The following is a 57,671-nucleotide window of genomic DNA, read 5'->3' on the forward strand; positions in this document are numbered from 1 at the left end:
GGCGAGCGGCTGCTGATCTCGGACGAAGCCGTAGACGGGCATCCGTGGCTGCGCGGCGCGCTCGATCCCTCCCGGTACCTATTGGTCGAAGCCGATCTTCGTTCGCGCAGTTGGAGACCGGCGATCGGGCGGGAAGAATATGCGGAGATCTTCGGTTCTTATGAAGGTTCGGCGATCGAAGAGTTGGCGCAGTCTCCGGACGGACGACGGTTATACGTGTCGGACGGATATCAGAAAGTCGCCTGCTTCGACCGGGCGGAATCGGCTTTCGTGTGGTCCGCGAATCTGGGCGAGAGCGCGCGGGTCTACGATCTGGCGCTCAGTCCGTGCGGCAAATATTTGGCGGCGGTCGGACTGGCCGACGATGACGGACGTGCGGAGTCGCTGTCTCTGCTGCATGCGGATCGCGGCGATTTCGTTTATCGGCTGCCGACTTACGGCACGTTCCGCAGCTTCGCGTATACCGCAAGCTGGCATCCGAACGGCCGTTATCTGGCGGTCGGGCTGGCGAACGGAACGGTGATCGAGATCGGTTTGGACGGAGAAGCGCGTCATTTTGCAGGTCTGAAAGGCGGAATTACCGCGATCTGCTTCCAACAGGAACGGATGCTCGTCACCGGCGCGGAGAAAGCGGTTCGGGCATGGAGTCTTTGAGAATCTAACGACACCGCAAAAGGAGGCATAACATGGGACACCGAGCCAATCTGGTCATCGTGCGCGAAGGAAATTACGAGCTGTACTACAATCACTGGTGCGCGATCACGATGCCCGAAGACCTTTTTTGGGGAGAACATGAAGGTCTTCGTTTTATCGAAATGCAGAAAAGGGTCGGTCCGCAGGAGTGGTTGGACGACGTGTGGGCGGAAGGCGGCGCGTTGATGGATCTGGATCGCCGCCGGCTGCTGCTGTTCGGCGGGGAAAATATCAAATACGATATTTTGCTGCAAAGGCTGTATCTGAAACTGACGGCGTTTACGTGGCCGGGATGGGACGTGCAGTGGGCCTACGAGGGAATCGCCGAATTGGCGAATGCTGCCGGTTACCCGGGCGAGAGGCTCAGAGAACGGCAGACGGGCAAACGTTCCGTTCCCGCGATCGAGCCGCTCGATAATCCGGAGTGGGCGACGGTCGCGATCAGCGTGCGGCATGCCGACGGGACTTTGCGGATTTACGCCAGCGATACGTTTACGGAGAGCTTTTTGGAAGGCGGGCCGGAACCGCTGCTGCATGCCGATCCGGCGCTCGCGTATTCGGAGCTGGACTGGAATACGTTGACCGACAGTTTTCCCACGGCCGGATTGCATCTGGACGAAGTGGAGCGGCGGATGGAGTTCTGGCGCGCGAACCCGGATACGTTCTTCGAACCGGAACCGGTCTGGTCCGGTTGGGAAGTCTCGGATCTGCGCGACGGTTACGAACGCCAGCTCGAGCTGACCGAAGGAAGGCTGCTTCTTCCGCAGCCGGACCGCGAAGCGCTGTTGGAACAGTTGAAACGAAGCTTGCTGAGGGAAGTCGGCAGCGGAAGCGATACGGTGCTGGAAGTGCTGCGCGTCCACGCCGAACAAGGCAAAGAAGTTCAGATCAATCCCGCCGTGTTCGACGAAGAGCGTCCCGCGTTCGATGGTGCCGATCGGGAGCGGGTGCTTAACGAGGCGATTCGGCGGCTGAAGGAAGCGGAACCCGAGAGTCTGTCGTAGACAGAGAAGACAGAGGGAACGAGCAGACGCGAAATGACTTTCGAGCAGGTCCAGATCGAGAACGGAAATTCGGCTCGATCGGCGGCAGACGCCGCGTCGGATCGAGGCGGCTTGCTCCGTGACGCTCGTCACCAAAAAAGGCGAACCCTCGGCGGGTTCGCCTTTTTAGCCTTCATTCTATCCTGCTTCAGCCTTGTCTATCCGCTGTTATCCGTCCGTTCGCTCTTACCCGCGAGCGGCGCTCAGATCGGCGGTTCCTGCTCGGCGGCTTCGGCTTTCTCCGCGGAATCGTCGACCGCCAGCGGAAGCGTGACGGTCACGGTCGTGCCGACGCCGTATTCGCTTTCGATCTTGAGGCGGCCGCCGTGCAGGCGGACGATCTCTTTGCTGATCGCAAGACCGAGGCCGCTGCCGGACATCTTCGAACTGCCTTTGTAGAAACGCTGTCCGATCCGTTCCAGATCTTCGGCCGGGATGCCTTCGCCGTCGTCTTGTACCGCGACATGCACTTCCAGATCTTTGCGCGAAGCGACCATGCGGATCTCGCCGTTGGGATCGGAGAACTTGATCGCGTTATCGATCAGATTGACGAACACCTGCTTCAGCCGGTTCAGGTCGGCGTGCATCGGCAGCGGCTCGTCGGACAGCTTGGTCAGCAGCACCACGCCGCGCTTGTTGCTCGCCATGCTGTATTGCAGGTCGAGCTGCGACAGCAGATTGTTGAGATCGACGGGAACGGAGCGCATCCGAATCTCTCCGGCTTGGTATTTGGAGAAGTCGAGCAGGTCTTCCACCAGTCCGATCAAACGGTTCGTCTCGCCGGTGATCACGTTCAGGCCCAACATCGTCGTTTCTTCGTCGTCCAGTCCGCCGATGACCAGCGTTTCGCCCCAACCTTTGATCGAGGTCAGCGGCGTGCGCAGTTCGTGCGAGACGGTGGAGATGAAGTCGTTTTTCATCTTTTCGCTTTTCGCCAATTCTTCGTTCATATGGTTCAGCGAATCGGTAAGCATGCCGACTTCGTCGTCGTGTTTGCGGACGGCCTTCGCGGTGAAATCTCCGGTCGCCATTTTGCGGGAAATGGCGGTCAGTTCTTTGATCGGTCCCACGATGCGCCGCGCGATGATCAGACTGAGCGCGAAACCGAGCAGCAGCATGGCCGCTCCGATTCCGATCGCCCAGCCGATCAGTTTGGCGACTTCGCGGTACAGCGGTTCGGTCGAGACCGAAAACCGCAGCGTGCCGATCACTTCGCCGTAGCTGACGAGCGGGCTGGATACCGCCATGATGCGCTGCTTGAACGCTTTCGAATAACCGGAGTAGCTGCCGACCCCGCCCTGCTGCGCGACGCGAACGTCGGGCGTGCGCGTGCGGCGGGAAGAAGAAAACCCGTACGAGTCCACGACCGTTCGGCCTTGCAGATCCAATACCTCGACGCGGCTGCTCTCGCCCGGGACGAGGTTCTCCAGAATGTAGCGGGCGCGTTCGTTCAGCGTGTAGCCTTCCATGAATTGGTTGGACAACGTAGCGGCCGTGACGGCCCGCGATTGAACGATCTGGCGCGCGCTGTCGAAATAATAGGTCGAGACGGCCGCGGCGAAGACGGCTTCGAGCAGCAGGATGATCGTCAGCAGCAGCAGGCCGATCTGAAGCAGCAGACGACCTCTAATGCTTTTCAACATCGGATTCCGCCCCCTCTTCTTCGACGGTCTCGATGCCGGTCATCGCGCGGACTTCGGCTTCGGTCGGCATCAGTTCGGCGTATTGTTTCGCTTGCTCGCCGCTCAGGCCGGCATTGCCTTCGGGGAGCAAAGCCAGCGTCACCGTAGCCGGGCTGCCGGGCAGCGTTTGAGCGGCGCCGTTCAATACGATGTAGCGGCCTTCGCGGCTGTCCAGCATCGGTTGAAGCTGCATCCACTCGGCGGTCGTCATCTGGCGCAGCGTCAGCAGCGGAGCTTCGATATCGGTTGCGTTTTCGCCTTCGGTCGTCTCGGATTCGTTCTCCGAGAGAGGCGCGTAGAGGAAACGCATCTCGCTGGACTCTTGATCGTTCTCGGTCTTCGGCGGTTCGACTTCGTAGAATCCGGTCCAGCGTTTCGGAATGCGCAGGTCGTAACCCCACTGCCAGAGGCGGTCCTCCACGAAAATCATCTCGCGATCGCCGTCCCAACGGTAATAGGAATCGGTCCAGAGCTTCGGCGAAGCCGAGTCGGATTCCGCGGTCGGGATCGGATTCGGCAGTACGACTTCCGTGATCCCGTCTCCGTCGATGTCCCGGCTGTCTACCGGATAATCGATCCACCATTTGTTTTCGGTCGCCGTCAGATCGGAATCGGAATCCGGCGGGCCGAGCTTCAGATTTTCTCTGTAGGCGCGCCGATCGTAGCTTTCCGACGGGAGCGAGAGGACATTGGCGAATTTCCCGTTCTTCCAAGCGACCAGTATCGAATAACCGGAACGCGTGGAACCCAGAACTTGGGCGAACAGCCCGTTCTGCTTCGCGGAAGCTCGGCCGATCCGGATGTTGAGCACCGTTCCGTCCGTTCGGTTGTCGGACAGCAGGCCCAGCTTGCCGTTCTTGACTCCGACGATTTCGATGCGCGAACGCGAATTTTCGGCGTCGCCGCCGGGCGGAACGACGGCGATCTGGCTCAGTCCGCTGCCGATCAGGTCGCCGACCGCGATCTGATCGTACGAACTCTGATAGATCGAACGGGTCTTGCCGCCGGAATAAGCGTAGACATGCAGTTCTTTCGGCAGTCCGACGCCTCCGCCTTCGTAGCCCAGCAGCAGGTCCGACGAAGATGAATCGGTTAACGGCTTGATCCCCAGATAATCGAGATTGATGCCGCTTCCGGTGATCTGGTCGGCTTTTTGCCAAGCGCCTTTCGACTGCTTCAGAATCAGTACGTTGATCTCGTAATCGGTATCGGGCTTCTTATAGGAAACGATCAGTTCTTCCGTTCCGTCCCCGTCCAGATCGGCCAGACGGATCGCGCTTCCCTGATCGGATTGGTCCGGCGTCGTAAGCTGATAACCGGCCGGCAGAAAAGGCTGCACGGCGCGGTAGAGCGACTGTTCTTCGTTGGCGAGATTGGGAGCATGGAGCAGGTCCCCCGGCGACGCGATCCGTCCGCATCCGCCGGCGATCAAGAGGGACAGCAAGCCGGCGATTTTCAGTGCTTTCATGAGCGTTTCTCCTTAACGTGACGAGGCTATTTAATCCGCGTTTGCTGCGGCGGAGTAAGCGAAAAATAATAAGGCGGCGGTTCATTTTCGCAAGTAAACGGGCGGAGGTCAAGGAGAAATTGCGGCGAACGCGCAAACGCCGAAAACACCTGCCGGAAGGCAGGCGTTCGAACGAACGGGAGAGCGGAATCGCAACCGGTCGGGAAAGCTCTGAAAAAGGCCGAAATCAAGGTTTGACCAGACGCAGCACGTCTTCGATCTGCATGCGGTTGGCGATGGCACCGGCCGCGAGCCAGTAGTTGTTTTCGACCGGATAGGCATGTCCCGCTTTGACGGCCGGCAGGTTCTTCCACAGTTCGCTTCCCAGCACGCGGTCGGCGTTCGCTTTCGCGTCTTCGCCTTGTACCGTATAGAAAATATAATCGGCGTCGAGATCCGGCAGCGCCTCCATCGACAGCGTAATGAAGTTCTCCCAAGCTTGTTCTTTGACCATCGGGTGCGGAGTCAATCCCAGATCGCCGTACAGCGTCGCGCCGCTGAAATAAGTGCCGTCCATCAGCGTGATTTCTTTCGGTTTGATCCGGATCGTGGCGAACGTCTTGCCTTCGACGATCGGAGCCAGTTCGCTGCGCGCCCTAGTCACCAGGGCGTCGTAGTCGGCGATCGCACGGTCGGCTTCGGCGGTCTTGCCGAGCAGATCGCCGAGTTCCGAGAGAGTGCCTTTCCAATCGCCGGCCGCGTCTTGGAACACGTAGGTCGGCGCGATCTTGGCGTCCCGTTCGTACGCGCCGTCGGCGCCCATCTCGGAACTGTACAGCACGATCAGGTCCGGCTGCGCGGCCAAGATCTGCTCCGAATTTTCGCCGGCGGAAAAGTCGATCTTCGGCACGTCTCGAAGCTGCGGTTCCAAGTATTCCTGCACCAACGGTCCGAGCGACCATTTCAGCACCGGTTTGACGCCGAGCGTCAGCAGCGCGTCTTCCATATAAGGCGCATAGACGCGTTCCGGCTGCTTGTCGAGCGTCGTCTCGCCCAGCGCGTGTTTGACCGTTCGCGGATATACGACCGCGGACGCCGAAGCATCGCTGCCCGAAGTCTGTCCGGATGCCGCAGCGGAAGATTCTTCGCCCGAAGCCGTTTCCGCCGCGGACGAATTTTGCGCGGACGTTTGTTTCGCGTCCGCCGCAGGATTCGCTTCGCTTGAAGGTTGGCTGCCGCAGGCCGTCGCGAGCAGCGAGACGGTCAGCAAAAGGCCGAGCAGAAGCGGTCGTTTACATAACAACATGATCGATTTCCCCCTTGGAACTTGTTATTGATAACAGTTCTCATTCAATAGTCCACATCTTATCATCCGTCCGCGGCCCGCGCCAGAACGGATTGTGCGGAGTTTGCAAGGGAGAATCGTGCGGTCCGATGGTGCGGTCCGATCGTGAGCCGCGGCGCGAAACGAAGATCAATCGGCGTTCGCGCTCAGCAGCTCGGGCAGATGCCGGACGATCCAAGCATAAGCGAGCGGACTGTATTCGAGCCACGGCATCTCGGAAACGGACACGACCGCGTTCCGGCGTACGGCCCGAAGACCGCGCCATTCGTCGCTGCGGCGAAGCCGCCGCCAATGCGCGTCCGATTCCGCGCTTGCGTCGACGATCAGCAGGATGCGGTCGGGATCGCAAGCGGCGACAAAAGCCGGATCGACGAATTGTTCGATCTCGATCTCCGCCGCTTCGTAAGGACAGTTCAAGCCCAGATCGCCGTAGAGCACGCCGCCGCCGTTGCGCAGGCCGTACACGGCAAGCCGGTCGTCGGTGACGCGAAGCAGCAGCAGCGACTCCGTGCCGACGATCCGCTCCACACGGGCACGCGCGTCCGCCGTTTGTTCGTCGTAACGTTCCAGCCAGCGCTCCGCTTCGTTCTCCCGGCGGACATAAGCGGCCAAGAGTCGAAACTGCGAACGCCAATCCAGCGCGCGCCAAGGAATATAGACGCAGGGCGCGATCCGTTCCAGCTCGCCGCCGTAGGCGGGCGTTTCTTTGCCGTCGTCGCACAGGATCAGATCGGGGGCGGCGTCTCGGAGCCGCTCCAGATTATGCGCCCAGACTTCCGGCGTCATGGCGCGTTCTCGCCGCAAATGCACGTCGATTCGGCCGTGGTAAGGCCGGCGGTGCAGTTCGCGCCGCGCGTCGACCATGGCGGCGCAGGGCATGACGCCCAGCGCCAGCAGATGGGGCGTATACGCGTACGACATGTCCGCGATCCGTTCGCGCGGCGCGCGGGCGAACGCGAGCGGCGTGACGCCGGACGCGGCTTTGAAGCGGCGGCGGAAATACGTCTCGTCTTTGAAGCCGCAAGCTTCCGAGATCTCGCGGACGCCGTCGCGGCCCAGAATCAGCCGTTCTCGCGCGCGCCTGAGGCGCAGTTCGGTCAGGTAAGCCGTCGGCGACAAGCCGGTCTCCCGGCGGAACAAGCCGGAATAATACCAGGGGCTGAGCCCGGCGACCGAAGCCAGCCGGTCCCGGGTCAGCTCCTCGCCGTAATGCCGGTGCATATACTGCACCGTGCGGGATACCGCCGATTCCTCGGCATCGGCGGGGAGGGCCGGCCGCAGGCCGAGCAGCAGCCGAATAAGCTGCTGGAACAGCACCGCCGGCGCTTCGCCGCCGGCAGGAAGCTCCGGCGCGGCATCTTCGCGCCGCGCGGCCGCGTACAGCCGCCGCGCCAGAGCCGCCGCCTCGCGGACTCCGGCGGCGGGGAGGCGGCCGCCCGCGGGCAGCGGCGCCTGCGCCCTCGCGAAGCGGCGCTCGCCCGCGCGCGGCTCCGCGCCGTCTTCCGCTTCGATCTCTTCGAGATAATCGAAGCGGATCTCCAGCACGGCGAGCGGCTGCGCGGGCGGGCCGTGCCCGTCTTCGGGCAGCAGCGCCAGCCCCGAACCGGGACGCAGCAGTACGCAGTCGCCGCGTCTCAGCGGCTCCCGCGACCGCCCGTCGGCCAACCAGCCGGTTCCGGATTCGACGACCCGGAACAAATGGGCATAAGCATCGGAGCGTTCGGAAGCTTCGGTCTCCGATAAGACAAAACTGCGCGATCCGTCGAATACGTACATGGTCTGCCGCTCCTTTCTTTTCTGTCATTATACCGGATCGCGGCCTCTCGCGGACGATCCCGCTCGGCAAGTCGGGCTGATCCGCTCGACGCCGAAAAAGCGCGTCTTCTCCGGTAGGGGAGAAGACGCGCTTCGGATCGCGGCCTTGCCTGATGCCGCGCGCCGCCTGTCGAGGCAGACGGCCGGCTGTTTTCTATTTAGCGGCTTTGACGAATTCCGACGCTTTGACGCCGGCTTCGCGGCCGAAGATGACGATCTCGGCCACGGAGTTGCCGCCGATGCGGTTCTGGCCGTGCAGTCCGCCGGTGACTTCGCCCGCGGCGTAGAGACCCGGAATCGCTCGGCCTTCTTTGTTCAGCACTTCGGTGTCGGTGTTGATCTTGACGCCGCCCATCGTGTAGTGGATCCCCGGGCCGATCTTGATCGCGTAATACGGACCTGCGGACAGATCGTGATCCATGCCGGTATCGCGTCCGAATTCGCCGTCTTTTTTGGCCGCGACCGCGGCGTTCCATTTATCCAGCGTCGCTTGCAGCGTATCGGCCGGCATATTCAGCGTCCGAGCCAGCGCTTCGACCGTGTCGCCGTTTTGGACCAGTCCTTTTTTCTCGTACTGTTCGATCGCTTTGGCGCGCGATTTGACGCCGGAATCGAAGATCAGGTACGCTTCGCGGTTATCGAGCTTGGTGATCGCCGCCGTGACTTTATCGCGCGTATCCATTTCGTTGAAGAAACGATTGCCGTTTTTGTCGACCAGAATCGCGCCTTCGCCGCGAACGGCTTCGCCGATCAGGTAGGAATGTTCTTGGTTGACCGTCGGGTGAACTTGGATCTGATCCATATCGACCGTCGTGCCGCCCATCGCTTCGATCATGTTGATGCCGTCGCCCGTGCTGCCCGGTTGGTTGGTGGTGACGTAACCTTCGAGGTCGGGACGGTATTTCTTGATCAATTCTTGATTGGCGCCGAATCCGCCCGTCGCGACGATCACCGCGCCGGCCGAGATCGTTTTTTCGTCTTTGCCTTCGAATACGACTTTTACGCCGTTTGCTTGACCGTTCTTCTGCGTGATTTCTTTGACGTCCGCGTTGACGAAGAGCGGAATATCTTGTTTATGCACGTCGTCGACCAGACCTTTGACCAGATATTGGCCGACTGCCGAACCGTCCGTCGGGCGGTGGGTACGTTTTTCTTTCATCCCGCCGGTGATCGTCAAGTTGTCGAGCGTGATGCCCTGCGAATCGAGCCAGTCGATCGCATCGGCCGAATGGTCGACGAAGTAGCGCAGCATCGCTTTATCGTTGGTATCATGTCCGCCTTTGAGCGTTTCTTCGTAGAACAGGTCGTTGCTGTCTTTGATGCCCTGCGCCGCTTGGAATTTCGTTTCGGAAGCGTTCATGCCCGAGGAGGACTTGAGCGTATTGCCGCCCGGAGCTTCCATTTTCTCGAAAATGACCGGGTTCATGCCGGCCGCTTTGGCTTCGAGCGCCGCCGTCATGCCCGCGCCGCCTCCGCCGATGATCACGATATCGTAGCGTTCTTGAAGCTGGTCGAGCGGCGTGTAGCTGCCGGCTTCGGACGCGCCCGCGGTCGCTTCGGTTTTTTCTTCGGTTTTGGCCGCGTCTTTCGAATCGGCGGCGGCTTGGGTTTCCGTCGCGGCCGGTTTCTCGTCGGTTGCGGCCGTTTTGGTCGCGCCCGCGCTTCCGCTGCCGCAGCCGGCGAGGATCAGCATCGCCGACAAGGCGAGCACAAGCCACGCGGTCCATGTCCGGTTCATCTTTTTCATTGCGTTAACCCCCTGCGAATCTTCTTTTCGAACATGCTCGCTTCAGTACCTTGACCGAGTCATCGTTCGTCGGGTCGAGTATAGCATCGGGTATTCGATCTTATTGTGAAAAATTTCACTAAAATTGCGGTCATCTGGTTTGATTAAGTATTTAAAGGGTTTTTAAACTTTTTTAAGCGGCGGAAGAGAGATTGGCTCGGCAAGTTCCGGACATGTTAGGATGGAAAAGAGAGTCGAAAACGGATCTTCAAATTCGATTGACGAAGGAGCATGAGGCATGGATCGAACGACGCATTACCGGAACGACGCAGTCGGCGAATGGCTGAAACAAGCTTATGCGGGCGACGAAAAAGCGCGGCGGCGTTTGGCGAATCTGGAAGGTCCGCACGCGCTGGCACCCGACTATTCCGCGCTGGTGCACGTTCAGCTCAAAGACGCGGCGCGCAAACCGGACGGGGCTATCCGTATTCTGAACAAAGCGCCCGAACCGAACAGCGGCGATTATCCGTGCGCGGATCTCTACCGGATCTGGAGCGAAGGCGCGTCATGGACGCATATTCCCGTGCCCCCGTCTTTCGATCTGGCGAACGTGGTGTTCGCGTCGGCCGGAGAAGACGGCCGATCCGCGCGTTTCGCGTTCGAATCGGCCGACGGACGGCGCACGGAAGCTTCGCTGGCGCAGATGGGAATCGCGTTCCGCGATCTGGATCTGGTCATGCGGGGCGCGAAGGAAGCGGAGATCGAAGAAGCTTTCCGCGGCATGGAGACGTCGGTCGTGCCGCTTCCGCCGGTCAGACGGACCGAAGCCGACAACCCGCCGATCGAACTGGACGGATACGGATTTCTTGCGTTCGACGAGTCCGTTCAGGGGTTCGAAGGTACTTTTCGGGCAGGGGAAAGCGAAATTCGCGCGGCGCTCGATACGGCCGTTCGGGAAGAAGCGGTACGGCGGCTGCCGCGATTGGCCGAGCTGCTGGAACGGTTGGCGGAAACGGACGCGGCCGCCCGGCGCTGCGCGGCCGAGGAACTTACCGAACTCAAAAACGATTTCTGGTTGGACGACGGCGAAGAGGAAATCACGGAAGAAGCGTTCGTCGCCCGGATGGATCTGGAGTCGATCACGCTCGGCGAAGACGGCGGCGCGACGTTCTGGTACGCGGACGGCGATCTGTTCGGCGGGCATACGATCTGCGTCGAACAAGGCGGGGACGGCAAGTTTATTTCGGCGGAGATGATGGGATAGGTCGGGAAACGAAGAAGCGGCGAGTCGGAATGTATCGTTCCGATTCGTTTTTTTTGCCTCCAAAACGGTTACTAATAGATAACAGCTACGATCGTGAACAGGGCGACCGGCGTGAAGGAGGACAAAAGATGTCTCAGCATGGATTTCGCAGAAGGTTGAATTTGACGGTGCCGCTGATCTTGATTCTGCTGCTGGTCGGCTGCGGAAGCGCTTCGGAGAACGCGAACGGGCCTGAAGGGGAGACGGCGGCCGCCGATACGGAAAACGGGCCGGGAACCCGCGAGTACGAAGGCGAAGGACGGATGTGGACCGCCGAATATTCCATGTACGTACCGGATAACGGCGGCAAGCTCCGCGCGCGTCTGACCGCGCATTACGAAGGCGGCGGGCCGGCGCCCACGGGCGAAGTCAAATATTCGTATTACGGCGCGGATGTCGAATCCGGAAGCGGCGGCCTGATGGTCAAGAAAGCTCCGGCGGACAGCGTCTACATGCTGAGGGATCTGGTCACGACGGAATACGCGCCGGACGAAGCCGGGACCGTCGAACTGCTGCTGATCTGGGACGGAGGCAAGCGTTCCGAGACGATCCGGCTGATGCCGACCGAAGCGCAGGGAGACTCTTGAAATCGACGCGCAGGACGCGCAACCTCGAATAACGCGAACGGAAGAATCGGCATGTTTCCGGGCAGACCGGCGAACATGCCTTTTTTTCGCGCGAATCTTCGAAATCGGTCGGCTTTTCAGCTTATTTTCAGGCTTGTTCCCTATACTGATAATCAGACTGGAAGATTTCCGTTCGAAGAGACTTTTGCCGTGAAGGAGCTGGACCATGCCGCAAGCGCTGAAAAAAATATTTTATCTGATTCTGACGTTCTTCTTCGGTTTGTTCGTCGTCTCGTCGCTTTTCGTGCGGGCCGAATACAATTACGCCGCGTACGGCGACAATCCGATTCTGAGAACGCAGCAGCCCGTGATCTTGATCATGTTATTGATCGTGCTGGCTGCCGCCGGGCTGCTAGCTTATCGGCTATGCCGGCGATTGAATCGTTACCGGGCTTCTGCCGTCGTGCCGATCGTGCTGGGCGCGTCGTTTCTCGTGCAGCTCGCGCTGGTCTTCCTGCTGCCGCGCCTGCCTACGGACGATTCGCAGACCGTGCTGTCGCTCGCGCTCGATATGCTCTACCGGAACGATTATTCGACGTTCAACGCGGGCGGATACCTGCATATGTTCCCGTTCAACTTCTCGACCGTGCTGTATCTGAAGACGCTGCTGGCGATCTTCCCGGATAATTATCTGGTGATCAAGATCTTCAATATCTTCTTCTCGCTGCTCACGACGTGGATGATCTATCTGATCTACCGGGAACTGACCGGGCGCGCTTCGAGAAACGAAGAGGCCGGAAACCCGGAGCAGAAGGCCATAGGAAACGATTACGGCGTGCTGATCTTCGCCGCTTTCTACGTGCCGTCGCTGCTCATGCCGAACCTGATCTATAACGACGTGATCGGCACGGGGCTGCTGACGTCGGCGATCTATTTCGTGCTTCGCTTCATGCGCGAGAAATCGCTGCGCTTTATCGCGTACGCCGCGGTGCTGCTGGCGCTCGGCAACTATTTCCGCGGGATCGGAGCGATCGTGCTGATCGCCGCGTTCATCTATATCCTGCTCGGCATCCGCAAGCTCGGGGTGCGCCGCGGACTGCTGGCTTTGATCGTGCTCGGCGTGCTGTTCAACGTGCCGTCTTGGACGCAGAGCGCGGCGCTGCAAGCGGCCGGCAAAACGCAGGAACCGGCGGGCCGGAATTCCGCGCCGGTCTATATGTGGCTCAATATGGGCATCAATCTGGAACGCTTCGGGTTCTGGGACAATATGCAGAGCTACCGGATCTACCAGCGAGAAGCGCAGTATAACAAAGCGGTCAGCTCGGAGCTGTACAAAGCTTCGATTCGGGAGAAACTGACGCACGCTTCGGCCGGAGAACTGCTGGAGATGTATGGGAAGAAGCTGATCTGGGTCTGGACGGAAGGCACGTATCAGATCGACCGTTACGGCATCGGCAACGGACAGTCGCTGACGGCGCAGCGCATGGGCATGACGCCGATCGCCGGCAGCTACAGCTACGAGACGCCGCTGACGAAGCTGTTCGAAGGCGATTCGCCGGCGCGTTCGGCGCTGCTATGGGCGTTGTACGCTTCCAGCCTGCTCATGTACCTGCTGGCCGGCGTTCGGTTGGTGACCGGTATTCGCGCCCGGCGTTACGGCGAAGTCCTACTCGTATTGGTGCTGCTCGGCTTCGTCGCGTTCTATCTGCTCTGGGAGATCAAATCGCGGTATCTCTACCCGGTCTATCCGCTGCTGATCCTGCTGTCTTATCTGGGACTGCAAGATACGTTATCGCTGCTGGCCCGGACTTCGTTCGGCATTCGCTTGGGCTTGAACAGAAAGGAGGAATCGGTCGATGAGGCATAAAAAAACGGCGGCGGCCTTATCGCTGGTCAGTTTGTCCGCGCTGCTGGCCGCCTGCGACGCGATCACGGCGCAGCATATTCCGAGTTCGACGACGACCGCGTTCAATAACGGCGCGGGGTTGGGCGGACGCGGCGCGCAGATGGGGATGCCGGGAAGTTTCGCGGACGGCGGTTTGGGCGGAATGATCGACGGCGTCGTCGACGAAGCGTTCGATGCCGACGTGATCGGCCGGATCGAGGAAGTCGGCGAAAATACCGTCAAGCTGGACTTGTTGAAGCAGGGCGCCTCTGCTTCGGGCGACGGCGCGCGTTCGCCGGGAGGAGCCGCGGACGGACAGAGCGGCTGGATATCGACGGGCGAGTCGTTAACGCTGACTCTGAGCAGCGAGGTACGGATCTCGTCCGGTTCTTCCCAGGGGTCCGGCGAAGGACAGAATCGAAACGGAACCGGACGCGGGGAATTCGGCGGTCCTCCGTCGGGCGGCATGCCGGGGAACGGAGCGCCGAGCGGCGGCGCGTCGGGAGACTCGAATGCCGTCGGCGGACCGTCAAGAAGCGCGCCGTCCGCCGACGCTCCGCCGAACGCTTCGGCGGTCGGTTCCGTCTCCGATCTGAAAGCCGGTCAGATCGTGATGGTCTGGTACAAAGAAGGCAGCAAGACGGTAGACCGGATTCGCGTTTTGCGGGCAGCGGGCGAATGATCCCATGCCGTTCGCGCGCCGCTGGAAGATTGGCGAGCCTAACGAAAGACCGCTCCCGGCGTACCGGAAGCGGTCTTTTTTCTCGTAAAAGCACTCGCTCCGTCCCGTCGGGATCCTTCGCGGGCGGAGCCGGCGAAAAGCCGGTTCGGTTCAGGACGACGAAGCGGCCGCGCTTGCCGCAGTCATCGCTACGATGGTCGCGATCATGACGGCCTGCTGGGCGGCGACGAGGCTCATCAGCATATTAGAGACCGCCGGAGAAGCGACGCTTTCGCGAATCTGCCCGACGCTGCGCGAGATCACGACGCCCGATACGAGCAGCAGCAGTTCTTGCTCGGTGATCGACCATCTGCCGAAGCCTTTCTGTTCGCGCAGATAGGAGAAGCCTTGTTCGATGTCGTCGACGATGACTCGCGTGTCGGTCGGCAGCAGGGCGAGCAGGCCGAGCGAAGGCAGCGTGAAGTCTTTGTCCATGCGAAGCTTGCGTTCTTTTAGGCGATCGCGAAGTTCCATCATACGAGGAATCGTTCCGGCATCCGCTTCGCCCAAGACCAGCACGTGCGTCAATGCTTGAAGCCCGTTGCCCGCGCGGAACTCCGGTTTCAATTCGGCATAGAACTGCTCCATGCGCTTGAGCGTCGATTCCGTCGGCAGTTCCGACAAACCGAGAAGGGCGGAGAAGATATAATCGTCCTGCGAAGTCAGGAAGCGGTGGTTGGCTTTCATGCCTTCGTAGAACATTCGCGTACGTTCGATCGCTTCGGCGCGTCTTGCCGGTTCGGCGTTCTCGGCGATCTCGAACGCGGCGAACACCAGATAATCGGAAGATTTGAACTTCAAGTCTCTCATTTGTTCATAGATGTCCATCGTTTCGTTCAGACGTCCTTCCGGATCCTCCCGGAGCGATAATACGGCGGACAAGGCAACCGACAACAATCCGCGAAAAGAAGAGAACGCGCTCGCGGACTGCTTGATCCGGTCGAACATGCCGCGGATCGACTCGGGAGCCGCTGTCCGGTCTTCGACGGCCCAGAGCAGGGCGGCGAGGCGGGAAGCGCTGACGTTATGCCAGGCGAATTCTTTTTTGAGCGCTTGGGCGTTGCCTGCGAGCAATTGAAGTCGATGCAGATCGGTTGGATTCATGGCGACCTCCTCAGGGGAATGGTAAAGTGGGTACGAATTTGCTTCTACATGTAACATACTGCGCGAGAGCGGCACAAGTTTCGGAAGGAGAGATCGAAATGAACGAACAGCAATTGGAAGTCATGCGGACCGGCAAAGGATTCATCGCGGCGCTCGATCAGAGCGGCGGCAGCACGCCCAAAGCGCTGCTGCAATACGGCGTCGCGGAAGATACGTATTCGGACGAAGAAGGCATGTACGCGGCGGTACATACGATGCGGACGAGAATCATTCAGAGTCCGGCGTTCGATTCGAAATCGATTCTGGGCGCGATCTTGTTCGAGAACACGATGGACCGCGAGATCGACGGCAAACCGACGGCGGATTATCTCTGGGAAAACAAAGGCGTCGTTCCTTTTCTGAAAGTGGACAAAGGATTGGACGAGCTTCGCGGCGGCGTGCAGCTCATGAAGCCGATTCCGGATCTGGACGATCTGCTCAAGCGGGCGGTCGACAAACGGATCTTCGGCACCAAGATGCGTTCGGTCATTCACGAAGTGAATCCCGAAGGCATCAAGCAGGTCGTGGATCAGCAGTTCGAACTCGCGCTGCGGATCGCGAAAGCGGGACTGGTGCCGATCATCGAACCCGAAGTCGATATTCATAGCGAAGACCGGGCGGAATCGGAACGGATGCTCAAAAAAGAACTGCAAGCGCATCTGGCCGGGCTGGACGAAGACGTGTCCGTCATGCTGAAACTGTCGATTCCCGCCGAGGACGGTTTTTATAGCGACTTGATGAGCGATCCGCATGTCGTGCGCGTCGTGGCGCTGTCGGGCGGTTACTCGCGCGACGAAGCCAACGAGCGTCTGGCCCGCAATCCGGGACTGATCGCCAGTTTCTCGCGCGCGCTCGCGGAAGGATTAAGCTTCGGACAGACGGAAGAAGAGTTCGATGCGACGCTGGCGCGCTCGATCGCTTCGATCTACGAGGCGTCGATTGCCTGACGGACGAAGCCGGGAAGCGCAAGCTCGCCGATCGGTAGAATAGCAAGCCGGATTCCCGTCGTTTCGGCGGAGCGAATCCGGCTTTTCGGCGTGCGGCGCATGAATCGGGAACGCCGAAAAAGATTGAGCGTCCGCTGCCGTTCGATTATGATGGAGTCGCGTCCGCATTCGGACGAAGAACGATTCACCGAGGAGAGTGACGCCATGAAACCTTTATCCGTAATCTTAGCCGAACATCGGCATCTGAACGGAGAACGCATCTCGCTGCGGCCTATTTCGCTCGAAGACGCCGCGGATATGACGGAATACGCGTCCGACGAAGAAACGACGCGTTATATTTTTGCCGAGCCCAAAAATTCGGAACAGACCGAGCGATTAATCGCGGGATATTACATGCGCGAGCCGATCGGCAAATACGCGGTGGTCTTGAACGACGGAGGCAAATTGATCGGCACGATCGAATTCCGCGTAGACGAAGCGACGCGCAGCGGCGAACTCGGATTCACGTTGAGCCGGCATTATTGGGGCAAAGGATACATGAGCGAAGCCGGCAGGCTGATCTTGGACCTGGCGTTCGTCAAGCTGGGATTGCAGCGCGTGCATGCGGCCCACGAAACGGCGAACGAAGCTTCCGGACGTCTGATGCTTCGGTTGGGGATGACTTACGAAGGCACTCGCCGCCGGGATCAACTGTCCCGAGGCAAACTGGTGGACAGCGCTTATTATTCGATTCTGAGCGAAGAGTACGCCCCGGAAAAACGCTGAAGCGGCGGAAATGGTGCTCTTCAGGCACGTAAATAAGAAGAATGGCAAGGAGCGGGCTAACCCCGCTCCTTTTTGCGATGCGCCTTTGCTTAGCTTGACATATTTGATGCAATTGAATTCAGAAAAATTTAATTTCTGCGCAATTAAAGCGAAAGTCATGGAAAAAGAGCATAATCGGCGGAAAAAGCGAGAATTTCTGAATAAACGGCATGTGACGCCTGCTTGCTTATTGTCTATAATGATCTTATGTGCCTAAAAACTATAAAACTTAAGACCTATGGAGGATTCCAATGAAACCGATGAAAGAACAGCGGGAAGATTTGATTCGTCTCACCTCCCGAACCCTGTTCTCGCTTTTGCGCTCCGTCATCGACGCCAACACTTTTTTCATGGCTTACAACAACGGCAAGCAGAACAAGATTCTAAGCGCCTGGAATTCGGAAGAAGAGATGGTTCGCGAGGGAAGCGTTCTGCCTTATACGTTATCATATTGCAGTTTGGTCGGCCGAACCGAAAGTCCGGTCATCATCGAAGATACGACGCTGTCGCCTTTGACCAAAGAAATGCCGATTACCCTGGAATTGGGCAGGACCCGTTTCCTCGGCGTCCCCGTCCGGCTGAAAAACGGGGAACTGTACGGCACGATCTGCTCGCTGGACCGCGAACATCCCTACACGGAGCAGGATGCCGAACGTTTGACGCATGTCGCTTCGGTGATCGCGGACTTGATTCATCTGGAAGAAACGAATTATTTCGACGATCTGACCGGCTTTCTTCGCTACGGCGCGCTCGAGTCTTTCTACGAGCGGGAATTGGCCGACTCGCCGAAAGCGGTCATCTTCATGGATCTCGACAATTTTAAGGGAGTCAATGACGGATACGGCCATTCGACCGGCGATCAGGTGTTGAAGGCTCTCGCAAGCGCTATTCGTCAAGCGGCGGACGCCGATTGGCTGCTCTGCCGTTACGGCGGAGACGAATTCGTAGTAGTCCTTCCGACCAACGAGGTGGAGCAGGTGCAGGAGGCGGTCGACCGTCTTGTTACGGCGTTCGAAGGCGAAGCGATGTCTTTCGCGGATCAGGAAGAGCCGCTGACCCTCTCGATCGGCGTCTGTCTCGAAGCGGATTCGCTTCGGGAATATATCGAACGGGCGGATACGGCCATGTACCGGATCAAGAAAGGCGGCAAAGCCGGCGTAAGCATCTTCGAAATCGAAGATCAGCAGGCCGAGCTCGATATCCGGCACGCGCTTCAAGAAGAAGAGCTGAATCTGCACTTTCAGCCGATCGTCGACGCGTCGACGGGCTTGGCGTTGTCTTACGAAGCGCTGCTGCGCTGGAATCATCCGAACCGCGGCGCCGTGTCTCCGGTCGAAGCGATCGAAGCCGCCGAGGAAGCCGGCCTGATCGAGCAGGTCGACCTGTGGGTACTGCGCGAAGCCTGCTTGGCGGAACGCGTGCTCCGGCCGCAGAACCGCATTCATGTCAATATCACGGTCAAGTCTCTTCGCGATCCTTATTTCGTGGAGCGTGCGGCGGAGGTGTTTCTGGAAACGGGCTGCTCGCCGAACAAGATCGAGATCGAATTGAGCGAGACGACGCAGAGACTGGATGCTTCGCATATTAGGCCGCAGCTCGAGAAGCTGATCGAGTGGGGCGTCACGTTCTCGCTCGACGATATGGGCAGCGGCTCGTCTTCGGGCGTGGCTCTGCTGCAAGAACTTCCGATCGCCACGCTGAAGATCGATCGCAGATTGACCCAGAACGCGGAGAACGCGCGCATGAGCCGGGCCATGATTCGCGGCATCGTGGAGATGGCGAGCGAGCTGGAGATTTCCGTCGTCGCGGAAGGCATCGAGACTTCCGAACAGCGGGAACTGCTGTCGTCGCTCGGCTGCCTTCAGATGCAGGGCTATTACTTCTCGCGGCCTCAGCCGCTGGCCGTCATCGCTTAACAAGCCTGCGTACGTACTTGAACGCGTTTCGTTTTCATAGACAGCAAAAGGGATTCCCGCGCGAAGCGGGAGTCCCTTTTTTGCATGTTTCGGATGCGGTTCGATCAGCGCTTAGGGGCCGATTCCAGATCGACCGTTTCGTTGAGGCCCGGCTCGGATTTCGGATCGGAGCCTTTGCCGACGGCTTTTTTGAGCAGGTGGGTGATCATCTTGACCGCGCTGCCGCTTTCCCAATATTCGGCCGTTTCCGCATGAACGCGGATCAGCACGAGATTCGGATCGTCGTAAGGCGTATCGAGAATTTTCTCGTACAGCTTGTTCCACAGTACTTTCTTGCGCGCGTCGTCTTCGACGAACTCCGCCGTTCCGCTGACCGAAACGTAGGATTTGCCGGCATAAGCCACATTGACGCGCGGGTCTTTCAGCAGCTCGTCGTATTTGGCGGTATCTTTTTTCGTCAGGAACCAGAGATCGCCGTCGAACTCGATATGCTGGGTCTTCATCGGACGCGAGACCAGACCGTTCTCGGAAACGGTGGTGAGCATCGCGGTTTCCACGTCTTTGATCAGATCGCGGACGGTCTCGACGGCTTGCGGATCGGAAGTCAAAGCATGTGCGTTCGAATGGGACATGATGAATCGCTCCTTTTCCGTAATAGGCGTTTGTTATCCATGTAAACGTCCGGCCGCGCGGATAAACGCCGTAAAGCCGAGAAGCGCCGATTCCGAGGAATTGTTGTCGATTCGGCGAAAAGTGTCCGCGATACCCGGAATCTCTTCGTTTAAATCGCGATTCTCGCGGTTACATAAGAAACGAGTTCATCACGGAAAACGACCATTTCGATATTCGAGGAGGCATTCATCATGAGCGACTTCTACACCATGCAGGACCCTACCAAGCAGTATCCGCAGGCCGGACCGGAATACGAACAGCAGCAGGAAGGTCCCGGACTTCAGAAAGAGATGACGCCGATTCCCGATTCGGGCGAAAAGACGTATATCGGCAAAGAGCGGCTGGTCGGACGCAAAGCCGTCGTGACCGGAGCGGACAGCGGCATCGGCCGCGCGGCGGCGATCGCTTACGCCAGAGAAGGCGCCGACGTCGTGCTGTCGTACATGCCGGAAGAAGAAGCGGACGCGCAAGAAGTCGTGAAACTGGTCGAAGCCGAAGGCCGCAAAGCGGTCGCGTTCCCCGGCGACGTGAAAGAAGAGCAGTACTGCGTGCAGCTGATCGAAAAAGCGGTCGAGGAACTCGGCGGCATCGACATTCTGGCGATCGTGGCGGGCAAGCAGCAGTTCCGCGAGAGCATCGACGAGATCACGACCGAGCAGTTCGACGAGACGTTCAAGACGAACGTCTACGCGATGTTCTGGCTGTGCAAAGCGGCGATCAAACATATGCCTCCGGGCGGATCGATCATCAATACTTCGTCGATCCAAGCGTACAGTCCGTCTCCGATCCTGCTCGATTACGCGACGACCAAAGCGGCGATCAACACGTTCAGCAAAGCGTTGGCGCAGCAGGTCGCCGAAAAAGGCATCCGCGTGAACGTGGTCGCGCCGGGACCGGTCTGGACGCCGCTGCAAGTAGCCGGCGGACAGCCTCCGGAGAAACTGCCGGAATTCGGCGAACAAACGCCGCTCGGCCGTCCGGGACAACCGGTCGAGATGGCTCCGGCTTACGTCTTCTTGGCAAGCCAAGAGTCGAGCTACGTCAGCGGCGAGACGCTGAACGCGAACGGCGGCACGGTGTCGCCGTAAGTCTCGCCGAATAACGAAAATAGCGAACGGATACCAAAAGGCTTCCCCGAACGGGGAAGCCTTTTTGCTTTTCGCGAAAGCATAAGCATTTTATCCAAGAATCTTTTTGATAATCTCCGGGTCCGGAGGCTTCAGACTTAATCTGAAATCGGATTTCAGCAGAAAATCGAGCGGGTACAGATCGTCGCGCGAAGATAAAAATCCGCGGAATTCGATAAGCGGAAGATCATCCGTATCCAGCACGACGTTTTGCTCGTTCATGACGATTTTCGGTTTGCCGAAGTTCACGATCACGAACACGTCTTCAAGGTCCGACATCCGGTACAGCGTATTGCGTTCGTCGAATACTTTTTCCGCGGTATCGAGCGTCAGCAGGTGATAATCCCGCCCTCTCCAATGCATATCGATAACTTGAAAAGCCTTAGCATTCAGCAGTTCGGCCAAACGCTGCGACGTCAGATCCGACTCGATCCCGATGATATAGCCGTTCTTGTCCATATCGTTGCCGTAAGGCGTATCGTAACCTTTGCCGAAGTCTTCGCGGTAAGTAAGCTCCGCGACTCGCATGCGATCCAGCTTCGGGGCCGGATCTTCGTCGGGAGCGGAGATATACGGGATATGCAGTTTTTCTTCCGGCACGAGTTCGATAATATCGTTAGGAAGAGTATCTATAACGGGATGAGCAGCAGGCGGCATGAGATAAATATATCCCATCGAAGCCAAGCCGTCGCAGGTCATGCGCATAAGAGTTTTCTCCTTTGTGTAGGGAGTGTTCTTTAATTAAACATAGACGCGTTTTGCGCTTTTCTTTATAAAAGTTCAATCAATTTCTCGATATCCTCGACGTCCAGATCTTTCGGCTTGATGCCTACGAAAGTCTTGAAAGCTTGTTCGAACGGTTCCACGACATTGACAAGGCCGGCTGCTGTGTTGATGATGCGGTGCCGTCCGTAGGATAAAAATTCCCGCGTAGCCGAGCCGAATAATTGGCCCCGTTCATGCGTTTTGTTGAGCTTGTACGTCCATTTGTACAACTCCAGAAACACGGCTTCGGAATCGGCGGCCGAAACGCCCGACTCTGCTTCGATAGGGTCCGCATTCCATATGTCTTGAATCTCTTCCGCGTACAGATCGCGCAGCAGCAGGAGCGGGATTAGTCGTCGCTTCAACGCGATCAGCTCTTCTTCGTCACCTTCTTCGACTTCTTGATTCGCTTCGATCGCCTTGTCGCCGAAATACAAGCAGGCTTCGCTGAGTCTATCGCGCAGATAAGGACGCAAAGCGAATTCCGCGATGAAGAGGATGATCATATAAAGCGCGGGACGATCTTCTTTGACCGTATCGGGTTCGAGAAAATGCATCTTGTAGTCGCTGTATTCGAGGCCTTCCAGATCCGCGGCTTCCTCGAAGTTGAACGGCACGTCCTGAAGCAGATTGTCCAACAGCAGAATGCGAACAGGATGGCTTTTGACCAACGTGAATAGCGAAGCGATCTTTGCGATAGCTGACCATTTGCGTTTATCCGCCGCCGGATCGTAATCTTCGTCGTCTCCATGTTCTTCCGCATAAGCTGCCGCGACTTGCGAAATGCCTGCGGCCGCGCACTCCAGATAATACGTATGCCACTTCGTTTCGTAGAGTTCCAGATCGCGCTCGATGTTCTGACTGCCCGCAAGGTCGCCGAGGACCGTTCGGAAATACGCATGTTGTTCGCGCAGCCGCATCCGTCGGTTGTCTTTTGCGACATCTTGATGATGCGGATGCAACAGCCAGTCTTGGCGCACAAAGCGTTCGAAGAAGCGAAAACCTGCGCCGTGACGGCGACCTTTCTCGCTCCAAGTCTCGAACAGTCCGGCATCCCGTTCAGGCGTAGAGGGGCCGACATCGAATTCGAGCGGCATCGGCTTCGAGCAGAGACGCTTTATCGCGTCTTCTTTCTGTTGTTCACTCAGTTCGGAGGAAGACGGAGCACCGCCTGCGCCGATCCCCTGATCGTTCAAATACAGAATCGAATTCTCGAATGTATCCAACCAAGCGCGCGGGTCCATGAATAGATGTTCTTCCAACAGCTCTCGAAGTTCATGCCCCAGAATCGTATGATCCGCATATTGATTCAGCAGCTCGATCTCCCGTACAGAAAAATGAGACTGCTCTTCGTATAACTGACGCAGCGCATGGAATTTTACGGCTTCTTCGATCAATTCTGCGTCCAACCCCAGATACAGACAAGCATCCCGCATCGGCTGGCCGGTATCGACCGCTCTAAGAATCGCTTGCAGACTCCATTCCCGGTACAGCTCAATAAATTCGAATTGAAAATCGCAGGTATCGATCATGAACTTATGTAAGGCTCGGCTTCTTCCCATTGTGATAAAGCTCCTTTTTAGAAGATAGAGGTTATGTAGAGCAATAAATGTGAACAAACGGTGTCTTTTTTGAAAAGGATAGAGAATGACTGTTTTCTAAATGTGTCTATTGTGTGTCTTTGATGACAAGCAGAGAGTCCTCTTCCGCGCAAAATCGCCTTTTCAGACTTCGACAGCCTTCTTGCGAAATTTCGATCTTTTTTTCGAGAACCCCAAAATCGTGGTGGTAAGCTCCAATCAAGCCGGAAAGGAGCGTGAATAGTGACGATCGTCATGGCTGGCAGAGGATTTCGTCCGTGGGTAAAATTTCCTTCTTATTCTATGATGAGTAAAGACACAAAGTAAAGTAGGCGGTGAGGGGGATTTACGGTTCTAAAGACACACGTTTGGGAGCGAAAATACGCAAACTCAGAAAAGAACGGCATATGACGCAGGAGAAATTGGCAGAAAAAGCTGAGATCGACACTTCGTACCTCGGACAGATCGAACGCGGAGAAAGACATTCACCGGGCATCGCCATTATCGCCAAGATCGCGCAGGCGCTGAACGTGAGCGAGGGCGAACTGCTTAGCGGAGAAAAGGAATCGGAATTTTCGACGCCGAGCCATGCGGCTGTTTCCGAGGATATTCCGGAGCGTATCGCGGATGAATTAAGGCTCATGACGCCGAGGCAGCAGCGATTGTACGAACGGGTCTTCCGGGCTATACGCGAATTGTCGGAGTCGAGAGATTAGATGACGTACAAGCAAATTCAGGAATGATAGGAGAAGCAGATGAGAGCGATATGGAAAAGGACGGTCATGAGCGCGTTGGTAGTATTCATCTTGTTGGAAGGAACGGCGACTTTATCAGCAAATGCAGCACCAATCAAAGTTTACGGGATCAGCGTGTCGGGTCCTCCGAATCCTTTTTACGTCAAAAGCACCTTCCAACTTAAGCCGCAAATCAAGGCTTCTTCAGAGACAAAAAACGTAAAAATAGGATACAAGTCCGGCAACAACGCAATCGCCGCAGTCAGCCCTGCCGGCGTGGTCACCGCGAACGGCGCAGGCAAGACGAACATCGAAGTGACGGCCGGCGGTCGATCTGTTCAGCTCTTAGTCAACGTGAAGTCCAAAGTCAGAGAGATCGGACTCGCCGCGGCTAAGTCTAAAATCACGGTCGGCGAACAAACGAAGCTGACTCCGCGGATCGTGATGGACCATGCATCGCTTCCCGTGCCTTCCGTATCTTACAAAGTCGAAGATCCCACGATCTTATATGTGGACGCGGCAGGTAACGTTACGGCGTTGAAGGAAGGGAAGACCGACATTTCGATCCGAGCCGAGGAAAAAACGGCGAAGACAACCATCGAAGTTACAGACATCGAATGGAAGGCCACCACAGGAAACGTCAGATTCGAACGCCCGAGCTGGAGTGCGGACGGCAAATATCTGGCTTTGAACGATCGGATACTGAACGCGCAGGACGGCCGAACGATGAAACAAACGGATAGCGATCTGATGTTTGTCGGCAATCAGCTGTACAGTTGGAACAATGAAGATCGAGATCGGGAAAGCATGTTCGTCTACGATTCGGCTTTCCGGCTGCAGCGCCAATTCGAAATGCCGGAAGAAGCCCGGAAATTTTATACGGACTCCCGATATGCGTTTAGTCCCGACGGTCGGCATTTTTATTTCCAATACAGCCATAAAGGCGTCTTCGATCTGGACATGCAGAACGGCGAAGTGATCGGGCAAGCGGCCCCGGACGATATTGACACGGCATGGGATACGACGTTGGCTCTGAGTCCGAACGGACAGATGTTGGCGGTTCTTGGCGCATACGGTTACTCGGGGGAGTCCCGGATCTATGATTTGAACAGCGGGCGGACGATCGGCAGCACGACCGAATACGGTCCGGCAGCATTCACTCCCGATTCTCGTTATCTGGTTATCCATAATCGCGAAGGACTCGTAGTTCTGGATACGCAAAATTTTACGGTAGTTCATGAATTGCCGGGGGAATTCGAAGGCTTTGCGTTAGGCAGCGGCGGTTGGTTGGCAGTCACGAACGAGAACGGCGACGTGGATGTCTACGAGATTGAGACGTTGAAAAAAGTACGTTCGTACGCCACAAAAGAAACCCAAAAAGCGCAGCGGATGGACAAGAGTACGGATCAGCCGGTGTCGCTGACTTTCAGCCCGGACGGCCGCAAACTGGTTGTCGGCTATAGCCGATACGCTTACGGATCGAACGAGACGTACGATACGATTTGCTGGAACTTGAACGGTCTTTATATCGAGTAGTTAGACTTAAGCACACATAAGAGAGGGGCAAACAATATGTTCGCAATGGGATTGGTCGGAGGCATTTTCGGAATTATCGCGGCAATCGTCGCCATGATGATCGGAGGGCTGGATGCGGCGTTTTCGGAAACGGGAACTTCGGAAATTAGTGGGCTCGCGATTTCTGCGCTTCTGTTCAGTATCTTGGGAATTGTCGGATCGGCATTTTCCAAAAGCAAGCCGAAGTTGGCGGGCTGGCTGATGCTGATCAGCGCGATCGCCGGCGTCATCAGCATCTCGATGTTCTACATTTTGTCCGGCGTACTTCTGGCGGTGGCCGGGTTCATGGGCATCTTCTCGAAAAAGAAAATCAAGGACGCGCCAGCAGCGGCGCCCCTGCCTTGAACGGCAGCGGAAAGGTGACCGGAAAAATGAAGCGAGCTTTTCAAACCGGAATGTTGGCATTCGGAATCGTACTTGCAGCAGGATGTTCGTCCGCATCTACGGATGCTGATATGCGCCACGATGCAGATCAAGCGATGCAGACCGCCTCCGACCAATTGAACAATCTGGCAGATATGAATGACGAGCGCGTTTTGTCTGTTAAGAACGGAACGATGAACGGCCGTTCTGACGTGACGCTCGGCGAAGCGATGGAGGCCTTTTTCGACGGACCGACCTGGCATTACTTCTCCGGCACGGACGACGAGACGGAAGAAACCCATGATGTCGTCGAATTTACAGGTTATTTCATGTACAACGAAAAGTCGGCCAAAGCGCGTATCCAGTTCATTTTGCATGAAGACGATACGTTCGAGATGGGAGCCGGATCGTACAACGATATTGATCAGTCGGCGCTAGTGTTAGGCGCGCTGATGGATAAGGTGTACGAGAGTTATGATGCGGATCATGCGCCTACTGCTTCTGCAGCTCAGGCGAACGAGGATGTAGAGGCTGCTTCCGTCAAAGCGGAGAACGCAGCCTCGGAAACGACACCGGCCCGATCGAATGCTGCCGATGCCGCGCCTACGGGCGAAACTCCTGAAAGCGAAATCTCGCAGTCAGGCGAATCGACCGACCTGAACGATTTTGAACGATGGAACGCCGGAGAAACCGATCTTGCGCTTTCGATTGTGCTGGATGGCGAGCCGCTCAACGTAATCATCGGGCAGGATACGCCGAACGGAGTCAAGACGATCGTATTCAGCGACACGATGAAGCAAGGTTGGAATCTGCCCGTGGAGGTCGCCGATGCAAACTTCAGCCCGTTCGACGACTTCGGCGATCTGAAAGAAGGGTTCAGCCTATTCGTAACCAAACACGACTTCGCCGGTGACGGAGTTCCCGAAGTCGTACTTGCAGCCAGCGACGGGATGCTTGAGACCTATGTGTGGGTGTACAACTACGACTATACGTTCAGCGAATATGACGCTCCGCCGCTTAGCTTGGCTTGGTACGGAGAAGGCCAGTCGGGATTGCAGTTGAACGGAGACCGGATCGAACTGCCGTATGGGTCGCAGGGGTTGGTTGATGAGTATGTGTATGACGGGATGGGGTTTGTAGACCAGTGAGAATAACAATGTAAGTCATAACGAGGAGGAGTAAAAATGATGTTCAAAGAAAAGTGCGGATACTGTGATGGGAAAGGCAAAGTGGAGTGCGATTGCACGGGCGGTATGGGCAAACATGTGGCCGATGACGATTGTTATGCTTGCGGAGGAAGCGGGACGCATATCTACCCGGCTTGTAATGGTACGGGACGTTTGAAGAATTAGCATGCAACCATTTCATAATTCTGATTCCAAGATTCATTCTGAAGCCAGTTCGAACGAACTGGCTTCTTTTTATAAAGGATATTCACTACAATATATTATTAACAACGATTAAGCGAAAGAAAGATGAACAGATTACCGAAACTTCACTCATTTTGTGTATTTAATCTAACTCGAAACTGGCTGTATTTCTTTCAAAGACGGATTGTGGTGAATGGTGGTGAAATAGTAAGTAAAAATATATTTTCTAAAAAATTATTGTGAAATATTCAAAAACATTCAAAACAAAAATTAGGCATGATATATTAAAAATGCTTGGTATGTAGCTTGATCTTAATTATGGCACAAGTTGATGAAGGAGAAGTGACTATGTATACAAATACTGTCGCAGCTTTACAAGAAGAAATTTTAAGATTATTAGATCAACAAGAACAGCGACTTGAAGAAATGCTGAATGTAGAAGACTTCCTTTTTGGGAAAAATGAAGACGTTCAAAGTCGTTCTTTGGATCAAAAAAAAGCCTCGCTATGGATGAAAACCCTCTCCGATGAAAAAGCTAAAGTGAATAATTTGGAAATGACTCTAGCTGTTGTTGGAACGATGAAAGCTGGAAAATCAACTACTATTAATGCTATTATCGGTAGAGAAGTTCTTCCCAATCGCAACCGTCCCATGACTACATTACCTACAATTATTCGCCATAAATCAGGACAACACACTCCGCAATTAACCTTTCCAAATCCTCAACCTTTTAATAAAGCACTAGCTGAAATATCAAAAAAATTGTTACATATTCCACAAGAAAAAATTTCTGAACTTTCTATATATTCTTCGGAAGATGGTAAACGACTAGTTGAATCTATTCGTCTGGGAGAACTAACTCATTTAGAGTCTAATCATACAGGAGTAGAAGGTGTCTATGAATTTTTAAAGTCGATTAATGACATATCCAGAATGTGCGATGCTCAGAACTTTAATCTACCTTCGCCCCTTACAGAATATAAATCAATCTCCGAATTCCCTATTATCGAAATTGAGTTCTTCCATTTGAAAAATGCTGACCAATCTGTAGCGGGTAACTTGGCTTTAATCGATACACCAGGGCCTAATGAAGCCGGACAAAGTCATCTCCGTCATATTTTAGAGGAACAATTACAAAAAGCGTCAGCGGTATTGTCTGTGCTAGATTATACTCAATTAAGTTCTGAAGCAGATGCTGAAGTAAGATCTGAAATCGAAAAGGTAGCAGAACTATCGGGAGACCGTTTATTTGTTCTTGTAAATAAATATGATCAAAAAGATCGTAATTCGATGGGCAAGGACGAAGTAAAGAGCTATGTCAGTCAAGAGCTTTTCAAAGATATGGTCACACCAACTCGTATTTTCCCGGTTTCCAGTCGTTCAGGATACCTCGCCAATTATGCGCTCAGTGAGATCGACAGAAATCATAAGTTGCCTTCACCAACTCAAGAAGATTGGGTGGAAGATTTCGCTAAACAAGTGTTTGGAGAGACATGGGACATAGAAGAGGATCAGGAGGATCTGAATGATATTGATCGCATTCAAAAAAGTGCAGAGCGCTTATGGTCTAAAAGTAATTTCGTAGAACCTTTGGATCTTGTAATCGGCAAAGCTTACGGAGATGCTGCGTTAATCGCTCTAAAGTCTGCTATCGCCAAAATGGTTCATTACAATACAGAGATCATTCAATATCTAAAAATGAGGAATCAAAGCGCCGATCTTGACATTAAAGTGTTACAACAATTTATCGAGCAATTGAACTACGATATTCATTTGATTGAAAAAGTTCAAGAAGAATCGGATCAGCTTGGGCAAGAAGCCGGGCATACATTGAATGCGAATATTTCCATCGCTTTTGAAGCAGGAGAAAATAGCTTGAAGAAGTATATTAATGAATTTTTTGAAAAAGGAAAAATAAATGAACGAATGGAGCAAGAGAGGCAGAAACATCCGGTCGAAAAAAATGATAAGGGTATTTTCGTTAGAATATTTGATTCCGTTCTTTCAGAACCTAAGAGAGGATTCGCATCCTTAAATAGCTATAAACCTGATTCGGACACGGTTAATAAATTTTCTTCTAAAGATGAAGCGGATAAATTTTTATATGAATTACATTCAGTTCTGGAAAAAGACTCCGCTAATTTAATTCACGTCATGCAACAGCAGGTTGCTGATTTTACCAAACAAACAGAAGAAAAACTGAAGGTGAACATTCAATCTAACATTGATCCTATTTTAAAAGAAGCTGCATTAACATTGAATGATACTTTTGATTTGCAAGTCTCTTTCAAAGAACATTCTATAAATAGCATTAATATTGATTTCGATGACATCATGAAAGGTATGGTAGAAGAAAAATCAGAAAGCGTAACTAAGTATCGAACTGTTCGAAAGTGGTATACGCTATGGCTTAAACAACATGAAGAATCATATAGCGTAAATCAAAATTTTTATTATGTGGACACTAAAAAAATTGGAAAAGATGTTTTAACACAATTGGCAACATCTCAGAACCAACTCAAAAGAGAGTTGGAAAAATATATACAAAAAGAGCTGATAAACAATCTAAACAGTTACTTCAGTGAGCTTAAAGCTTATTTAGATAAGTTCAGAGGCAACTTGCTTGATGGGTTAGCTGACAAACAAGAAGACGAGTTCGTATTGGGAAAGCTTTTAGTGGCCATGCAAAAATTCCTTGAAGACTCGCATGTCCACGATGAAGACTTGAAGCAACTTAATCCTGAAAGTATCATGTATTCTTTGAGCCATGCGTAATAAGGGGGGCAGCATGAGCAAGCAAAATCAAAACGATACGCAATTGAGGGATCAATTGATGTCTGAGATTCCTGTATTAGCAGATAAGCAATTAATAGATCTAGTCAATGGATTGGAAGTTGCACAGGATCATATTCGATTTAGAAAAAAAAGAAATGAGAATTGGGCGCATCGTATGTGGGATACTCTTATTGGAGATTCTGCACGTCGTCAAGACGCTATTGACTTAAATTTAGTAGAAGGAATGAAAAGTATCAATGCGTGGCTAGAATATCTTCAAAAAGAAAAAATAAATACAGATCGTGCTATTCACTACGTTGCTAATAAGCTCGTAGAAACTCGACAAGGCGTTACAAAATTGATAGACCGACATGTTGAGTTAAAAAGAGAGGTTATGGTTGTAGAAGATAGATTGGAAAAATTAGAAAAAATGCTCGATCAACAGGTTGATGCTTTGAACGAACGTATTGATCATATTGGAAGCAGGCAAAGTGCTTTTATCCAACTCGAAGATCAAATGACAAAGTGGCTTGGAGGCGCCTACGATCGCTTCCAGCCTATTACACAATTTCTTATTGTTATTGAGACTTTGAATTTCGGGAGTTTTGGTATCTATACAGACAAAAACTCAGAATTTGAAGAAATGTTTGTCTACAAAAGTTCTCTAGTATTGCAAGAGCGTTTCCGAATCAATGTCAATCAACTTGTACCTACAGAAGTTTGGCTTAATATGCTAACGAAGGAAAATGAACAGCATGCAAAGATGATCGAGTTGCTGATTTGCGACGAAATGAATTCTGTAAATAAGCAACCCGTACAACAAGAAATTTTAAAGCGTATTTGTGTAGGCGCGGACAAACAAATTTTAGAATCGCAGTTTTTTAGCTCTAATAAATTACCTAAAGTTTTAACAAGTAAAAGGTTGGCAGAACGCCTTGTAAGCGAGTCGAAAATTCGACTGGAAGGAGGAGGTTTTCTTGCATCCGGAATTTGATTTTGGGTTTGTACTTTCTGGGGGCGGTGCCAGAGGAGCTTATGAAATTGGAGTAGCTCAATACCTTGCTCAAGAGCAGTTAATTCCTTCTGCCTATTCGGGAGCAAGTATTGGAGCATTGAACGCTGCCTTCCTTTCAAACTCGGCTGCTTCTTTTGAAGAGAACGTGAGAAAACTGGATAGTATTTGGCGTTCATTGGAAGTAAAAGATGTTGTGAAAATCAACAAAAAATTTATTGGTTTAGGTCTCTTATATGCAATGCTCAAAAAAAGTGTCAAGTCCCATCCAGCACTTTTGGGAGTTGAGCAACTAATCAAACAGGTTTCTCAAACCAGTAAAGTTGTTGAGAATGTCAGTACAGCCAGTGAGCTGCTTACATTGAATCCTTTATACAAAAGAGTTCAAAACGGCCTTTTGGATAATCAATTTTTAAAGGACCTTTTGAATCACGAGCTAAATTTGGGTGTTTCTGATGCTAAAAAGACTTGGATTTCTGTATATGAAAGTAATGGCTTAGCAAAAGATCTATCAGATTATACTTTAGCGAAATTACGTGTACGTGATACTACAGAATCTAAATACATCTTATTAAATGAGATTCCGTTTGAACAAAAATTGTCAGTTATATTGGCCAGTGCAGCGATTCCAGCCATATACGATAGTCAAACTATTGGAGACAAGGGATATATAGATGGTGGAGTCGGAGGAACTTGGAAAGCATCAGGTAATACTCCTATTGCTCCTTTAATTTCGGCAGGTTTTGAGATTTGTGTGGTTGCTCATCTGTCAGATGCTTCTTTTTTTGATCGTCATGAGTTCAAAGATACTACCATAATTGAGATTAGACCTGAAAGTTCTTTGCATCCAAACGGTTTATTATCGAGTATGTTTGATTTTAGAGCTGAAACTATAGATCGACTGATTGAACAAGGATATGCTGATGCAAAACGTTGTATTTCGCGATCGCTTAAGTCTGTGATGCTGATTAAACAAGATAAGAAAAGTCGTGAAGTAAGACAGGCGAGTCTTGAACAAATCGAAAATGATGATTTTGAATCGAAATTAAAACTGCTTGATTAACTCAGAATTTCTTCTCCAAATAGGGGATTAAACCTATTCGGAGAAGTTTTTTTATAACTACAACTCTCTCTCCATAAACACACTATTCGGATCCAACACATAATCCCCGAACGGCCCGCATTCCTCAAACCCATGCTTCGCGTACAGCTTCCGAGCCGGAACGAAAGCGTCCATCGAACCGGTCTCCAAGCTAATTCGTTTATATCCGCGCGATCGCGCTTCTTCGATGATATGCACCAGAATTTTCTCCGCCACGCCTTTGCGCAGGTGGTTCTTATTCGTCTTCATCGACTTCAGCTCGCAGTGTTCGGCGTCCAGTTCTTTGATCGCGCCGCAGCCGAGCAGTTCGCCGTTTTCCCAGAGCGTCCAGAAGGTAATCTCGGGCTTACGGAGTTTCTCCAGATCCAGCGCATGAATGCTTTCCGGCGGAGAATGAAGGGTCATGCTGTGTAGGTGATCTTCCAGCAGCGCGGCGATTTCGGGGCCTCGCAGGTCGTCGATCTTGATTTCCATGGTTCGTCACTCCTCAAGCGGTAAATGTCTTCGTTTTCACTCTAGCGCCAGAAAATTCGGAAAGCAAGCAGGAAACCTGACATGAATTAAATTTTCAGCGTTTTTCACCTTTTAATATCTTTACGCAGGAGAGTAAATCTTACATAAGCTCGGCTGCAATAAAGATTTTTGCGCGCTTGACCTTCTTCGGTTCGCATTATACGGTAAACCCAACAGAACGAAGGAGGCTCGGCCATGCCGGAGACGGACGGAAGTTTGTTTCGAAAGGCGCTGTTGGAAAGCGGGTTCGGCCCGCGTTTTCATGCCTATTATTATAAACAGTGGGAAGCGTATCGGATGGATTACCATCATCACGATTCCACGGAGATCATGTATCTGATGACGGGAAGCTGCATCGTGGACGTGATCGGACAAGGAGGACGGGAAGAACGGTATACGCTCAAAAAAGGCGAACTGATTCTGCTGGACGCCAACGTGCCGCATCGCCTGATCGTGGAAGAAGGCGTGTCCTGCCGGATGCTGAACGTGGAGTTCGCGTTCGTGCCCGTGGACGCGGCGGACGAAGCGGCGATCAGCGTCGGGACGCTGGCGCGCGAGGAGCCGGCATTAGACGAATTGCTCCATTCGCCTTTTTCTAGTCTGGTGCTGCCGGACCCGGAAGAAGTGCTGCATACGCTCAAAGCGCTGGTGCTGGAGTTGGACCGGCTGCACGGCGGGCAAGGCATCATGGTGCGTCTGCTGTTCGCCGAGCTGCTGCTGCGTCTGGCCCGGCTGCGCCGCGAACAGGTGACCGCCAGCCGCCAACACGCCCATCATTATATTCGCCGAGCGACCGAATATCTGCATCAGAACTACGATCGCGGCATCCGGGTCGAAGAGATCGCGGCGGCCGTCAATCTGCATCCCGGCTATCTGCACCGTTTGTTCAAGCAGCATACGGGCCGGACGTTGACCGATTACCTGAACGCGCTGCGCATGGACAAAGCCAAGATGCTGCTCTCCGGCAGCGGCATCCCGATCGCGGATATCGCGGATTATGTGGGGATCGGGAGCCGGCAGTATTTTCACCAGTTATTCCGCAAGTACGCCGGCTGCACGCCGGTCGAATATCGGGAGCGCACGGACCGCGATTCTTGGAAACTCGAACCGGGACTGCTGCGAAAAGGTGAGGATTTTTGACACTTATTCGCCAAAGGAGTCACGATATTGATAACGATTACCGGATGCCTCCTGCTAAGATGAACGTGGAAGTTAACCTTGAGCTTAAAAACGGTTTGCAGACGCCTATTTTACAGGACGGAAGGGGAGTTATCATGTCGTTCAAAGTGGCTTTTATCGGGGCGGGCAGTATCGGATTCACGCGGGGACTGCTGCGGGATCTGCTGAGCGTACCCGAATTCGCGAATATCGAAGTATCATTTATGGATATCGATCGACGGAATCTGGATATGGTGACGGAGCTGTGCCAGCGGGATATCGACGAGAACGGACTGACGATCCAGATCGCTCCGACGACGGACCGCCGCGAAGCGCTCAAAGGGGCCAAGTACGTATTTTGTACAATTCGGGTCGGCGGGTTGGAAGCGTTCGCGACCGACGTGGACATTCCGCTGAAATACGGGGTGGACCAATGCGTCGGCGATACGCTGTGCGCGGGCGGGATCATGTACGGACAGCGCGGCATCGCCGAGATGATGGAGATCTGCCGGGATATCCGCGAGAATGCGGCATCCGACGTGCTGCTGCTCAACTACTCGAACCCGATGGCGATGCTCACATGGGCTTGCAATAAATATGGCGGCGTAAGGACGATCGGGCTGTGCCACGGCGTGCAGCACGGGCATCATCAGATCGCGGAAGTCTACGGATTGGATAAAAAAGACGTAGACATCATCTGCGCGGGCATCAACCACCAGACGTGGTATATCTCCGCCAAGCATGAAGGCCGCGATCTGACGGAAGGACTGCTGGAAGCGTTCGAGCAGCATCCGGAATACAGCCGCACGGAGAAAGTCCGGATCGATATGCTGCGCCGTTTCGGCTACTACAGCACGGAATCGAACGGACACCTCAGCGAATACGTGCCGTGGTACCGCAAACGTGAGAACGAGATTCAGGATTGGATCGATCTCGGAAGCTGGATTAACGGAGAAACGGGCGGTTATCTGCGGGTTTGCACGGAAGGGCGAAATTGGTTCGAGACCGACTTCCCGAACTGGCTCAAAGATCCGGCGTTCGAGTACGGAGCGGAGCATCGGGGCGAAGAACACGGCTCGTATATCGTGGAAGGATTGGAGACGGGCCGCGTGTACCGGGGACATTTCAACACGGTCAATAACGGAACGATCTCCAATCTGCCGGACGACGCGATCATCGAAGCGCCGGGGTATGTCGACCGCAACGGCATCTCCATGCCGCTCGTCGGCGATCTGCCGCTCGGCGCGGCCGCGGTGTGCAATGTCAGCATCTCCGTGCAGCGGCTGGCGGTGGAAGCGGCGATTCACGGCGATGACAAGCTGCTGCGCCAAGCGTTCATGATGGACCCGCTCGTTGGCGCCGTCTGCAATCCGAAAGAGATCTGGCAGATGGTGGACGAGATGCTGGTCGCCGGCGAGAAATGGCTGCCGCAGTACGGCGAAGCGATCAAGGCTGCCAAAGAACGTCTGGCTTCCGGCAACCTGATTCCGACCCGCGAAGGCAACGAAGGCGCGGCGCGGCTCAAGGTCAAGACGGTCGAAGAAATGCAGCAGGACCGCGAAGCGGCGAACAAAAACGCGGGCGAGTCGGATAAAGGCAAAGACCGCGAGAAGGTGGCGCAGGAATAGAAAAGGAAGCTGGGCGTTAAGGCGAAAAGTCGGCTAAAGATGCACGTCGTTAAGTTTGCGTATTCGCTCACAAGTATGCCAAAAAGCGAAAGTTCCTCCGACGGGGAACTTTCGCTTTTGGCATGTTTGTTTTATCGAGGCGGTTAGGAATAGATCAGGACTGTACTTGCATGGTCGCCATCAGGGCATGGAAATGACGAGCGTCGCCCGTGCTGAAATAGTCGTACCAAGCTTCCAGTGTTTCTTCCCGGAATACGTCCAGTTTCGCAATGACTTCGCGAGCCAGCAGCAGGCCGCCGGCCGAGCCGGTCGTGATCAGGTTGCCGTCCGTGACGATCTTCTCGTCTTGGTAATGCGCGGAACCTTGATACGCAGGGCAGCTCCATTCCAAATATCCCGGTCCGTTGCTGGTGTGCGGACGGTTGTCCAGCATTCCGCGATCGGCCAGAGCGGTCGTGGCTCCGCAGATCGCCGCGACAAGACTGCCCGTGTCCAGCAGCTCTTTTGCTTTTTCGAGGATCGGCAGATGTTTGGCGTCCTGCCAAGTGTTCGCTCCCGGCAGAAGCAGCACCGCCGAAGTATCGACACTCATCTCGTCTACGGTTAGATCGGGCAGGATCGTCATCCCACCCATGGTCGTGATCGGATCTTTGGAGATTCCGACCGTTCTGACCGGCAGGCGGCTGCCTGCCGTTTTGAAGTATTGCCCCGAATTGAGCTGCGCCGTAACCCATCCCAATTCCCAATCGGCCATCGTATCCAGTACGTAAACATAAGCGTATTTCATAGTTCCTCCTTGGCGTGCGTTTATGATAAGCGATAAACCAAGGATAACGGTTCAACGTGGACAGCAGGGTGTCGAGGATTAATCCAATGTACTGCCTACCGCCAGAATATATTGAAGCGGTCCGGCGGACAGGTCGATATCGGATTTGAACGTGAAGGTTGCGTCTTTGGCAATGGCTGCCCGAAGGCGGTTCGGATTCTGGAACTGGAAGTTATAGATGCCGTCCGAAGCAGGTTTGCCTGTGGCGATGGTAGTATGCAGGTCTTCCTTCCCGGCGGCTATGGCTGCACCGGAAATATTGCGGGCGGTCAGCGTCATGCTGCCTTTTCCTTTGCCGACGGTCGGCAGATTGAGGCTTACGGACAGCGGACGGATCTCGTTGGTCTGCATATTCGCGGCTTTGGGTGTCTGATTGAAATCGATGCCGCTCGTTTCCAAGTAAGCGATGAGCTTGCTGCTTGTCTTGAAATTCTTGTCTTTCAGAGTAAGCAGGGCGTTCTGGTAGCTGCCGTCGATCTTTAATCCGTCCAGCAGCACGCGCGCAGGAACGAATAAGTGCCCGTTTTGGATCACGGCAGCGCTTTTCAGAGTCTTTGGATTTTGATTATACAGCACGGTTTGGGAATTCGGCTTAAAGGTAACCGTGCGGTCTTTCCACTTCATCGTGGTTTGTTTGGTGCCTTTATTGTAGCTGACTGCCGCTCCTGTCAATTCGCTTACGGCTCGCAGCGGCAGCATCATGCTTCCTTTGTTGTCTAGATAGGGGCTGCCGGAGGAGGTATAGACGATGTAGTACTGATTGATTTTGAGCATAATCGGGCGGTCGTCAGTCTCCGCCCGAGCAGAAGAAGAAAACGCTGCAAACGAAGACAACAACAAACACAAGGTGAATATGGACAAAAAAGAGATTCGTTTTTTCATCAGGATTCCCACCTTTATCAGGATTTCGTGCTTCTGTACGTCTCGTCTGCTTCGGTCAAGGTTTCAGCAGTTCCCGGATTCTATGATCCACTCGGTACTCTTCTCGAAATCTAACCTGTTCTCCGTCGTCTTCGATACGGAAGGTATAGAGCACCGGTTCTTCCGTATCGAAGACCAATTGATAGGAAATCGGGTCCTGCGAGCTTTGGGATCGATCATTCGGCGTATGCGACGCCTCCTTCAGGTATCGGATAAAGGTCTCGCTTTCGCTTCCGGTCAAGATTCGTATAGGCTCCGTTTCTCTCCAACGGTAGATCGAGACGGAAGAAGGTTTAGCTTGAAGGACGGCGTCGAAGTCTTCATCGGGCAGTCCGTCGTAGTGTTCGCGCGCGTACAGCTTATACCCGCCGATCTGCTCTTCGTCGTGTACGGCGACCAGGTCTTCCGGTTCGAAGCCGTCGACCCGATAGAGCTTTGTGCCTTTCTCCAGAAAAGCGGCGTCTCCCGAACGGTTGCGATAACTGGAATCGGTTACGTTTCCGTCCAGCTTCTTGCTGACGGTGCCGACGACTTCGTCCGTCACGCTGCCGGAATCGCGCAGGACGCCGTTTGATACCCCTTCATAGACGGTGCCGTCAATATTGACGAAGTCGATCCAGTCGATGATGGTGCCGTAGCGCGGACCCGAGCAGCCTGCGGCCATGAGCATACCGAGCAGCAGGATCGCGATCAGGCCGGTCGGTTTGGATTTGATGATCCTTTTGTTCATCCTCCATGCCCCCTTTTTTCTTCATAAACGCGCTTGACCTCGGGAATGTTTCCTTAGTACGGTACATACAGAATACGATTTCGTTACAAAAAGGAGTTTTTGCATGAACAAAACGATCGGCATGCTGGCTCATGTGGACGCGGGCAAAACGACGTTCGCCGAGCAGCTTCTCTATCATACGAACAGTATCCGCAGCCGCGGGCGGGTAGATCATCAGGATGCGTTTCTGGACAGCCACGAGATCGAGCGGGCGCGTGGGATCACGGTCTTTGCGGGACAGGCGGTCATGAACTACAACGGTTCGACGTATTATCTGCTCGACACGCCGGGGCACGCCGATTTCTCGGCGGAGATGGAGCGCGCGCTGCGCACGATGGATTACGCGGTGCTGCTGCTGAGCGCGGTGGAAGGCGTCGAAGGGCATACCGAGACGGTGTGGCAGCTGCTGCGGCGCTACGGGATTCCGACGTTCTTTTTTATCAACAAAACGGATCGGGCCGGCGCGGACGTCGATCGGGTGATGGACGATATTCGTACGCTGCTGACCGGAGACGTCGCCGATCTGACGGATACGCTGACGATCGGCGAAGCGGAAAAAGAAAACGGCCAAGCTTCGGCGATTCTGGACGATTCGCTCAAAATGTTTCTGGCCGAACGCGACGAGAAGCTGCTGGAAGAGTATCTGGAAGATACTCGGAGCGCGGAAGAGTGGACGGACGCGCTGATCGGGATGATCCGCGAGGGCCGCGTCTATCCGTGCCTGCACGGTTCGGCGCTGCTGGATCAGGGCGTGACCGACTTTCTGGCGAAGTTCGACCGTTTGACGGTCACGGATTACGCGTCGGCGGAACGTGCGCGGGAAGAAGATTTCGCGGGCTACGTGTACAAGATCGGACATGACGAGAACGGTACGCGGCTGACCTATATCAAAGCGCTGCGCGGTTCGCTGGGCGTGCGGGAATTCACCTCGTACGAGAATCCGGGAACCGGCGATAACGAAAGCGGGGAACGCGAGGACGACGTGTCGGAACGAGTCACGAGCCTCCGCATCTATAACGGCGAGCGGTACACGCATACCGAACGCGCGCATGCGGGCGAGCTGTTCGCCGTCACGGGCTTGAGCGCGGCGCAGGCGGGAGCGGGACTCGGGGAACTGCGCGGCGAATCCGTGCCGTTCGAGATGACGCCGACGCTGACGGCGCGCGTGGAGTTCCCGCGCGAGCTGCCGGTCAAAGACGTGCTGCGGATCTTCCGCATGCTGGAAGCCGAAGATCCGGCGCTCGGCGTCGTGTGGGAAGAAGAGCTTCAGCAGCTCTATATCCGCGTAATGGGCGCGATCCAGCTCGAAGTGCTGACGAGCGTGCTCGCCGAACGCTTCGGCATGAAAGCGGCTTTCGGCGCGCCGGAGATTCTGTATCGGGAAACGATCGCAGCGCCGGTGACGGGCTACGGGCATTTCGAACCGCTCAAGCATTACGCCGAGGCGCATCTGCGGATCGAGCCGGGCGAACGGGGCAGCGGCGTGGTCTTCGAAGACGCCTGCCATGCGGACGAACTGTCCGTCGGCTACCGCAATCTGGTCGGCCAGCATGTGCTGGAACGCGAGCATCACGGGCTGCTTACGGGTTCGCCGCTGACCGACGTCAAGGTCACGCTGCTGATCGGTCGGGCGCATAACAAGCATACGCACGGCGGCGATTTCCGCGAAGCGACGCTTCGGGCGCTGCGGCAGGGATTGGAGAAAGCGGAGAACGTGCTGCTGGAGCCGTGCTACCGATTCCGGATCCGGACGGAGCTGGAGCATATGGGCCGGGTCATGGCGGACGTGCAGCAGGCGCACGGCACGTTCGACCCGCCCGAGACGAGCGAAACGCATCTGCTGCTGACGGGCATCGTGCCGGCGGCCACGTTCATGAACTACGCCGTGGAGCTGGCTTCGTATACGCGGGGCAGAGGGATGCTCGGTCTGTCTTACGGCGGCTATCTTCCGTGCCATAACGCGGAGGAAGTGGTCGCGCGGCGCGGTTACGACAAGAACGCCGATCCGCTGTACACGTCTTCGTCGATCTTCTGCGCCAAAGGCGCGGGTTATTCCGTGCCGTGGGACGAAGCGGAAGCGGCGATGCATCTGCTGTAACGCAAGAGGCCGGATATTGCGCGGCGCTTCAAACGGCGTTATCCTTAAATGAAGGCATTGTCCCTTTACTAAATTCACAAGGAATCGAGCGATACATTCATGATTACACTGAAAAGCGAACGCGAAATCGCGATGATGGACGCGGCCGGAGACGTTCTGGCGGCCTGCCATAAAGAAATCGCGAAAATGATCAAACCCGGCATCACCACGATGGAGATCGACCGGTTCGTCGAGAAGTTCCTGAAGCAGCATGGCGCGAAGCCGGAGCAGAAAGGTTATAACGGCTACGAATACGCGACCTGCGCGTCGATCAACGACGAGGTGTGCCACGGCTTCCCGCGCCGTCAGCCGCTCAAGAGCGGCGATATCGTGACGATCGACATGGTCGTCAACCTGAACGGCGCGCTGGCGGATTCGGCTTGGACGTACGCGGTCGGCGAGGTGTCCGAAGAAGACGAACGCCTGATGGAAGTGACGCTGCGCGCTTTGGAACTCGGCGTGGAGCAGGCGGTCGTCGGCAATCGGCTGGGCGATATCGGCCATGCGATCCAGAGCTACGTCGAAAGCGAAGGATTCTCCGTCGTACGCGAGTATACGGGCCACGGCATCGGGCCGACCATTCACGAGAAGCCGCAGGTGCTCCATTACGGCGAGCCGGGCAAAGGCCAGCGTCTCAAAGAAGGCATGGTCATCACCATCGAGCCGATGGTCAACGCGGGCGTCTGGCAGACCAAGCGCGACGATAACGGCTGGACGGCGCGTACGGAAGACGGCCGCAATTCGGCGCAGTACGAGCATACGCTGGCGATCACGAAGGACGGTCCGCGGATTCTGACGTCGCAGGACTGAGAGCGGAGCCGCGGGCGGACTCGCGTTTCGGATCGTTCGAAGCGCGACGAAGCGGCCGCCGGAACAACAGAAAGGCCAAAGAGCACGGAATCCCGATCTGCATCGGTTCCGTGCTCTTTTTTTACCCTATGCTCCGGATCGAACGTTCAACTCTCCCCGACCTCGAGACCGAGCTGTTCGCGCAGATGGGCGACGACCATTTGTTGATCGAAGATTTCTTCGTCCGACATGGCGTGCGCGTAGACCAAGGTGCGTCCGCCGACGTCGAAATAATCCGCGTGTACGTAGAAATCCGGCCCGTTCGCGAAGGCCGGCCGTTCGTCGATGTCGACATAGGCGCTGGCGAAGACATGTTTTTCCGTATAGCTTCGCTCGCCCCAATCCTTCAGAATCGGCAGATAGACGGACGCGAAATCGCCGTCCTGCGGGTTTTCAAGAATAGAGACGATCGGGTCGTGTTCCCACACGCCCAGGCCTTTGCCGTCGAGCACGACGATGCCCATACGTTCCTCGTTGGCGAGCAGCATCAATTTGGTCGGATGCTCCGCGTCGGTGGAATAGCCTTCGTCCACGATCGTATCGTCCGGATGAAATCCGTACGTTCGCAGATTCGAAGACAGGTTGAAGATGAAGAAGTAGGAAATGAACAGAGCGGCTATGGCGACGACAAGGGTAAGCTCGACGCTCCTGCGTACTCTCATGCGATCCCTCCTTTTTTTGGACGGGGCCGGTCGGATAGCGGAAGTCATACTCTTGATGAGAAAAAGCCCCTCTATCTTCTATAGTAAATGTATCGGCGTTGAAAGGCCAGCTTTTCGGGATATTGTAAAGGAACGGTCGGATTCGAACACCAAAAAGGCCTTCCGGATAAGGAAGGCCCTGTCGATCGAGCATGGATAACTTGCGGAAGAGGGCTTAAATCAGATACTGCCCGCGCTTCCGTCCGTCGGTTTGCCGCCGACGCCGGACGTGCGCAGAGAGTCCTGCATGTCCGACTTCACGTCGTGGGCCGCGGATACCGTTTCTTCTTTGAGTTCTTTGACCGCTCCGAGCGTCTCTTTGACGACGCCGGTCACTTCTTGGCTCTTCTCGACCAGCGCGTGGCCGCGTTCGTTGATCGCCGGGCCGTTCGCGCGCAGCGCTTCGACCGTGTCCATCACGTTATGGCGAATCTGCTCGCCTCTCTGCGTAGCGACGATGACGGCGGCTCCGGCTCCGATCAGCGCGCCCGCGGCGGCTCCGATCGCGGCGGTGGTAACAAACGATTTATCCATAGTGTTCAAGCTCCCTTCGAGGTAAAAGTTCTTGACTGTTATTACCCGGTTGGCGCATGGGTTAACGATAGTTTTGCGGAAATGTCGATAAAGCTTGCTTTTGCCCTATAATGATTCCATGAACATTCAACATAACGACCAAACCATCGAATTCCACGTCGAATACGCCAAACGCAAAAAAGTCTACGTCCAGCTCGATCCCAACGGGCTGGTAACGGTCAAAGCGCCTAACGGCCTGCCGGAAGAACAGATTCAAGCGGCGGTCGCGCAGCAGGCGGAGCGGATTCTCGAGATCCGCGCCAAGCTGGCCAAAGCGCAGGAAGCGCCCAAACCGAAAGAATACCGCGAAGGAAGCGAAGGCGAGTTTCTGCATCTGGGGCGCCGCTGCCGCTTGGACGAATTGATCCCGACCGAAGGCCGCACGGAGGAACAACTGCGCGCCGACCTCAAGAAGTTTTATTTTTCGAGCTGCAAAAAGATCGTGAACGAACGGATCGGCGCGTATGCCAAGCAGCTTAAAGCCGAACCGAAATCGATCGAGATCATCGAATCCGCGACCAAATGGGGAAGCTGCGATTCGCGCAAACGCCTGAACTTCAACTATCTGCTGGCGATGGCTCCCGTCTACGCGATCGATTACGTCATCGTGCACGAACTGTGCCATATCCATCATATGAACCATGACCGCTCGTTCTGGCGCAAATTGGGCAGCATCCTGCCGGATTACAAGGAGAGGGAGGCTTATCTCGACCGGTACGGGCGTTTTATGGTGATGTAGGGCCGCGAAGGAGGAAGAGCGTTGTCTGTGGGCCAAAAGAAAGAGGATGAACTTCCGCTGCGCATCCTGCGATCCGGACTCGAAGTCAACAGCCTCGTGCTGCTGCGCGGAGGGCGAACCGCGCTGGAATGGTACCGCGAACCCTACCGTAAGGGAGTGCCGCAGCTGTTGTATTCGCTCAGCAAAAGCGTGACTTCGATCGCGGTCGGCATAGCCTACGATCAAGGGCTGCTGACGCCGGACGATCCGGTGATCGGATTTTTCCCGGACAAGATGCCGCTTCTCGCCGAACGCTCCGAATATCTCCCGGAGATGAAGGTCCGTCATCTGCTGTCGATGACGGCCGGGCATGAAGGCGACATCTATCCGGCCGTCGTATCGCAGCGGGATTGGGCAGCGGCTTTTTTGGCGCAGTCGATCGAGCGGACGCCCGGCACGCATTATCGTTACAGCACGCCGTCGACTTACATGCTTTCGGCGATCGTGGAGCGCGTCTCGGGCCTGAATCTGGTTGATTTCCTCATGCCGACGCTGTTCGGACCGCTCGGGATCGCAAAGCCGGTCTGGGAGACCTGCCCGCTGGGCGTGACGGCCGGCGGCATGGGATTGAGCTTGCCTACGGAAGACGTGGCGAAATTCGGGCAGATGCTGTTGGAAGGCGGAACGTATCGAGGCCGCCGAATCGTCTCGGAAAGCTATATCCGGGCAGCGACTTCCGAACAGAGCGACAACCGTTCCGGCGTCCCGGCCGAGCGGACGGATTCGGCGCAGGGCTACGGTTATCAATTCCACTTATGCCGTTTCGGCGCGTATCGGGGAGACGGCTCGTTCGGCCAGTTGTGTCTGGTATCGCCCGGGCATGATCTGGTCGCCGCCGCCAACTGCGCTTTCCCGAGCATGGCGAAGCTGCAAACGCTGCTGAATTGGATTTTCGAGCTGGCGTGCGGGGAAGAAATCGTCGCCGGAAAAACGACTGGTGCAGACGTTCGAACCGCCGAAGCCGCCGGAATTTACGGAACCGCCGAGAACGGAACGTTCGAGCTGCCGTTCGAGCCGAACGTCTTGTACGTAGTCGACGATAACCCGGCGGGATTGCGTTCGCTTGCTTTAAAACCGACGGCTTCCGGATTTGATTTGACGTTCGATTACGGCGACGGAGACGAACGAAGCGGTAAGCTTCCGTTCGATTTTGCGCGTGCGCTGGAAGCGGAGAGCGTATTCGTCAAAGACCTGATGCGGCATCGTCAAAAAGTCGTCACGTCCGTGGAACCGTCTTCGGAAGATCCGGCCGGACGGCGGCTGAAGCTGCATTATATCGAGACGCCGTATGTCGTTACGTATACGATCCGGCCCGCGGAAGAAGCGCTGCTGGTGCGTTTCGAGATCAACGTGTCGTTCGGATACAAGTCGTACGAAGCTTATGCGCGCAGAAGCTGAGCGAACAAAGCCGTGCTGGCTGGTTACCGAATTTTAACCTTTATATGACAGTCGAAGTTTATATTGTTACTTCCGCGCTTCCGAAGTTTGTTATACTGGCGGCGAACGAGGAGGTTAACACCATGAACACACGACGCAGATTCTCCATATATACCGGCCTATGCGCCGCTTTGATTCTCGCTGGCGGCCTGCTCGCCGGATGCTCCGATAACGGCAAATTATCCGACGCCGGGACCCCCGCTCTTGCCGTTCCCCCGTCTTCCGTCGTTTACGAAAAGCCGCTTGCCGCGGAACCCGATACGAATAAAACGAAGATCGATCAGAAGGAAGCGGCGCAAGCCGGAACCGTCTTTCTGGATAACGGGTCGACCGGTTGGAAAGTCGATATGCGGACCAAGGGCGCTTTGGCCGCCGACAATACGCTGTACCGCACCGGAGACGGCGGCGAGACATGGACGAAGATCGCCGATTCCGCGTCGGGCAGCCTGCCTTCCGGCCTGATCGCCGCGCTGCGTTTCGTCGACGAACAGCGCGGGTGGGCCGCGACGAACACGCTTCAAGAAGGCGATTTGCGCTTGTACGCGACGCGCGACGGAGGCAAGACGTGGAGCAAGACCGCGCTTGCGATTCCGGCCGACTTCGAACGGTCTTGGTTCGAAGCCAAAGTCCCGGTCTTTTTCGAAGGAACCGATCTGGGCCTGTATATCGCGCAGACCGAATTCGCGTCCGACGGCAAAGAAGCCCGGCCGCTGCTGTTCTACGTGACGTCCGACGGCGGAGCGACTTGGTCCGATCCGCTGCGCAGCGAACAAGGCGAATACGGCGGCGTCAGTTGGAAAACGAAACGTCTGGCCGACGGAACCGGCCGCAGTTGGTCGGTGACGATCAGCGGGCGGACTTGGACGTTCGAACGCAGCGACGGCTGATTCGCGCTTAATACTGAAGTCGGGCATCCGGAGCGACGACCGCGGCCCAAACGGACAAATATGCAGAAGAAGCCGAATCTCGGCTTCTTTTTTTGCGGCCGCAAAGCAAGCGGTAAACGGACTGCCCGCGCCCGGCGATTTTTCAAGGTCGCGGTCCGTAGGCTTCTTCGCTTTCCTGTGATAAACTGGAGCAAATTCAGTGACGGGAGGGCGGGAAATGGAACATTTTGCGCTGTTTATGTTCATGTCGTTCTTGTTGATCCTGCTGCCCGGTCCCGATACGGGACTGGCGACGCAGAACACGATTCGTTACGGGCGGACAGGCGGCGTGCAGACCGTCATCGGAAGCGCGGGCGGCACGTTGATTCATACGCTGGCCGCCGTGCTCGGCTTGTCCGCGATCATCGTCAAGTCCGCGCTGCTCTTCTCGATCTTCAAGTATGCCGGAGCTTTGTATTTGATCTATCTCGGCGTCATGTCGCTATGGGCGCTGCGCAAAGCCGAGCCGGATTCGGCGGACGAGCGGACGAATCCTCGTTACGACAACCGTTCGCCGCTGCTGCAAGGCATGTTGACGAACGTGCTGAATCCGAAGGTCGCCGTTTTTTTCCTCACGTTCCTGCCGCAGTTTCTCGCTGCCGGGGCGAAGCCGCTGGTGCCGTTTCTGCTGATGGGCTTGACCTATACGATCATGACGGTGATCTGGATGGTGCTGTACGTCTTCCTGCTGGACCGCATCGGCGCATGGATCAAACGCCCGGCCGTACGGAACGCCATGCAAAGCATCACCGGCATCGTGCTGCTCGGCTTCGGCGTGAAGTTGGCGCTGGAGCGGCGTCCTTGAGGCGTTCGCCGCTCGGCGACCCGAATGCTTGAACCCTTATGCGTAGGAGGGCAAAAAAGGTACGGGAGAACGCTCCCGTACCTTTTTGCCGCGCGTGCATTTATTCGGATCATGCCCGGATCTGCGCCGTTCTATTCAAATATCCAGCCGTTTCGTCTCGCCGCCTTCGATTTCGACCGCTCGGCCGTCAACCGCGATCCATACGGAAAGAGCGGACGGATTGCGAACCATCGTCCCGTTGACGGAGAATTCCAACCTTTTGCGCGCATCCAGATAATCGATGATCTCGATATTCGTCGCGTACCAGATATCGTCGCGGCCGCTCATCTTGGCGCAGAAGTCTTCGATCTCCTGCCAATTGTCGTCGTTGTCGAACTCGTAGCTGTGTCCCCAGACGTACAGCAGCGACAAGTCGATATAATGCGCGGGCGGATCGAGTTCGAGGAACTTGTCTCCATGCTCGCGCATCTGCTTGTGATGGCAGGTCGGATGCCAAGTCAGCGGACGCTGCGGCACGGCGAATTCGCCGGTCGAACGAACGGTGCGGCAGTAGCGGATCCCGAGCGTGCCCAGCGTCTCCGCCACGGTATCGTCGTACGTGCCGAACGGATACGACATGCCACGTACCGGATAACCGGCCGATCGTTCCAGCGCGCGGCGGTCGTCGATGACTTCCGTGATCAACCGCTCGCGCGGCACGCGCTCCAGAAACGGATGATGGACGGTATGCGCCGAGATCTCGTGCCCCGCGTACAGCGAAGACACTTCGCTTTCCTCCACGTACCCGCCGTTATCCGTGCCGAACTTGCCGGAGTTGAGGTGGAACGTCGCTTTGAGTCCGTAACGGTTGAAGAGTTCGACGAGCCTGCGGTCCTGATGGCGTCCGTCGTCGTAGCTGAAAGTCAGCGCTTTGTAACGTCCTCCGGGAAAAAGGTTCAAAGAAACATTCGGGCTGTTCATGATTCTCCTCCTTATGTATCGGTGTACCCCGATAAGAATACGCTTACAGAAGCGGCGGGTCAATGCGGGCAAAGCGATGCGCGCGGTATTTTTTTCGCAAAAAACGCGGTCGCATCTCGCAAACGCCCGTTCCGCGGGTACAATAACGGTAAGAAGACGGCGAGACGGCTTCAAGCGCCGGATCTATCAACCTTACGCACCGGAAATGGAGGGTTCGTCCATGTGGAGATTGTTCTTCGGCCCCAAGGAAAAAAAACGACCTAAACGCCACGTGCCGACCAAAGAAGAGCAGGAAGAAATGTGGTACCGGTACTTCTACGAGACGCATCCCCGGCTCGAATTGAAAGAATGGGCGCGCAGGCTGCACATCTTCCGCTTCTGCCGGGCGAATCCGGAACAGACGGGCGACCGCGACCGTCTGATGGCGGCGTTCCGCATCGCGACCCGGGAAGAACTGGAATCGACGTGCGAGAAACTCGGAATCAAGCTGGAGAAAATGCCGGAGACGGACGCGGCGAGCGCGGCCGCCGACCGGTTCCGCATTCAGCCTTACAACGATCTTCGTCAGCCGGCCCATCTCAAGCTGTTCGGTCTGCCCGCGCATGTCTGGGTGCGTTCGACGAAGCTGATCGTCACGATCTCCGACGCGGACAAACCGTTCGACGTGACGCCGCGCACGATCAAGGCGGTGGAGGGCGTCGAAGCGAAGCTCGGAGATCTGGGGCTGTCCTCGCAGATCGTCGACCCGCCGCTGAACGACAAACATTGTTTCTGCCCGAAGTTCTACCCGGAGTATTTCGAATGAGCGGCAGCAAGAAGAAACCGCTGCATCTGCTGGGCGATTTTCAGGTCGGTCCGGAAGAACGCTGGCGGCGTTATCTGCATGAACGCCATTCCCCGGAAGAACTCCGGGAATGGGCGCATACGCTGCGGTACTTGCGCTACCGACGCGCGACCGGCGGACATGCGGGAGACGGGGACCGGCTGCTTGCGGCGGTGGCGGTCGGCAGCCGGAGCGAGTTGGAATCGGTCTGCGGTCTGCTGGGCATCGAATTGCAGCCGATTCGGGAAGGCGAACCGGATTGGCCCAGACAGGTTCGGTCGCTGGATTACCCGGATGTTCTTCAGCCGGGAAACGCGAAAATCGGCGGAGTGGAGGCTTTTGCATGGATCTATAGCGACCGTCTGGAGATCGGCGTCTCCGATCCGGACAATCCGTACGAAGTGAGCGCTTCGACCGTCGAGGCCGCGGCCGAGCACTTGGAGCCGCTGCTCGCGCCGCTGCAAGAACGGCTGATCGATCCGCCGAACGACAACCGCAATTGCATATGTCCGAAGTATTATCCGGAGTTGTTCGAGGACTGAACGACGAAGGCGCGGCCGAGAAACTCTTTTGCAACTTCCCCCGACGTGTTAGAATACAGCAGTTGTCCGACGCAGAAACCAAGCACTACAAGCATTAGGGGGAAAAAGAAAGCATGACTCTTGCACCGCGCATTTACGCCACGATTCAGCATTTGTTTATGAAAGGCATCATCGAAACGGTCGAGCTTCGCGAGAAGCCCGAGTCCGAAGAAGAAAGCAAACGTACCTACGTGCTTACGGCGGACGGGAAACCGAAATATTCGCTGCGCATGGACGTGCCCGAAAATATCGCGATGGCCGAACAGCTCCACAAAGCCTATCCCGACAGCCCGCTGCTGCCGAAAGTGCTCTACGCCGATCCGGTCAAAGGGTATCTGGTCCAACCTTACGTCGAAGGAACGACCGGTCGGGACGCGGAAAGCCGCGGACTCAAAAAAGTCTGGCTGACCGCGCTGGTCGCCGATCTGCTTAACGGCTGCGAGACGGACGAAGCGGGCGGCCAATGGGGCCATCTGACCGAACCGTGCTCGTCGTGGAGCGAATTCAACGAACGCGAGCTGTCCAAAGCCCGCGAGAACCTGAACGGCCTGCAGCCGGCGGAAGATTGCGAGCGGGTCGCGCTGCTGCTGGAGCCGCTGGCGGAAACGGGAAGCAAATACCTGCTGCACGGCAATGCGGACGCGCATCACTTCGTATTCCGCGGCAAAGAACTGGTCGGCGTGCTGGAGCCTAAGCCGGTCGCGGGACCGGTGCTCTACGATCTGGTGCAGGCGTTCTGTTCGACGCCGGACGATCTGGCGCTGGAGACGTTGTTCGACGCGTATTCGCGCCTCGACGCGAAAAGCGGCGATCAGGAACGCTTGGTGCAGGAAACGCTGCTGCGCCTCTACTGCCGGATGGGCGAGCGCGCCGCGGAATCGTCGAGCGAGCTGGACGAATATCTGGCGGCTTGGCAGTTCTGGCGGCTGCTGCTGCCGGAAGCTTGAACAAGGTCGCGTAACGGATCGGGAAGCGCGAAACGAAGCGACGAGTCCAAGCCGATCAAAGCACGGAATCTAGGCATGGAATGCAGGAATCGAACGAAAATCGGAAGATCGGAAAAAGCGGGCCGCCATGCGGCTCGCTTTTTTTGTTATTGACAGAAAAAAAGTTCCTCGCTATTATCTATTTTAACAAATATCTAATTAGATAAATGTTAAATTTAATTAGAGGAGTCGAGATTCATGACGAATACGAGAGAACGGCAGCCGGATACCGATCGGGAGACGAAGCCGCAAGCGAGCGGGTTGAATCCCGAGGAATGCCGATTAAGAGATTCGGTCGTGCGGAATTTTACGGATCGGGAAGGACGGCTCAAGAGCCTGCCGACGCAGCTGAAGAAAAAGTTGATCGTGCTGGAGCATCTGGTCGACGGCTTGGACCCGGAACGCGCTTACGAAGAGAGCGAGATCAACGCGTATATTCGGCTGTACCACGAGGATTACGCGACGATCCGCCGGGAATTCATCGTGCAGGGCTTTATGTCGCGCGACCGCGAGATTTACCGAAGAAATCCTCGCTCGGCAGCTCGCCGCTGGGAAGAATTGAGTTAAGCGGACCACGGGCTTTGCGGAGGGAGATATCATGAACGAATTGTCGAGATTGTGGAAAAAAGAACCGTCTTATCGCAAACTGGCCGCCGCCAACTTCGTCAGCGGGATCGGCGATTGGTTCAGCAGCGTGGCGATCTTGAGCCTGCTGCTTCAGCTTACCGGATCGGGCATGGCGGTCGGCCTGACGCTGGCGGCGAGAACGCTGCCGTTCCTGATCATGGGACCGGTCGGCGGATGGCTCGCCGACCGCGGGAACAAGAAGACCCTCCTCGTGGTCTCGGATTTCTCGCGCATCGCGCTGGCGTCGTCCCTGCTGCTGGCGGACTCGCCGGACCGGATCTGGATCGCCTATGCCGCGACGATCGGCTTGGTAGCCTTCTCGGCGCTGTCGCTGCCGGCGAGGCAATCGCTGATCCCGCGCATCGTAAGCGCGGAGAACCTGCCCGCGGCCAACGCGTTCGACCAGACGCTCGGCGGCATGAACATGATGCTCGGCGCGACGCTCGGCGGAGCGGCCAGCGCGGCCTTCGGGCCGCAGGGTTCGTTTCTTCTGAACGCGGCGACGTTCCTGATCTCGGGACTGCTGGTGTGGACGATGCCTTACGCGCATCGGAAGAGCGAAGCGAATCCGGTTGGGCCGGCGGAAGCAGCCGGCAGTACCAGATCGGAAGAGCTTCGGCCGGAAGCGGCGATCGAACCGGCCGCCGAACGGGCCGGGGCGGCGCAGGCTTCGGCCAAGCGCCGCGAATCGGCGCAAGCGAGCCGCGAAGCCGCGGCTTTCTGGAAGACGTTTCGCGGCTCCGCGCTGATGAAAGTGGTCGCGATCCAGTCGATCGCTTGGGCGATCGGCGGCGGAGCGATCAACGTATTGATCAGCGTCTACGGGTATCAGGTATTCGGAGCGGGCGACCGGGGCGTCGGGGTGCTGTACGGCTCGCTCGGTCTGGGCTTTATCCTCGGCGGCTTGCTGGCGCCGAGCTTCAAGCGTTGGCCCGTGCAAGCCGTCGTCGCGGGCGCGGCGATCGAAGGATCGGCGCATGTGCTGGTCAGCGCCGCGCCGAATCTGGCGCTGGGCGCGGTCTTCATTCTGCTGGCGACGCTGGGCGGCGGAATCGGCAACGCCGCGTTGGTGACGCTCGTGATGCGGGCGGTGCCGGAAGCGGTACACGGGCGGGCGTTCGCGCTGAACGAGACGTTGGCCAACGTCACGATGGGCGTATCCATGCTCGCGGCAGGCGTTCTGCTGGATCTCCTGCCCGCGCGGACGATCGGGCTCGGAGCCGGCCTGCTGATCGTCGTTTCCTGCGTCCCGGCTCTGACGCTGCTTCCGCTGCGCCGGCAGTTGAACGGCACGGTCGCCGGACCGAAGCCGCGGCGGCCGTCCTCGATAGAAGGCTGACTTGAACGAAAAAAGGAGGAGAATCATGAGCGCGACCGTCTGGTTAGTGCGTCACGGATACAAAGAAAAATGGTTCGGCGACGTTCCGCTGACTTCGGAAGGGGTGCGGCAGGCCCGGGCGACGGCCCGGTTCTTGAGCGGCCGTCCGGTCGCCGCGATCGTCTCCAGTCCGCTGCGCCGGACCGTCGAAACGGCCGAATGCCTCGCGGAGCGGATCGGCATCCCCGTACAGCAAGATGCCCGTCTGCGGGAGCGCGCCAACTGGGGCGATATTCCGGGCCAGTCCTTCGAAGCGTTTATCGAGGTCTGGGAGCGCTGCACGCTCGATGCCGATTACGAACCGCCGGGAGGCGGGGATTCTGTCCGCCGCGCGGCATCGAGGCTGCAGGCGGCTCTAAGCGATTGGACGTCGCGTTTCGAGCCCGGCGACGAACTCGTTTTTGTGACGCACGGAGGCTTGATCACCGATTTTCTGGTCTGCGCGTTCGAGGAAAAGGACTTGAATCTTGCGCATCCCGATTTTGTCGCGATGCAGAGCCGCCTGATTCCCGAATGTTCCGTTACGGAGCTGACCGTTCGAGACGACGGAACCTGTCGCTTGGGACGATTCGCGGATATTCGGCATTTGGAGTAAAATAAAAGTCGCGAGTTTCGCCGGCTGTAGGTCCGAAGAAGATCGGCTGTCTCCGCGAAACGAAGAAACGAACCCGAGAGGAGCGCGGTTGGCATGCAATTGGACAAACTGGTCGCCTATCATAAAGCGTTGGCCGATCCGACGCGGATTCGGATGCTGATCCTGCTCAGCGAAGGCGAGCTGAACGGGCAGGCGCTGGCCCAGCGCCTCAGCGTCACCCCGGCCACGATCACGCATCATGCGTCGAAGCTGCGGGCGGCGAGCCTGATTCGGGAACGGCGGGACAAAAATACGATTTACTTCTCGCTCGACGATTATTTTATCCGCGTCGGCGGTACGGCCACGGCCGAGTTGATCTATCGTCGCGGAGCGGACGGCGAGGCGGTCGAGACCGAACCTTCCGTTCTGGAGCAGCGGGAGAAGACGCGCGCTTCCGTGCTGAAAAGCTTTTTCGCCGCGGACGGCCGCCTGAAAAGCATCCCGGCCCAGCTCAAAAAGAAACTGATCGTGCTCGAAGAAATGGTGCGGCATCTGGAAGCGGGTCGCCGATACGAAGAGAAAGAGATCAATGCCTTTATCAAAAACTATCATGACGACTTCGCCACCTTGCGACGCGAGTTCATCATGCATCAATACATGTTCCGCGAAGACGGCATCTACGAATTGAATCCGCCGGAGCTGTGGGCAAGGTGGGAGACGTTGAAATAGGCGATGTGTGCAGCGGATCGAGCCGGCGATCGTCAAGTCGGCGGAGAAATAGACGAGACGATCGGAGCGTCGGCGGAAAAAGGCCGCGATTCCTGCCGTCGAAACAGGGTTTCGTCGCGCTAACGGATCGAGACGACGCTTAGCGCGCTTTTTACGGCGTTTCGAAATTTTAACGGAACCAGATGACGCTTAGCGCGGAAATCGGACGATTTTGCAGCGAAAAAGGGACGCGGAGAACGTCTAACGAATCTACGATCCGTTAGCGCCAGAAAAAGGCTTGATTTGCGGCGCTAAGGAATCTACGATCCGTTAGCGCCGTTTTTCTGCGAAAGCATTAGTTGAACGGCCGATCCTCGCCGCGCTAACGGCTTGGATCGAGCCGCCCCAAGATCGGACCCGAAATAAAGAAGCTGCCGGTAAGGTTCCCGGCAGCTTCTTCGCGCGTTATGATCAAGATCTTCGAGCTTCTTTCGGAGGGCGCGTCGCCCACAAGATCCACCAGATGAACAGCGGCTGCACGAGCAGGCGCAGCCAGAGATAGATCGGCGGGGTGTAATGTTGGCCGGGCATCGGAATGTTCATGATCGCCGCATAGATGTTGGCCGGGAAGATGGCGATCAGGTAGATCGTGATGATGATGCCCATCTTCTTGCGGATCGGCGGCACGAACAGCAGGATCGCCAGAATCCACTCGACGACGCCGGAGATCCAGATGATCCATTTGCGCAGCGGCACGAAGTCCGGCAGCATGGCGGCGAAGCCGATCGTTTCTTGGAAATGGTAAATCCCCGCAGCCACGAACAGCAGCGCGAACAAGATGCGTCCGATCGTGCGCGGGACGGTCGTCGAGGGATTGCGGTCGTTCATCGCGTTCAGCTCCTTGTCTGTAGATTGCCCGTTACGTTGACCCGCAATTGGGTCGACGTAACGGGCTGAGGCTGTAAGTTTGCGGAAATTAAGGATGCGAATATGGTGTATTACCCGCCGCTCGCCCAAGCAACGCCGAGCAGCGTCAAAAGCGCGGCGATCAGGCATAGGGTCATGCTCTGTACCGAGCCTGCCGTGTATGCCTTTCGCGCGGCCGTTCAAGTGGAAGGTCGCCGTCTTATCTTGGGCGATCGCATCCTTTTTGACGAGCCGATAGATGCGCAACAAAAAAACGGCCGAAGCCGTTTTTGTTCGAAACTCTGCGGTTTTCTTATCGATCCTGCGGCGCTGCCGGTCTTCAGCTCAAGTTCTCCGGATTCAGCCCCGACAGCGAATCGAGCACGAAACGCCCGTTCTTGCTGATCAATACGTCGTCGAAATAGATCTCGCCGCCGCCGAATTCTTCTTTCATCAGCAGCACGATATCCCAATGGATATCGGACGCGTTGCCGTTGTCCGCGTTCTCGTAAGCTTGTCCGAGCGCGAAATGGATGCTGCCGTTGATCTTCTCGTCGAAGCCGATATCGTTCATGACCCGGTTCACGTAAGGATTGGTCCCGATCGCGAACTCGCCGATATAGCGCGAACCTTCGTCGGTATCGAGCAGTTCTTGCAGCTTCGTCCCGTTATCGCTGCGGCAGGAGACGACCCTGCCTTTTTCGAACGTGAACGACAAGTCCCCGAAACTCTGGCCCAGATAAGAAGAGCGGGTGTTGAACGAGATGGTGCCTTCGACGGAATCGCGGACCGGAGCCGTATAGACTTCGCCGTCGGGCAGGTTGACTTTGCCGTCGCATTTGATCGCCGGAATCCCCGCGATCGAGAAGCGCAGATCCGTGCCCGGCGCGACGATCCGCACGTTCTCCGTCTTGTTCATCAGTTCGGTCAGCGGGTCCATCGCGGCGGACATCCGGCCGTAATCCATCGTGCAGGTATCGTACAGGAACTGCGTGTAAGTCTCGGTGCTCATCTGCGCCAACTGCGCGTACGCTTTGTTCGGATAATTGAACAGAATCCATTTTTTCTTCGTTTGTTCGTTCGTGACCGGCGCGTACCATTTGCGGTAAGCGTCGCGTTTGTCGGACGGCACGTCCGCATATTCGGAGACGTTGTTCTCGCCGAGCACGATCAAGACCGCGTCCATTTGTTTCATCTGTTCGAGCTTGAATGCCGCGTCGAGCTTGAATTGTTCTTCGCTGCCGCCGAGCATCATGCGCCGGTTCACGGCGTAATCGGCATAGTCGATAAACGCATGGCCGCCGGCCGCATGGATCTCGTCAATAAAAGGAGCGAGGATATCGGCATCATGCGTGTCCATCGCGCGGATCAGCACTTTCTCTCCCGGCTGCACGTTTGCCGAATAATGCACGACGGTACGCGCGAGCTGCAGCAATCTTGGGTCTGTCATCGTAAAGGTTCCTCCCGGCTTCCCGTTCTGTCGGACGCCGCCCGCGGCGTTCGAATCCGAAACGGATGTCTGATGGGCGCATGAATCTGGATACCCATACTGGATTAATCATAATCGAAAAAAGAAGCGTTGTCTGCCGGAGCAAAGAAAAGCCGCCCGGCATCGGGGAGCCGATGCCGGACGGCCGGTTCGAATACGACGGGCGGAAGCGGTACCGGCCGAAATCCGTCCGTCGTCCGTCAGGCGGCAAACGGGATTCGATTCGGGAAAAGCCGTTTATTGCGCCGGTCGGCCGCTTACGTTCGCGCCTGTCTTGGTGATCGTATACGTCAGCTTATCGCCGCTCCAGAAGTAGAACGTCAGCGTAACGGGTTGGCCGTCCTTCAGCGTATCGAGCAGCGCCGGACGCAGCACGATCTTGCCGTTCGCGTAATCCGGGCTGAACGTCGATTCGAATTCTTTGAACGAGGTCCAATCGTTCGGACCGGCGTTGCCTCCCGAGACGTAGACGGCTTCCATCGTGGCGAGTTTGTCGCCGCCGAAGTCGGTCGGGATCGCGAAGTCCGCGGCCGCGCCGTCGGATGCGCTCAACGCCGGCGTCCGATGCACGGTTACGTAGAAGTTCCAATCCGGGCCTTTGGTGAAGCCTGCCGTCAATACGGCGTTCACGCCGAGTTTGCCGGATGCCGTCAGACGTTCGAGCGTCGCTGCGGGAATCGTCAGCGTTTCGCCGTTCAGCGTATAATCTTTGTTTTTCGTAAGGCGTTTGCCGTCCGCTTTGAGCGAAGTCAGCTTGTTGCCGTTCAATTGCAGCGCGATCGTCTTGTCCGTGACCGGTTGGCCTTCGCGCAGATGGATCAGATCCGATTCGGCTACGGAAGAACGCTGTTTCTGGCCGGACCGGATAATCTCGTACAATTCCGGATCGGACCACTTGTACTGCGTGCGGTCGAAATGCTGTCCGTTATCCCACCACATGCCGGTAATATGTTTCTCTCGAATGTAATAAGTCAGGAATTCGAAAAATTTGAGCTTCTCGCCTTGTTCGATCGTATTCGTGTTTTTGTCGAAACCGAGCAGACCGTATTCGCCCAGAATGACCGGAATGCCTTGGGCGACGAACGTGTCGTAGACGTTATCGAACGTGGTGGTAATGTCTTTGCGCGTCGTTTCGTCGAACGTGGTCGTTCCGGCGATGTTCACGCTGAACGGCCAGTAGCCGTAATAATGCACGGTCGCGATGAGATTTTTGTCGGCTTCGAGCTGCCGGAACGTCTTGGATAACGCGTTCATGCGCTCCTGCGTCGGCGACGTCTCGAGCGTCGGCAGAACGAGCGGCCGGGTCGCGTTCTTGCCGCCGGAGCTTCGCACGATCTCGTGGAACGACAGGTTCAGCTCGTCGAGCATTTTCTGGGCTTGCGCTTCGTCGGTCGTGCCGCCTTCGGTGAAGCGCGGTTCGTTGACGCTCTCGAACGAGAGCTTGTCGGACTCGTTCTTGAAGCGCTCGGCCGTCTGCTTCCAGATCGCGTTATAACGGGCCAGCGTCGCATCATGATTCTGCTGCATTTTGCTGATCCAGACCCACGAATCATGATGCACGTTGATCAAAACGTACAGATTCTCGGATCTCGCCCAGCCGACGACTTCCGCCACGCGGTCGAGATAAGCGGGGTCGATCTTATAGTCCGGCGCGGGTCCGATATGGTTGTCCCAAGTGACCGGAATACGGATGCTTTTGAACCCTTGGCGGGAGATCTGTTTGATCAGCTCGCGCGTAACGCGAGGATTGCCCCACGCCGTTTCGTCCGGCCCGACGGAATCGAGCGTATTGCCCAAGTTCCAGCCCGGCTGCATGTTGTCGACGTAAGTCTGCATTTTGCTTTTGGGCGGGGAAGCGGCGGAAGCGACTCCGGACGGCAAAGGCAGCAGCGAGAGCAGAAGAACCGCGGTCAGCAGAACGGCGGCAGCCGGTTTGAAGCGTTTTTTGAACATGTGAACCTCCTCGATTATGTAATGGAAAACAGGGACTCGCCTTTTTTGTAACCGCTTTATCATTACCCTTACGGGAATTCGCTGAACATAAAACGTTATCGAAAATTTGAAAAATTTGTATATCGCGATCGGGATAGCGAACTTCAGAAAATGGATTTTTTTTCTAAGCAGGGGCTTTATATCGAGAGCACTTATTCCGATACTAAAATTGTTATCTATTCGAATATCATTTCAAGCCATTGGCATACAACAAGGGAGAGTGCAGAAAAGATGAAAAATGCCAAGTTTAATATAGGGACCAAGATCGGCATCGGTTATTTGGTCGTCATTTTGGCCCTCGCGGCGGCGATCTTTGTCGTGCGGGCGCAGATCGATAAGTTGGAAGACGAAATGAATTTCGTCGCGGGACACGATATGGAAGTGCATGATCGGGCCAACCAAATCGAGAAAAATGCCGTCGACATGGAAACGGGTCAGCGCGGATTCATCATCACGGGCGAAGAGAAATATCTCGATCCTTACAATAAGGGCAAAGCGGACTGGGAAGAGAACTA

The 57,671-nt window shown here is 55.8% G+C and carries 52 protein-coding genes (2 of these 52 running past the window's edge); 33 read left to right on the top strand and 19 right to left on the bottom strand.

Annotation, left to right across the window (positions count from 1 at the left end):
* Together CDO73_RS09175 and CDO73_RS09180 are read left to right on the top strand one after the other, a co-directional pair.
* A protein-coding gene (locus CDO73_RS09175) for a WD40 repeat domain-containing protein (RefSeq protein ID WP_088488223.1) crosses the window boundary here: on the top strand, nt 1-654 show its final stretch. The gene continues 909 nt to the left of window position 1, outside the view; 654 of the gene's 1,563 nt are visible here — the last part of the coding sequence; its start codon lies beyond the left edge, outside the window; it ends in the stop codon at nt 652-654.
* Nucleotides 655-686: 32 nt separating this feature from the next.
* Nucleotides 687-1,697: a hypothetical protein gene (locus CDO73_RS09180; protein ID WP_088488224.1), complete on the top strand. Its 1,011-nt coding sequence runs from the start codon at nt 687-689 to the stop codon at nt 1,695-1,697.
* Between the two features lie 242 nt (nt 1,698-1,939).
* Here the strand turns inward: CDO73_RS09180 and CDO73_RS09185 are convergent, their stop codons facing one another.
* The 5 genes from CDO73_RS09185 to CDO73_RS09205 all read right to left on the bottom strand — a co-directional run bounded on the left by CDO73_RS09185 (nt 1,940) and on the right by CDO73_RS09205 (nt 9,763).
* Entirely contained in the window at nt 1,940-3,379 is a 1,440-nt protein-coding gene (locus CDO73_RS09185) for a sensor histidine kinase (protein ID WP_088488225.1), read from the bottom strand.
* The gene (locus CDO73_RS09190) at nt 3,363-4,886 is read right to left on the bottom strand and encodes a hypothetical protein (protein ID WP_088488226.1); all 1,524 of its coding nucleotides are present in this window, start codon (nt 4,884-4,886) and stop codon (nt 3,363-3,365) included. The genes CDO73_RS09185 and CDO73_RS09190 overlap by 17 nt, the downstream gene beginning before the upstream one ends.
* Before the next feature lie 226 nt (nt 4,887-5,112).
* On the bottom strand, nt 5,113-6,171 hold the full coding sequence (locus CDO73_RS09195; protein ID WP_088488227.1) for an ABC transporter substrate-binding protein: 1,059 nt from the start codon (nt 6,169-6,171) through the stop codon (nt 5,113-5,115).
* A gap of 168 nt (nt 6,172-6,339) precedes the next feature.
* Entirely contained in the window at nt 6,340-7,986 is a 1,647-nt protein-coding gene (locus CDO73_RS09200) for a helix-turn-helix domain-containing protein (RefSeq protein ID WP_088488228.1), read from the bottom strand.
* Nucleotides 7,987-8,179: 193 nt separating this feature from the next.
* The gene (locus tag CDO73_RS09205; protein ID WP_088488464.1) at nt 8,180-9,763 is read right to left on the bottom strand and encodes a flavocytochrome c; all 1,584 of its coding nucleotides are present in this window, start codon (nt 9,761-9,763) and stop codon (nt 8,180-8,182) included.
* 286 nt (nt 9,764-10,049) lie between these two features.
* On the opposite strand from CDO73_RS09205, the gene CDO73_RS09210 reads away from it, so the two are divergent.
* The 4 genes from CDO73_RS09210 to CDO73_RS09225 all read left to right on the top strand — a co-directional run bounded on the left by CDO73_RS09210 (nt 10,050) and on the right by CDO73_RS09225 (nt 14,187).
* Nucleotides 10,050-11,015, top strand: a complete 966-nt coding sequence (locus tag CDO73_RS09210; protein WP_088488229.1) for a DUF2262 domain-containing protein — start codon at nt 10,050-10,052, stop codon at nt 11,013-11,015.
* 128 nt (nt 11,016-11,143) lie between these two features.
* The gene (locus tag CDO73_RS09215; RefSeq protein ID WP_088488230.1) at nt 11,144-11,641 is read left to right on the top strand and encodes a hypothetical protein; all 498 of its coding nucleotides are present in this window, start codon (nt 11,144-11,146) and stop codon (nt 11,639-11,641) included.
* Between the two features lie 205 nt (nt 11,642-11,846).
* A complete protein-coding gene (locus CDO73_RS09220; protein WP_088488231.1) occupies nt 11,847-13,487 on the top strand; it encodes a glycosyltransferase family protein in 1,641 nt (546 codons plus the stop codon).
* Entirely contained in the window at nt 13,477-14,187 is a 711-nt protein-coding gene (locus tag CDO73_RS09225; protein WP_088488232.1) for a hypothetical protein, read from the top strand. The genes CDO73_RS09220 and CDO73_RS09225 overlap by 11 nt, the downstream gene beginning before the upstream one ends.
* 150 nt (nt 14,188-14,337) lie before the next feature.
* Here CDO73_RS09225 and CDO73_RS09230 read toward each other — a convergent pair whose 3' ends face one another.
* Entirely contained in the window at nt 14,338-15,330 is a 993-nt protein-coding gene (locus tag CDO73_RS09230; RefSeq protein ID WP_179218646.1) for a DUF4003 family protein, read from the bottom strand.
* Nucleotides 15,331-15,428: 98 nt separating this feature from the next.
* Here CDO73_RS09230 and CDO73_RS09235 point away from each other — a divergent pair, with 98 nt between their 5' ends.
* From CDO73_RS09235 to CDO73_RS09250, 3 genes are all read left to right on the top strand, one after another.
* Nucleotides 15,429-16,316, top strand: coding sequence for a fructose bisphosphate aldolase (locus CDO73_RS09235; RefSeq protein WP_088488234.1), 888 nt, complete (start codon nt 15,429-15,431; stop codon nt 16,314-16,316).
* A gap of 204 nt (nt 16,317-16,520) precedes the next feature.
* Nucleotides 16,521-17,081 carry a GNAT family N-acetyltransferase gene (locus CDO73_RS09245; protein WP_088488236.1) on the top strand — a complete coding sequence of 187 codons (561 nt, stop codon included), beginning with the start codon at nt 16,521-16,523 and terminating at the stop codon, nt 17,079-17,081.
* 290 nt (nt 17,082-17,371) lie between these two features.
* Nucleotides 17,372-19,036, top strand: coding sequence for a sensor domain-containing phosphodiesterase (locus CDO73_RS09250; RefSeq protein WP_088488237.1), 1,665 nt, complete (start codon nt 17,372-17,374; stop codon nt 19,034-19,036).
* A gap of 104 nt (nt 19,037-19,140) precedes the next feature.
* Here CDO73_RS09250 and CDO73_RS09255 read toward each other — a convergent pair whose 3' ends face one another.
* Nucleotides 19,141-19,668: a pyridoxamine 5'-phosphate oxidase family protein gene (locus tag CDO73_RS09255; RefSeq protein WP_088488238.1), complete on the bottom strand. Its 528-nt coding sequence runs from the start codon at nt 19,666-19,668 to the stop codon at nt 19,141-19,143.
* Nucleotides 19,669-19,899: 231 nt separating this feature from the next.
* On the opposite strand from CDO73_RS09255, the gene CDO73_RS09260 reads away from it, so the two are divergent.
* Nucleotides 19,900-20,796 (top strand): SDR family oxidoreductase, encoded by an 897-nt coding sequence (locus CDO73_RS09260; protein ID WP_088488239.1) that lies wholly within the window; start codon nt 19,900-19,902, stop codon nt 20,794-20,796.
* A 90-nt stretch (nt 20,797-20,886) separates the two neighbouring features.
* Here the strand turns inward: CDO73_RS09260 and CDO73_RS09265 are convergent, their stop codons facing one another.
* Nucleotides 20,887-21,540, bottom strand: a complete 654-nt coding sequence (locus tag CDO73_RS09265; protein WP_088488240.1) for a hypothetical protein — start codon at nt 21,538-21,540, stop codon at nt 20,887-20,889.
* Between the two features lie 65 nt (nt 21,541-21,605).
* Complete coding sequence (locus tag CDO73_RS09270; RefSeq protein WP_088488241.1) at nt 21,606-23,162, bottom strand: hypothetical protein; 1,557 nt, start codon at nt 23,160-23,162, stop codon at nt 21,606-21,608.
* Nucleotides 23,163-23,515: 353 nt separating this feature from the next.
* On the opposite strand from CDO73_RS09270, the gene CDO73_RS09275 reads away from it, so the two are divergent.
* The 7 genes from CDO73_RS09275 to CDO73_RS09305 all read left to right on the top strand — a co-directional run bounded on the left by CDO73_RS09275 (nt 23,516) and on the right by CDO73_RS09305 (nt 32,072).
* On the top strand, nt 23,516-23,896 hold the full coding sequence (locus CDO73_RS09275) for a helix-turn-helix domain-containing protein (protein ID WP_256972629.1): 381 nt from the start codon (nt 23,516-23,518) through the stop codon (nt 23,894-23,896).
* 39 nt (nt 23,897-23,935) lie between these two features.
* Nucleotides 23,936-25,450, top strand: coding sequence for an Ig-like domain-containing protein (locus CDO73_RS09280; protein ID WP_088488243.1), 1,515 nt, complete (start codon nt 23,936-23,938; stop codon nt 25,448-25,450).
* Nucleotides 25,451-25,486: 36 nt separating this feature from the next.
* Nucleotides 25,487-25,834 carry a DUF4064 domain-containing protein gene (locus CDO73_RS09285; RefSeq protein ID WP_088488244.1) on the top strand — a complete coding sequence of 116 codons (348 nt, stop codon included), beginning with the start codon at nt 25,487-25,489 and terminating at the stop codon, nt 25,832-25,834.
* Nucleotides 25,831-27,000, top strand: a complete 1,170-nt coding sequence (locus tag CDO73_RS09290) for a hypothetical protein (protein ID WP_143536103.1) — start codon at nt 25,831-25,833, stop codon at nt 26,998-27,000. The genes CDO73_RS09285 and CDO73_RS09290 overlap by 4 nt, the downstream gene beginning before the upstream one ends.
* Nucleotides 27,001-27,570: 570 nt before the next feature.
* Nucleotides 27,571-29,997 (top strand): dynamin family protein, encoded by a 2,427-nt coding sequence (locus CDO73_RS09295; protein ID WP_179218647.1) that lies wholly within the window; start codon nt 27,571-27,573, stop codon nt 29,995-29,997.
* Between the two features lie 13 nt (nt 29,998-30,010).
* Complete coding sequence (locus tag CDO73_RS09300; protein WP_179218648.1) at nt 30,011-30,991, top strand: diguanylate cyclase regulator RdcB family protein; 981 nt, start codon at nt 30,011-30,013, stop codon at nt 30,989-30,991.
* Nucleotides 30,975-32,072, top strand: coding sequence for a patatin-like phospholipase family protein (locus CDO73_RS09305; protein WP_088488248.1), 1,098 nt, complete (start codon nt 30,975-30,977; stop codon nt 32,070-32,072). The genes CDO73_RS09300 and CDO73_RS09305 overlap by 17 nt, the downstream gene beginning before the upstream one ends.
* A 57-nt stretch (nt 32,073-32,129) precedes the next feature.
* Here the strand turns inward: CDO73_RS09305 and CDO73_RS09310 are convergent, their stop codons facing one another.
* Nucleotides 32,130-32,585, bottom strand: a complete 456-nt coding sequence (locus tag CDO73_RS09310; protein WP_088488249.1) for a GNAT family N-acetyltransferase — start codon at nt 32,583-32,585, stop codon at nt 32,130-32,132.
* Nucleotides 32,586-32,819: 234 nt separating this feature from the next.
* Here CDO73_RS09310 and CDO73_RS09315 point away from each other — a divergent pair, with 234 nt between their 5' ends.
* Both CDO73_RS09315 and melA read left to right on the top strand, forming a co-directional pair.
* A complete protein-coding gene (locus CDO73_RS09315) occupies nt 32,820-33,764 on the top strand; it encodes an AraC family transcriptional regulator (RefSeq protein ID WP_088488250.1) in 945 nt (314 codons plus the stop codon).
* Between the two features lie 134 nt (nt 33,765-33,898).
* Complete coding sequence (gene melA / locus CDO73_RS09320) at nt 33,899-35,410, top strand: alpha-glucosidase/alpha-galactosidase (RefSeq protein ID WP_088488251.1); 1,512 nt, start codon at nt 33,899-33,901, stop codon at nt 35,408-35,410.
* 154 nt (nt 35,411-35,564) lie between these two features.
* Here melA and CDO73_RS09325 read toward each other — a convergent pair whose 3' ends face one another.
* The 3 genes from CDO73_RS09325 to CDO73_RS09335 form a co-directional block, all read right to left on the bottom strand.
* On the bottom strand, nt 35,565-36,197 hold the full coding sequence (locus CDO73_RS09325) for a DJ-1/PfpI family protein (RefSeq protein WP_088488252.1): 633 nt from the start codon (nt 36,195-36,197) through the stop codon (nt 35,565-35,567).
* A gap of 78 nt (nt 36,198-36,275) precedes the next feature.
* Entirely contained in the window at nt 36,276-37,118 is an 843-nt protein-coding gene (locus CDO73_RS09330; RefSeq protein ID WP_088488253.1) for a stalk domain-containing protein, read from the bottom strand.
* Nucleotides 37,119-37,173: 55 nt separating this feature from the next.
* Nucleotides 37,174-37,887, bottom strand: coding sequence for a hypothetical protein (locus tag CDO73_RS09335; RefSeq protein ID WP_088488254.1), 714 nt, complete (start codon nt 37,885-37,887; stop codon nt 37,174-37,176).
* A gap of 103 nt (nt 37,888-37,990) precedes the next feature.
* Between CDO73_RS09335 and CDO73_RS09340 the strand changes: the two genes are divergently transcribed.
* The gene (locus CDO73_RS09340; protein WP_088488255.1) at nt 37,991-40,024 is read left to right on the top strand and encodes a GTP-binding protein; all 2,034 of its coding nucleotides are present in this window, start codon (nt 37,991-37,993) and stop codon (nt 40,022-40,024) included.
* A 99-nt stretch (nt 40,025-40,123) separates the two neighbouring features.
* Nucleotides 40,124-40,873, top strand: coding sequence for a type I methionyl aminopeptidase (gene map / locus CDO73_RS09345; RefSeq protein ID WP_088488256.1), 750 nt, complete (start codon nt 40,124-40,126; stop codon nt 40,871-40,873).
* A gap of 146 nt (nt 40,874-41,019) precedes the next feature.
* On the opposite strand, the gene CDO73_RS09350 is transcribed toward map, so the two are convergent.
* Both CDO73_RS09350 and CDO73_RS09360 read right to left on the bottom strand, forming a co-directional pair.
* Entirely contained in the window at nt 41,020-41,574 is a 555-nt protein-coding gene (locus tag CDO73_RS09350; protein WP_088488257.1) for a hypothetical protein, read from the bottom strand.
* Between the two features lie 219 nt (nt 41,575-41,793).
* On the bottom strand, nt 41,794-42,147 hold the full coding sequence (locus CDO73_RS09360) for a YtxH domain-containing protein (protein ID WP_179218649.1): 354 nt from the start codon (nt 42,145-42,147) through the stop codon (nt 41,794-41,796).
* A 118-nt stretch (nt 42,148-42,265) separates the two neighbouring features.
* Here CDO73_RS09360 and CDO73_RS09365 point away from each other — a divergent pair, with 118 nt between their 5' ends.
* From CDO73_RS09365 to CDO73_RS09380, 4 genes are all read left to right on the top strand, one after another.
* Entirely contained in the window at nt 42,266-42,925 is a 660-nt protein-coding gene (locus CDO73_RS09365) for a M48 family metallopeptidase (protein ID WP_088488465.1), read from the top strand.
* 27 nt (nt 42,926-42,952) lie between these two features.
* Nucleotides 42,953-44,362 carry a serine hydrolase domain-containing protein gene (locus CDO73_RS09370; protein WP_256972647.1) on the top strand — a complete coding sequence of 470 codons (1,410 nt, stop codon included), beginning with the start codon at nt 42,953-42,955 and terminating at the stop codon, nt 44,360-44,362.
* Between the two features lie 122 nt (nt 44,363-44,484).
* On the top strand, nt 44,485-45,288 hold the full coding sequence (locus tag CDO73_RS09375) for a WD40/YVTN/BNR-like repeat-containing protein (RefSeq protein WP_088488260.1): 804 nt from the start codon (nt 44,485-44,487) through the stop codon (nt 45,286-45,288).
* 217 nt (nt 45,289-45,505) lie between these two features.
* A complete protein-coding gene (locus CDO73_RS09380) occupies nt 45,506-46,132 on the top strand; it encodes a LysE family translocator (RefSeq protein ID WP_088488261.1) in 627 nt (208 codons plus the stop codon).
* A gap of 135 nt (nt 46,133-46,267) precedes the next feature.
* On the opposite strand, the gene CDO73_RS09385 is transcribed toward CDO73_RS09380, so the two are convergent.
* The gene (locus tag CDO73_RS09385) at nt 46,268-47,092 is read right to left on the bottom strand and encodes a polysaccharide deacetylase family protein (protein ID WP_088488262.1); all 825 of its coding nucleotides are present in this window, start codon (nt 47,090-47,092) and stop codon (nt 46,268-46,270) included.
* Nucleotides 47,093-47,312: 220 nt separating this feature from the next.
* On the opposite strand from CDO73_RS09385, the gene CDO73_RS09390 reads away from it, so the two are divergent.
* From CDO73_RS09390 to CDO73_RS09420, 7 genes are all read left to right on the top strand, one after another.
* Complete coding sequence (locus tag CDO73_RS09390) at nt 47,313-47,897, top strand: hypothetical protein (protein ID WP_088488263.1); 585 nt, start codon at nt 47,313-47,315, stop codon at nt 47,895-47,897.
* On the top strand, nt 47,894-48,457 hold the full coding sequence (locus CDO73_RS09395) for a hypothetical protein (protein WP_088488264.1): 564 nt from the start codon (nt 47,894-47,896) through the stop codon (nt 48,455-48,457). Before CDO73_RS09390 ends, CDO73_RS09395 begins: the two co-directional genes overlap by 4 nt.
* 113 nt (nt 48,458-48,570) lie before the next feature.
* On the top strand, nt 48,571-49,443 hold the full coding sequence (locus CDO73_RS09400; protein WP_088488265.1) for a hypothetical protein: 873 nt from the start codon (nt 48,571-48,573) through the stop codon (nt 49,441-49,443).
* Between the two features lie 237 nt (nt 49,444-49,680).
* Nucleotides 49,681-50,049: a DUF2087 domain-containing protein gene (locus tag CDO73_RS09405; protein ID WP_088488266.1), complete on the top strand. Its 369-nt coding sequence runs from the start codon at nt 49,681-49,683 to the stop codon at nt 50,047-50,049.
* 31 nt (nt 50,050-50,080) lie between these two features.
* Complete coding sequence (locus CDO73_RS09410; protein ID WP_088488267.1) at nt 50,081-51,448, top strand: MFS transporter; 1,368 nt, start codon at nt 50,081-50,083, stop codon at nt 51,446-51,448.
* Between the two features lie 25 nt (nt 51,449-51,473).
* On the top strand, nt 51,474-52,082 hold the full coding sequence (locus tag CDO73_RS09415) for a histidine phosphatase family protein (protein ID WP_088488268.1): 609 nt from the start codon (nt 51,474-51,476) through the stop codon (nt 52,080-52,082).
* A gap of 93 nt (nt 52,083-52,175) precedes the next feature.
* On the top strand, nt 52,176-52,790 hold the full coding sequence (locus tag CDO73_RS09420; protein ID WP_088488269.1) for a DUF2087 domain-containing protein: 615 nt from the start codon (nt 52,176-52,178) through the stop codon (nt 52,788-52,790).
* 450 nt (nt 52,791-53,240) lie between these two features.
* Here the strand turns inward: CDO73_RS09420 and CDO73_RS09425 are convergent, their stop codons facing one another.
* The 3 genes from CDO73_RS09425 to CDO73_RS09440 form a co-directional block, all read right to left on the bottom strand.
* Nucleotides 53,241-53,657: a DoxX family protein gene (locus CDO73_RS09425; protein ID WP_088488270.1), complete on the bottom strand. Its 417-nt coding sequence runs from the start codon at nt 53,655-53,657 to the stop codon at nt 53,241-53,243.
* A 358-nt stretch (nt 53,658-54,015) separates the two neighbouring features.
* Entirely contained in the window at nt 54,016-55,125 is a 1,110-nt protein-coding gene (locus tag CDO73_RS09430; RefSeq protein WP_088488271.1) for an aminopeptidase, read from the bottom strand.
* Between the two features lie 276 nt (nt 55,126-55,401).
* A complete protein-coding gene (locus CDO73_RS09440) occupies nt 55,402-57,117 on the bottom strand; it encodes a cellulase family glycosylhydrolase (protein ID WP_088488273.1) in 1,716 nt (571 codons plus the stop codon).
* Between the two features lie 270 nt (nt 57,118-57,387).
* Here CDO73_RS09440 and CDO73_RS09445 point away from each other — a divergent pair, with 270 nt between their 5' ends.
* Nucleotides 57,388-57,671 carry the start of a methyl-accepting chemotaxis protein gene (locus tag CDO73_RS09445; RefSeq protein WP_179218650.1) on the top strand. It continues 1,429 nt past the right edge of the window, so the window shows 284 of its 1,713 coding nt (coding positions 1-284); it begins with the start codon at nt 57,388-57,390; its stop codon lies beyond the right edge, outside the window.

Origin of the sequence: Saccharibacillus sp. O23, from assembly GCF_002205895.1 — a bacterium.
Taxonomy (GTDB): Bacteria; Bacillota; Bacilli; order Paenibacillales; family Paenibacillaceae; genus Saccharibacillus.

Excerpts from the sequence above, each read along its gene's own strand:
- CDO73_RS09180 (WP_088488224.1), top strand. The coding sequence starts at position 687 with ATGGGACACCGAGCCAATCTGGTCATCGTGCGCGAAGGAAATTACGAG.
- CDO73_RS09185 (WP_088488225.1), bottom strand. The coding sequence starts at position 3,379 with ATGTTGAAAAGCATTAGAGGTCGTCTGCTGCTTCAGATCGGCCTGCTG.
- CDO73_RS09190 (WP_088488226.1), bottom strand. The coding sequence starts at position 4,886 with ATGAAAGCACTGAAAATCGCCGGCTTGCTGTCCCTCTTGATCGCCGGC.
- CDO73_RS09195 (WP_088488227.1), bottom strand. The coding sequence starts at position 6,171 with ATGTTGTTATGTAAACGACCGCTTCTGCTCGGCCTTTTGCTGACCGTC.
- CDO73_RS09200 (WP_088488228.1), bottom strand. The coding sequence starts at position 7,986 with ATGTACGTATTCGACGGATCGCGCAGTTTTGTCTTATCGGAGACCGAA.
- CDO73_RS09205 (WP_088488464.1), bottom strand. The coding sequence starts at position 9,763 with ATGAACCGGACATGGACCGCGTGGCTTGTGCTCGCCTTGTCGGCGATG.
- CDO73_RS09210 (WP_088488229.1), top strand. The coding sequence starts at position 10,050 with ATGGATCGAACGACGCATTACCGGAACGACGCAGTCGGCGAATGGCTG.
- CDO73_RS09215 (WP_088488230.1), top strand. The coding sequence starts at position 11,144 with ATGTCTCAGCATGGATTTCGCAGAAGGTTGAATTTGACGGTGCCGCTG.
- CDO73_RS09220 (WP_088488231.1), top strand. The coding sequence starts at position 11,847 with ATGCCGCAAGCGCTGAAAAAAATATTTTATCTGATTCTGACGTTCTTC.
- CDO73_RS09225 (WP_088488232.1), top strand. The coding sequence starts at position 13,477 with ATGAGGCATAAAAAAACGGCGGCGGCCTTATCGCTGGTCAGTTTGTCC.
- CDO73_RS09230 (WP_179218646.1), bottom strand. The coding sequence starts at position 15,330 with ATGAATCCAACCGATCTGCATCGACTTCAATTGCTCGCAGGCAACGCC.
- CDO73_RS09235 (WP_088488234.1), top strand. The coding sequence starts at position 15,429 with ATGAACGAACAGCAATTGGAAGTCATGCGGACCGGCAAAGGATTCATC.
- CDO73_RS09245 (WP_088488236.1), top strand. The coding sequence starts at position 16,521 with ATGAAACCTTTATCCGTAATCTTAGCCGAACATCGGCATCTGAACGGA.
- CDO73_RS09250 (WP_088488237.1), top strand. The coding sequence starts at position 17,372 with ATGAAACCGATGAAAGAACAGCGGGAAGATTTGATTCGTCTCACCTCC.
- CDO73_RS09255 (WP_088488238.1), bottom strand. The coding sequence starts at position 19,668 with ATGTCCCATTCGAACGCACATGCTTTGACTTCCGATCCGCAAGCCGTC.
- CDO73_RS09260 (WP_088488239.1), top strand. The coding sequence starts at position 19,900 with ATGAGCGACTTCTACACCATGCAGGACCCTACCAAGCAGTATCCGCAG.
- CDO73_RS09265 (WP_088488240.1), bottom strand. The coding sequence starts at position 21,540 with ATGCGCATGACCTGCGACGGCTTGGCTTCGATGGGATATATTTATCTC.
- CDO73_RS09270 (WP_088488241.1), bottom strand. The coding sequence starts at position 23,162 with ATGGGAAGAAGCCGAGCCTTACATAAGTTCATGATCGATACCTGCGAT.
- CDO73_RS09280 (WP_088488243.1), top strand. The coding sequence starts at position 23,936 with ATGAGAGCGATATGGAAAAGGACGGTCATGAGCGCGTTGGTAGTATTC.
- CDO73_RS09285 (WP_088488244.1), top strand. The coding sequence starts at position 25,487 with ATGTTCGCAATGGGATTGGTCGGAGGCATTTTCGGAATTATCGCGGCA.
- CDO73_RS09295 (WP_179218647.1), top strand. The coding sequence starts at position 27,571 with ATGTATACAAATACTGTCGCAGCTTTACAAGAAGAAATTTTAAGATTA.
- CDO73_RS09300 (WP_179218648.1), top strand. The coding sequence starts at position 30,011 with ATGAGCAAGCAAAATCAAAACGATACGCAATTGAGGGATCAATTGATG.
- CDO73_RS09310 (WP_088488249.1), bottom strand. The coding sequence starts at position 32,585 with ATGGAAATCAAGATCGACGACCTGCGAGGCCCCGAAATCGCCGCGCTG.
- CDO73_RS09315 (WP_088488250.1), top strand. The coding sequence starts at position 32,820 with ATGCCGGAGACGGACGGAAGTTTGTTTCGAAAGGCGCTGTTGGAAAGC.
- melA (WP_088488251.1), top strand. The coding sequence starts at position 33,899 with ATGTCGTTCAAAGTGGCTTTTATCGGGGCGGGCAGTATCGGATTCACG.
- CDO73_RS09325 (WP_088488252.1), bottom strand. The coding sequence starts at position 36,197 with ATGAAATACGCTTATGTTTACGTACTGGATACGATGGCCGATTGGGAA.
- CDO73_RS09330 (WP_088488253.1), bottom strand. The coding sequence starts at position 37,118 with ATGAAAAAACGAATCTCTTTTTTGTCCATATTCACCTTGTGTTTGTTG.
- CDO73_RS09335 (WP_088488254.1), bottom strand. The coding sequence starts at position 37,887 with ATGAACAAAAGGATCATCAAATCCAAACCGACCGGCCTGATCGCGATC.
- CDO73_RS09340 (WP_088488255.1), top strand. The coding sequence starts at position 37,991 with ATGAACAAAACGATCGGCATGCTGGCTCATGTGGACGCGGGCAAAACG.
- map (WP_088488256.1), top strand. The coding sequence starts at position 40,124 with ATGATTACACTGAAAAGCGAACGCGAAATCGCGATGATGGACGCGGCC.
- CDO73_RS09350 (WP_088488257.1), bottom strand. The coding sequence starts at position 41,574 with ATGAGAGTACGCAGGAGCGTCGAGCTTACCCTTGTCGTCGCCATAGCC.
- CDO73_RS09360 (WP_179218649.1), bottom strand. The coding sequence starts at position 42,147 with ATGGATAAATCGTTTGTTACCACCGCCGCGATCGGAGCCGCCGCGGGC.
- CDO73_RS09365 (WP_088488465.1), top strand. The coding sequence starts at position 42,266 with ATGAACATTCAACATAACGACCAAACCATCGAATTCCACGTCGAATAC.
- CDO73_RS09375 (WP_088488260.1), top strand. The coding sequence starts at position 44,485 with ATGAACACACGACGCAGATTCTCCATATATACCGGCCTATGCGCCGCT.
- CDO73_RS09380 (WP_088488261.1), top strand. The coding sequence starts at position 45,506 with ATGGAACATTTTGCGCTGTTTATGTTCATGTCGTTCTTGTTGATCCTG.
- CDO73_RS09385 (WP_088488262.1), bottom strand. The coding sequence starts at position 47,092 with ATGAACAGCCCGAATGTTTCTTTGAACCTTTTTCCCGGAGGACGTTAC.
- CDO73_RS09390 (WP_088488263.1), top strand. The coding sequence starts at position 47,313 with ATGTGGAGATTGTTCTTCGGCCCCAAGGAAAAAAAACGACCTAAACGC.
- CDO73_RS09395 (WP_088488264.1), top strand. The coding sequence starts at position 47,894 with ATGAGCGGCAGCAAGAAGAAACCGCTGCATCTGCTGGGCGATTTTCAG.
- CDO73_RS09400 (WP_088488265.1), top strand. The coding sequence starts at position 48,571 with ATGACTCTTGCACCGCGCATTTACGCCACGATTCAGCATTTGTTTATG.
- CDO73_RS09405 (WP_088488266.1), top strand. The coding sequence starts at position 49,681 with ATGACGAATACGAGAGAACGGCAGCCGGATACCGATCGGGAGACGAAG.
- CDO73_RS09410 (WP_088488267.1), top strand. The coding sequence starts at position 50,081 with ATGAACGAATTGTCGAGATTGTGGAAAAAAGAACCGTCTTATCGCAAA.
- CDO73_RS09415 (WP_088488268.1), top strand. The coding sequence starts at position 51,474 with ATGAGCGCGACCGTCTGGTTAGTGCGTCACGGATACAAAGAAAAATGG.
- CDO73_RS09420 (WP_088488269.1), top strand. The coding sequence starts at position 52,176 with ATGCAATTGGACAAACTGGTCGCCTATCATAAAGCGTTGGCCGATCCG.
- CDO73_RS09425 (WP_088488270.1), bottom strand. The coding sequence starts at position 53,657 with ATGAACGACCGCAATCCCTCGACGACCGTCCCGCGCACGATCGGACGC.
- CDO73_RS09430 (WP_088488271.1), bottom strand. The coding sequence starts at position 55,125 with ATGACAGACCCAAGATTGCTGCAGCTCGCGCGTACCGTCGTGCATTAT.
- CDO73_RS09440 (WP_088488273.1), bottom strand. The coding sequence starts at position 57,117 with ATGTTCAAAAAACGCTTCAAACCGGCTGCCGCCGTTCTGCTGACCGCG.